Annotated in this window: 51 protein-coding genes and 2 pseudogenes (1 of these 53 running past the window's edge); 18 read left to right on the forward strand and 35 right to left on the reverse strand. The window is 69.6% G+C overall.

Annotation, left to right across the window (positions count from 1 at the left end; all coding sequences use genetic code 11):
• Positions 1-305, forward strand: a 305-nt coding sequence (locus C4U03_RS35495) for an integrase core domain-containing protein (protein ID WP_146087636.1), incomplete at its 5' end; no start/stop codon positions are given.
• On the opposite strand, the gene C4U03_RS35500 is transcribed toward C4U03_RS35495, so the two are convergent.
• A complete protein-coding gene (locus C4U03_RS35500; protein WP_327374302.1) occupies positions 266-604 on the reverse strand; it encodes an Imm21 family immunity protein in 339 nt (112 codons plus the stop codon). The two genes, C4U03_RS35495 and C4U03_RS35500, sit on opposite strands and share 40 nt — an antisense overlap.
• A 121-nt stretch (positions 605-725) precedes the next feature.
• Positions 726-1049 (reverse strand): cyclic-phosphate processing receiver domain-containing protein, encoded by a 324-nt coding sequence (locus tag C4U03_RS35505; RefSeq protein WP_103944202.1) that lies wholly within the window; start codon positions 1047-1049, stop codon positions 726-728.
• Positions 1050-1156: 107 nt separating this feature from the next.
• Between C4U03_RS35505 and C4U03_RS41470 the strand changes: the two genes are divergently transcribed.
• The gene (locus C4U03_RS41470) at positions 1157-1474 is read left to right on the forward strand and encodes a transposase (protein ID WP_268817573.1); all 318 of its coding nucleotides are present in this window, start codon (positions 1157-1159) and stop codon (positions 1472-1474) included.
• Here C4U03_RS41470 and C4U03_RS40805 read toward each other — a convergent pair.
• The 5 genes from C4U03_RS40805 to C4U03_RS35525 form a co-directional block, all read right to left on the reverse strand.
• Positions 1461-1619, reverse strand: coding sequence for a hypothetical protein (locus C4U03_RS40805; RefSeq protein ID WP_160147205.1), 159 nt, complete (start codon positions 1617-1619; stop codon positions 1461-1463). The two genes, C4U03_RS41470 and C4U03_RS40805, sit on opposite strands and share 14 nt — an antisense overlap.
• A 204-nt stretch (positions 1620-1823) precedes the next feature.
• A complete protein-coding gene (locus C4U03_RS40160) occupies positions 1824-2345 on the reverse strand; it encodes an SUKH-4 family immunity protein (RefSeq protein ID WP_146087638.1) in 522 nt (173 codons plus the stop codon).
• Between the two features lie 6 nt (positions 2346-2351).
• A complete protein-coding gene (locus C4U03_RS35515) occupies positions 2352-9461 on the reverse strand; it encodes an RHS repeat-associated core domain-containing protein (protein WP_146087639.1) in 7110 nt (2369 codons plus the stop codon).
• A 77-nt stretch (positions 9462-9538) separates the two neighbouring features.
• The gene (locus C4U03_RS35520) at positions 9539-13357 is read right to left on the reverse strand and encodes an RICIN domain-containing protein (RefSeq protein ID WP_103944205.1); all 3819 of its coding nucleotides are present in this window, start codon (positions 13355-13357) and stop codon (positions 9539-9541) included.
• A 425-nt stretch (positions 13358-13782) separates the two neighbouring features.
• The gene (locus C4U03_RS35525) at positions 13783-13974 is read right to left on the reverse strand and encodes a UTRA domain-containing protein (RefSeq protein WP_268817575.1); all 192 of its coding nucleotides are present in this window, start codon (positions 13972-13974) and stop codon (positions 13783-13785) included.
• A gap of 293 nt (positions 13975-14267) precedes the next feature.
• Between C4U03_RS35525 and C4U03_RS35530 the strand changes: the two genes are divergently transcribed.
• On the forward strand, positions 14268-14723 hold the full coding sequence (locus tag C4U03_RS35530; protein WP_103944207.1) for a hypothetical protein: 456 nt from the start codon (positions 14268-14270) through the stop codon (positions 14721-14723).
• A gap of 303 nt (positions 14724-15026) precedes the next feature.
• On the opposite strand, the gene C4U03_RS35535 is transcribed toward C4U03_RS35530, so the two are convergent.
• Positions 15027-15734: a GOLPH3/VPS74 family protein gene (locus C4U03_RS35535; protein ID WP_160147206.1), complete on the reverse strand. Its 708-nt coding sequence runs from the start codon at positions 15732-15734 to the stop codon at positions 15027-15029.
• Positions 15735-16225: 491 nt separating this feature from the next.
• Between C4U03_RS35535 and C4U03_RS35540 the strand changes: the two genes are divergently transcribed.
• On the forward strand, positions 16226-16549 hold the full coding sequence (locus tag C4U03_RS35540; RefSeq protein ID WP_103944209.1) for a hypothetical protein: 324 nt from the start codon (positions 16226-16228) through the stop codon (positions 16547-16549).
• Positions 16550-16616: 67 nt separating this feature from the next.
• Here the strand turns inward: C4U03_RS35540 and C4U03_RS35545 are convergent, their stop codons facing one another.
• Entirely contained in the window at positions 16617-17363 is a 747-nt protein-coding gene (locus C4U03_RS35545; RefSeq protein ID WP_103944210.1) for a DUF6069 family protein, read from the reverse strand.
• A 5-nt stretch (positions 17364-17368) separates the two neighbouring features.
• Positions 17369-18367 (reverse strand): RNA polymerase subunit sigma-70, encoded by a 999-nt coding sequence (locus tag C4U03_RS35550; RefSeq protein ID WP_103944211.1) that lies wholly within the window; start codon positions 18365-18367, stop codon positions 17369-17371.
• A 482-nt stretch (positions 18368-18849) separates the two neighbouring features.
• On the opposite strand from C4U03_RS35550, the gene C4U03_RS35555 reads away from it, so the two are divergent.
• Entirely contained in the window at positions 18850-19197 is a 348-nt protein-coding gene (locus C4U03_RS35555; RefSeq protein WP_103944212.1) for a DUF4192 family protein, read from the forward strand.
• 164 nt (positions 19198-19361) lie between these two features.
• Here the strand turns inward: C4U03_RS35555 and C4U03_RS35560 are convergent, their stop codons facing one another.
• Positions 19362-20282, reverse strand: coding sequence for a LysR family transcriptional regulator (locus tag C4U03_RS35560; protein WP_103944213.1), 921 nt, complete (start codon positions 20280-20282; stop codon positions 19362-19364).
• Between the two features lie 91 nt (positions 20283-20373).
• On the opposite strand from C4U03_RS35560, the gene C4U03_RS35565 reads away from it, so the two are divergent.
• Complete coding sequence (locus C4U03_RS35565) at positions 20374-21090, forward strand: SDR family oxidoreductase (protein ID WP_103944214.1); 717 nt, start codon at positions 20374-20376, stop codon at positions 21088-21090.
• Between the two features lie 509 nt (positions 21091-21599).
• On the opposite strand, the gene C4U03_RS35570 is transcribed toward C4U03_RS35565, so the two are convergent.
• Positions 21600-22106: a MarR family winged helix-turn-helix transcriptional regulator gene (locus C4U03_RS35570; RefSeq protein ID WP_235018340.1), complete on the reverse strand. Its 507-nt coding sequence runs from the start codon at positions 22104-22106 to the stop codon at positions 21600-21602.
• Positions 22107-22182: 76 nt separating this feature from the next.
• On the opposite strand from C4U03_RS35570, the gene C4U03_RS35575 reads away from it, so the two are divergent.
• The gene (locus C4U03_RS35575) at positions 22183-24315 is read left to right on the forward strand and encodes an MMPL family transporter (RefSeq protein ID WP_103944216.1); all 2133 of its coding nucleotides are present in this window, start codon (positions 22183-22185) and stop codon (positions 24313-24315) included.
• Between the two features lie 76 nt (positions 24316-24391).
• On the forward strand, positions 24392-25267 hold the full coding sequence (locus tag C4U03_RS35580; protein ID WP_146087640.1) for a GNAT family N-acetyltransferase: 876 nt from the start codon (positions 24392-24394) through the stop codon (positions 25265-25267).
• A gap of 285 nt (positions 25268-25552) precedes the next feature.
• Here the strand turns inward: C4U03_RS35580 and C4U03_RS41475 are convergent, their stop codons facing one another.
• The 11 genes from C4U03_RS41475 to C4U03_RS35630 form a co-directional block, all read right to left on the reverse strand.
• A complete protein-coding gene (locus C4U03_RS41475) occupies positions 25553-27301 on the reverse strand; it encodes a serine/threonine-protein kinase (protein WP_200827691.1) in 1749 nt (582 codons plus the stop codon).
• A gap of 96 nt (positions 27302-27397) precedes the next feature.
• The gene (locus C4U03_RS40810) at positions 27398-27553 is read right to left on the reverse strand and encodes a hypothetical protein (protein WP_160147207.1); all 156 of its coding nucleotides are present in this window, start codon (positions 27551-27553) and stop codon (positions 27398-27400) included.
• A 316-nt stretch (positions 27554-27869) separates the two neighbouring features.
• Positions 27870-29237, reverse strand: coding sequence for a pyridoxal phosphate-dependent decarboxylase family protein (locus C4U03_RS35590; RefSeq protein WP_103944218.1), 1368 nt, complete (start codon positions 29235-29237; stop codon positions 27870-27872).
• Between the two features lie 206 nt (positions 29238-29443).
• Positions 29444-30589, reverse strand: a complete 1146-nt coding sequence (locus C4U03_RS35595) for an acyl-CoA dehydrogenase family protein (protein WP_103944219.1) — start codon at positions 30587-30589, stop codon at positions 29444-29446.
• A gap of 8 nt (positions 30590-30597) precedes the next feature.
• On the reverse strand, positions 30598-31401 hold the full coding sequence (locus C4U03_RS35600; protein ID WP_103944220.1) for an SDR family NAD(P)-dependent oxidoreductase: 804 nt from the start codon (positions 31399-31401) through the stop codon (positions 30598-30600).
• Positions 31398-31814 carry a MaoC/PaaZ C-terminal domain-containing protein gene (locus C4U03_RS35605; RefSeq protein WP_200827692.1) on the reverse strand — a complete coding sequence of 139 codons (417 nt, stop codon included), beginning with the start codon at positions 31812-31814 and terminating at the stop codon, positions 31398-31400. The genes C4U03_RS35600 and C4U03_RS35605 overlap by 4 nt, the downstream gene beginning before the upstream one ends.
• On the reverse strand, positions 31811-32266 hold the full coding sequence (locus C4U03_RS35610; protein WP_103944221.1) for a MaoC family dehydratase N-terminal domain-containing protein: 456 nt from the start codon (positions 32264-32266) through the stop codon (positions 31811-31813). Before C4U03_RS35610 ends, C4U03_RS35605 begins: the two co-directional genes overlap by 4 nt.
• A 2-nt stretch (positions 32267-32268) precedes the next feature.
• Complete coding sequence (locus C4U03_RS35615; protein ID WP_103944222.1) at positions 32269-33453, reverse strand: lipid-transfer protein; 1185 nt, start codon at positions 33451-33453, stop codon at positions 32269-32271.
• A 30-nt stretch (positions 33454-33483) separates the two neighbouring features.
• Positions 33484-35019 carry an acyl-CoA synthetase gene (locus tag C4U03_RS35620; protein ID WP_103944223.1) on the reverse strand — a complete coding sequence of 512 codons (1536 nt, stop codon included), beginning with the start codon at positions 35017-35019 and terminating at the stop codon, positions 33484-33486.
• A gap of 112 nt (positions 35020-35131) precedes the next feature.
• On the reverse strand, positions 35132-35917 hold the full coding sequence (locus C4U03_RS35625) for an SDR family NAD(P)-dependent oxidoreductase (protein WP_103944224.1): 786 nt from the start codon (positions 35915-35917) through the stop codon (positions 35132-35134).
• 150 nt (positions 35918-36067) lie between these two features.
• Positions 36068-37300: a TetR/AcrR family transcriptional regulator gene (locus C4U03_RS35630; protein ID WP_103944225.1), complete on the reverse strand. Its 1233-nt coding sequence runs from the start codon at positions 37298-37300 to the stop codon at positions 36068-36070.
• 165 nt (positions 37301-37465) lie between these two features.
• Here C4U03_RS35630 and C4U03_RS35635 point away from each other — a divergent pair, with 165 nt between their 5' ends.
• Together C4U03_RS35635 and C4U03_RS35640 are read left to right on the forward strand one after the other, a co-directional pair.
• Positions 37466-38386, forward strand: a complete 921-nt coding sequence (locus C4U03_RS35635) for a TIGR03564 family F420-dependent LLM class oxidoreductase (protein WP_103944226.1) — start codon at positions 37466-37468, stop codon at positions 38384-38386.
• The gene (locus C4U03_RS35640) at positions 38383-39237 is read left to right on the forward strand and encodes an enoyl-CoA hydratase-related protein (protein ID WP_103944227.1); all 855 of its coding nucleotides are present in this window, start codon (positions 38383-38385) and stop codon (positions 39235-39237) included. Before C4U03_RS35635 ends, C4U03_RS35640 begins: the two co-directional genes overlap by 4 nt.
• 468 nt (positions 39238-39705) lie before the next feature.
• Here the strand turns inward: C4U03_RS35640 and C4U03_RS35645 are convergent, their stop codons facing one another.
• Positions 39706-40377, reverse strand: a complete 672-nt coding sequence (locus tag C4U03_RS35645) for a class I SAM-dependent methyltransferase (RefSeq protein ID WP_103944228.1) — start codon at positions 40375-40377, stop codon at positions 39706-39708.
• 1324 nt (positions 40378-41701) lie between these two features.
• Between C4U03_RS35645 and C4U03_RS35650 the strand changes: the two genes are divergently transcribed.
• A complete protein-coding gene (locus C4U03_RS35650) occupies positions 41702-42109 on the forward strand; it encodes a hypothetical protein (RefSeq protein WP_200827693.1) in 408 nt (135 codons plus the stop codon).
• Between the two features lie 342 nt (positions 42110-42451).
• Here C4U03_RS35650 and C4U03_RS35655 read toward each other — a convergent pair whose 3' ends face one another.
• Positions 42452-43639: a PucR family transcriptional regulator gene (locus C4U03_RS35655; protein ID WP_103944246.1), complete on the reverse strand. Its 1188-nt coding sequence runs from the start codon at positions 43637-43639 to the stop codon at positions 42452-42454.
• 184 nt (positions 43640-43823) lie between these two features.
• On the opposite strand from C4U03_RS35655, the gene C4U03_RS35660 reads away from it, so the two are divergent.
• The 6 genes and pseudogenes from C4U03_RS35660 to C4U03_RS35685 all read left to right on the forward strand — a co-directional run.
• A complete protein-coding gene (locus tag C4U03_RS35660) occupies positions 43824-44651 on the forward strand; it encodes an ABC transporter ATP-binding protein (protein WP_235018342.1) in 828 nt (275 codons plus the stop codon).
• On the forward strand, positions 44648-45466 hold the full coding sequence (locus tag C4U03_RS35665; RefSeq protein WP_103944230.1) for an ABC transporter ATP-binding protein: 819 nt from the start codon (positions 44648-44650) through the stop codon (positions 45464-45466). The genes C4U03_RS35660 and C4U03_RS35665 overlap by 4 nt, the downstream gene beginning before the upstream one ends.
• Positions 45463-46353, forward strand: coding sequence for a branched-chain amino acid ABC transporter permease (locus C4U03_RS35670; protein ID WP_103944231.1), 891 nt, complete (start codon positions 45463-45465; stop codon positions 46351-46353). Before C4U03_RS35665 ends, C4U03_RS35670 begins: the two co-directional genes overlap by 4 nt.
• A complete protein-coding gene (locus C4U03_RS35675; RefSeq protein ID WP_235018341.1) occupies positions 46346-47419 on the forward strand; it encodes a branched-chain amino acid ABC transporter permease in 1074 nt (357 codons plus the stop codon). Before C4U03_RS35670 ends, C4U03_RS35675 begins: the two co-directional genes overlap by 8 nt.
• On the forward strand, positions 47416-48678 hold the full coding sequence (locus tag C4U03_RS35680) for an ABC transporter substrate-binding protein (protein ID WP_103944232.1): 1263 nt from the start codon (positions 47416-47418) through the stop codon (positions 48676-48678). Before C4U03_RS35675 ends, C4U03_RS35680 begins: the two co-directional genes overlap by 4 nt.
• A gap of 184 nt (positions 48679-48862) precedes the next feature.
• Positions 48863-49104, forward strand: a pseudogene (locus C4U03_RS35685) (zinc ribbon domain-containing protein); the annotation flags it as partial.
• Between the two features lie 76 nt (positions 49105-49180).
• On the opposite strand, the gene C4U03_RS35690 reads toward C4U03_RS35685, so the two are convergent.
• On the reverse strand, positions 49181-49921 hold the full coding sequence (locus tag C4U03_RS35690) for an ATP-binding cassette domain-containing protein (protein WP_103944233.1): 741 nt from the start codon (positions 49919-49921) through the stop codon (positions 49181-49183).
• Between the two features lie 308 nt (positions 49922-50229).
• Positions 50230-50610 carry a hypothetical protein gene (locus tag C4U03_RS41480; protein ID WP_200827694.1) on the reverse strand — a complete coding sequence of 127 codons (381 nt, stop codon included), beginning with the start codon at positions 50608-50610 and terminating at the stop codon, positions 50230-50232.
• 462 nt (positions 50611-51072) lie between these two features.
• Between C4U03_RS41480 and C4U03_RS35700 the strand changes: the two genes are divergently transcribed.
• The gene (locus tag C4U03_RS35700) at positions 51073-51816 is read left to right on the forward strand and encodes a maleylpyruvate isomerase family mycothiol-dependent enzyme (RefSeq protein WP_103944248.1); all 744 of its coding nucleotides are present in this window, start codon (positions 51073-51075) and stop codon (positions 51814-51816) included.
• Positions 51817-52033: 217 nt separating this feature from the next.
• On the opposite strand, the pseudogene C4U03_RS35705 reads toward C4U03_RS35700, so the two are convergent.
• The 8 genes and pseudogenes from C4U03_RS35705 to C4U03_RS35740 form a co-directional block, all read right to left on the reverse strand.
• Positions 52034-52237 (reverse strand): annotated as a pseudogene (locus tag C4U03_RS35705) (transposase); the annotation flags it as partial.
• 110 nt (positions 52238-52347) lie between these two features.
• Positions 52348-53298 (reverse strand): NAD-dependent epimerase/dehydratase family protein, encoded by a 951-nt coding sequence (locus C4U03_RS35710; RefSeq protein ID WP_327374319.1) that lies wholly within the window; start codon positions 53296-53298, stop codon positions 52348-52350.
• Positions 53273-54154, reverse strand: a complete 882-nt coding sequence (locus C4U03_RS35715) for a class I fructose-bisphosphate aldolase (protein ID WP_103944235.1) — start codon at positions 54152-54154, stop codon at positions 53273-53275. The genes C4U03_RS35710 and C4U03_RS35715 overlap by 26 nt, the downstream gene beginning before the upstream one ends.
• Positions 54155-54187: 33 nt before the next feature.
• Positions 54188-54718, reverse strand: a complete 531-nt coding sequence (locus C4U03_RS35720; RefSeq protein WP_103944236.1) for a VOC family protein — start codon at positions 54716-54718, stop codon at positions 54188-54190.
• Positions 54715-55395: a dihydroxyacetone kinase subunit DhaL gene (gene dhaL / locus C4U03_RS35725; RefSeq protein ID WP_103944237.1), complete on the reverse strand. Its 681-nt coding sequence runs from the start codon at positions 55393-55395 to the stop codon at positions 54715-54717. The genes C4U03_RS35720 and dhaL overlap by 4 nt, the downstream gene beginning before the upstream one ends.
• Positions 55392-56459, reverse strand: coding sequence for a dihydroxyacetone kinase subunit DhaK (locus tag C4U03_RS35730; protein WP_200827695.1), 1068 nt, complete (start codon positions 56457-56459; stop codon positions 55392-55394). The genes dhaL and C4U03_RS35730 overlap by 4 nt, the downstream gene beginning before the upstream one ends.
• On the reverse strand, positions 56410-57408 hold the full coding sequence (locus tag C4U03_RS35735) for a substrate-binding domain-containing protein (protein WP_103944238.1): 999 nt from the start codon (positions 57406-57408) through the stop codon (positions 56410-56412). Before C4U03_RS35735 ends, C4U03_RS35730 begins: the two co-directional genes overlap by 50 nt.
• Before the next feature lie 30 nt (positions 57409-57438).
• Positions 57439-57671, reverse strand: partial view of an ABC transporter permease gene (locus tag C4U03_RS35740; protein ID WP_103944239.1) — the 3' end only. It continues 823 nt past the right edge of the window; only the last 233 of its 1056 coding nucleotides appear in the window; the start codon falls outside the window, past its right edge — the gene reads right to left on this strand; the stop codon is at positions 57439-57441.

Here is a 57671-nt window from a genome sequence, read left to right on the forward strand (position 1 = left end):
ACAGTGACAACGGCGCCCAGTACTGCTCGAAGGACTTCGAGGCCGTCTGCCGCCGGCTCGGCGTCACCCGCTCCCGGGCAGCGGTGGGCACCAGCGCCGACAACGCCGCGGCCGAGGCCTTCAACGCCACGCTCAAGCGAGAGACCCTGCAAGGCGCCCACCACTGGCCTGACACCCGCACCGCCCGCCTGGCGGTGTTCCGATGGATCACCCGCTACAACACCCGCCGCAGGCATTCGCGCCTCGGCCACACCTCACCGATCGACTACGAGAAAACCACAGGTAGCCTGACCGCTGCCGCCTGAAACCCGTGTCCACATTCCGGGGGGAAGGCCCAGCAACTGGTGGCGGGCTCCTCCGCCAAGACCAACCCCTGCGCGCCGGCCCGGCCCACGGCGATCACCCCGGCCAAGTCCTCCACGGCACAGGCCCTGTCGTAGTCATCCGCAACGTCCCCATCACCGTTGACCATCCCCGTCATCGTGCAGCCGCCCCAGCCGGCCAGCGCGGAGACAGGAACAACGATCAACGGACCACCCATCGACTCCACCCAGCCAGGGGCGGCATCGGCCGCATCGGATACGGCGAACGAGGAGACGCGCATACCGCCAGTCTGCCGTCCACCACTGACAACGCCCCGGCCCACACGTCGAGACCGGCCATCCAGGGGACGTTGCACCACCACCGGCGAACGGCGGCGATGGTTCGTCGGGCCCGCGATGACTTCAGGCAGTCGCCCGCCGGACCGGGTAGTTCCAGCGCTTGAGCACCCGGACGACCGTCTCCGCACCGCTCGGATCGGCGCTGTGCACGAAGATCATGCCGATCCTGAAGGGCCGGCCGTCGAAGGCGGCCCGTTCCAGCACGGCCACGACCGGCATGATGCTGTCGTCACCACCCAAATCGTGATCAAGCCACAGTTCGTCGATCTCGCGGTCACGATGCTCTTCGAGCAGCAGAACGCCCTCCCGGCTGGTACGGGCGATCCGGGTGGCCCTCGGCAACGAACGCAGATCGTCAATACCCAGGACGACCGGCCGGCGAGCGATCCCGGCTGATCTACCGCCCCCGCCACCACACCGACCACAAGCGCCGTGGACGGCAAAGCTTCGCCTGGACCGACTACCGGAACCTGCTGATCGCCGCCCACCAGCAGTTGGGCGGCCCGATGGTGCTGGTCTGGGACAACCTCAACGTCCACCGTGATGCCCGGATGCGCGCCTTCATCGACACCTGCGACTGGCTGACCGTCTTCTACCTGCCGACCTACAGCCCCGACCTCAACCCGGTCGAGGGCGTCTGGTCGCTGCTGCGCCGCTCCAGCCAGGCCAACACCACCTTCACCGACCCCGACCACCTGATGCGCACCCTGCGCCGCGGACTCCGCAAGATCCAGCACCGCAGCCACCTGCTCGACGCATGCCTGGCCATCACCGGCCTCACCCAGACGACAACACCCTTTAAAGCTCAGTAGAACCGGCGCTGCTGATGGTGGACACCACCGTCTGCGGCCCGGTCCGGCCGGTGTCGGGGTCGGTGGCCAGGACCTTGTCACCGACCTGGAGTTCGTCGATCGGCTTGCGGGTGCCATCGGCCATCACCACCTGGGTGCCGGGCACGAAGCTCGACGGGCACTTGCCACCGCCGGTATGGCCTCCAGCGCCGGTGCTGGGCTTCTTGGCGGGGGAGCCTTGGCGGCGGAGTTACCCTTGCCGCCGCCACCGGGGATAAAGGCGCATGCACACCTAATGAATCACCGCGGCCGTATCGGTCCACAGCCTGTAGCCGGTAGATGGCGACAACCAAGAGCGTCTACAAAAAATTTATTCATAGTCACCATTGGCGACATCACTCAAAAAATCCGACCAGTAACTGCCAGGAAACAGCGCTCGAGAATCGATCTGGGATATACGGTCGTGAATCGACTCTGAAGTCGCGATCCAGCGCTCGATATACTCTTCCGCCAACTCTACTTCATCGTCATCCTCCCGCGCATGACCCGAGATCATGTCCTCACAAACCACCATGACATCAAGGAAGCCATCTAGAGTCGAATTGATAAAAGATTTATCAAACCCCGTGCCGACAGGAGTCACCTCCCAAATTGATGAATCTACAATCGAGAGGCAGACCAGGTCCCTACTTCGAGTGAAACCAAAACAAATGAAGTCTCTTACTGACTCCACACTGAGGTATTCCAGACTCCCTGCCATCTCGAAGTAGTGGAAGAATCTGATTGGCAGCATTCGAGACTCAAAAATTCTTCGGTCCTGCTGCTCGACACCTTCCAGCCCACCTCCCGAAAAGGAGGCTGCCCCATAAATCCAAACATGATTTCGACTCACTTGCCCCTACTTCCCCCAGATGTCATTGATTGCCGCCGCACGAGCCTTTCGCGCCGCCGCCTGAACCACCTTGTCACTGTTCCAAACAAAGCTCCAGGTAATCTCGGCATTGGTGTACAGCGGGATATAATTTGCCCCACATCTGGCACAGGGCTGATACTCAACATACAACTCTTTTACCGAGCTAGAAGAAATGTTCAACTCGGCGAGTCGATCGATCATATTCGGCTCCGCGTGTCCTCCTGCATCAGAATTGACAACAAGCGTACGAAGCTCACCACTTGAGTCCTCGTAACGCGCTGCCGCATAGGTATTGGCACTCTTACTCCCGTCAAGAACCCGCGCTTCCAGGACAGCCTGGCTAAGGTCAGTGCTCCCGTACGTTACTTGAGTGCCACAATTACTGACCAGGATCGAGACGGATCCTGCCGACACATGGTAGGTGTGGTCGGTGTCGACGGTGAGGTTGTGGACGCGCTGGTAGGTGGTCCGGGTCTTGATCGCGGTGATCTGGACGTGGGTGCCGGCGCTGGTGCGCAGCCACATGCCCGGCTTGAGCTTGCCGGCCTGGGTCCACTGTTTGGTGGCGGGTATCCAGAAGGGGTGGTTGTCGGTGGCGACGACCACCCCAGTCTTGGAGCCGCGGTCACCATCGACATCGACCGTGACCCGCACGAGGTTCTTGGAACCGGCGCTGCTGACGGTGGACACCACCGTCTGCGGACCGGTCCGGCCGGTGTCGGGGTCGGTGGCCAGAACCTTGTCACCGACCTGGAGTTCGTCGATCGGCTTGCGGGTGCCGTTGGCCATCACCACCTGGGTGCCGGGCACGAAGCTGCTGCCGACGCAACCGCGCCCGGCCCCAGAGCTGGTGGAACTCGGCCGAGCCGTTGTGGCGGCCGGCTTGGCTGTGGCGTTGCCCTTGCCACCCGAACTACCGCCCTTGCCACCACCACCGATCCTGAGCTTGCCGGCGATGTTCGGGGCGACGCGTTGGATCAGGGGTGCTGCGGCCTTGGCGGCCAGTCCCACGGCACCGTGGGTTGCCACACCGGTCACGGCGCCTACGGCGCCGGCTTTGAGGAATCCGGTCGCTGACCATTGATCTCGGGGTGTTGACATGCCGTGGTGGACGGCTCCGAAGACGGCGCCCGCGGCGGCGGCGCAGGCCACGCCCCCTACTCCGGTCCAGCCGATGGCGGCACCGCAGCCGACGCCGACGGCGACGGAGGCCGTGGTGGCGACGATGGTGGCGGAGTGCTTCTTCAGGAACTTGCCGGTCTTGCAGACCCAGCTGGTGCACGGGGGCTTGACCGGTGGGGCCGGGGTCCTGGGGATGTAACAGCTTCCGATGCAGCCGGCCTGGCCTCCGCTTCCCGGGCTGCCGCCGCTTCCGACTCCGCCGCTCCTATGGGTGTCCTCCAGGCCGTGTCCGGGCGGGTTGGAGCATTCCTTGTAGCCGCTGACGATGCGGCACGCCAGGCCGTCGGGGTCGCTGTTGTCGATGGGGTTGTTGGCGGCGTAACCGAAGCCGTTCCAGGTGGTCGGGTCACCGCCGGCGAAGACGGGGTCGACGCTGACGAAGCGGCCGATGGAGGGGTCGTACTCGCGGGCGCCCAGGTGGGTCAGGCCTGTAGTGGTGTCCTTGGTCCCGCCGACGAAGCCCTTGTCCATAACGGTGGGCCAGGTGCCGATGCCGCCGCCGCGTTCGGCACCGAACGGGGCGTAGTTGCGCAGGCTCCAGGTGTTCTGGCTGACGGCATTGATCGTGGTGTTCGCGGTGCCCTGGTAGTCGGGGAGCACGAACTGGACGCTGGAAGTGGAGGCGCCGGTCCGGTAGGCGACGATCTGACCGCCGTGGCTGTAGTACCGGATGGCGCTGGTGGCTCCGGTGGTGGAGACCTTCAGTTCCTGGCCGGGCAGGTAAAGGGTCTTTCCGTTGGTGTCCTTACGGATGAGGCGGTTGCCGGAGGCGTCGTAGACGAAGCCGGCGAGTTCGGCGTTGGAGGTGTTGGTGACCTTGGACAGGTTCCCCTCAGCGTCCCAGACGAGTTTCTGGCCGGGCCGGGTGAGGGTGTTGCCCGCCTCGTCGTAGGTGTAGAGGTCGGTGCGGGTGTTGGAGCCCTGGACCTCGGTAACGCTCTTAAGGGCGTGGGGACCGTCGGGGCCGGAGCCTGCCGCGCTCGCCGGGTAGCTGTAGGTGCGGACCTTGTCGGTGGTCAGGCCACCGGCGAAGGAGTGCTGGGTCTCCTTGGTGCGGTTGCCGGTCTTCTCGCCATCGCCCTGGTACTCGTACGACGTCCAGTACGGGGCGGGGCCTCCGATGGTGGACGACGACGGTGCGGTGTTGCAGTTGGCCTGGTTGGTGGTCCAGGCCTGGGTGAGGCGCTGGGCGTAGTCGTAGGTGAAGCACTGGCGGTCGGCGGACCTGCCCACCGAGTTGGTCAGAATCGATCTGATCGACCCGGAGTCGGTGTAGTCGTAGATGTTCTCGACGTCGTAGGTGGCGGCGGAGGTCTGGCGCTTGACGGTGGTGCGGGTGATCCGCTTGGTGGCCTCGTCGCGGTCGAAGTTCTGCCAGATGAAGCGGTCCGACACCGAGGCCAGTGCGAGCTGGGAGACCTCGCCGAAGGAGTTGTAGACGGTGTCGGCGACGTAGGTGGCCAGGCCACCGTTCCGCTCGGGCAGGCCGTTGTCGTCGTAGTAGGTGATGACATCCTCGGCCGGGAGACCACCAGTGCTCGAGGCGACGCCGGGATAGGACGTCAAGTCCGGGGAGCCGTCGAAGTTGTAGGTCTGGGCGGTGGTGTAAGTGCCGGCCAGCGCGCCTTCGGACTGCGGGATGGTGATGATCGACCCGCGGCTGCGGTACATGATGTCGTAGCCGCGGACGGCGGTGACGTACGCGTCGTTGCCGATGTGGCGGGTGGCGGAGGCGGGCAGGCCCTTGGCGCTGGGCAGCGTGTCGTAGGTGTAGGAGGTCAGCAAAGTGCTGCCGTTCTTCACCTCGGTTTTGCGACCCAGCCTGTCGTAGGTGTAGGTCAGCGTGGTGCCGCGGGCGTCCGTGGTCGTCTTGACCTGGTCGAAGTCGTCATAGGTGAGGCTGCTGGTGCCCTTGTCGGGGTCCGTCGAGGTACTGGGGCGGCCCTGGACGTCGTAGGTTGCCCGCCACACGTTGCCGGCGCCGTCGCGCAGCTCGTGGGGGCGGCCCGCGCCGTCGTAGGAGTAGGTGGAGGCGATGTAGGCGCCGGACAGGTTCGAGGTCTTGTACTGGCGGGTCTCCACGGTCCGGCCGCGGGCGTCGGTGATGCTCATCGTCGGCATCGCCCCAGTCGGCGGGATGGTGACAGTCCGTTCCCCGTCGTACTGGGTGGTGGTCGCCCACTTCCGGGTGGACTTGCTGTACAGGGTGCTGGTGACCGGACGGCCCGCCGCGTCGTAGGCGGTGATGGTCTGGGAGGGCACCTGGTTGTCGTCGGCGCTGGTCAGGATGCGGGACGGGGCACCGGCCATCGGGTACGGGGCGTTGGCCTTGAACACCAGGCCGCGGCTGTCGTACACGGTGTCGGACACCAGACGACCGCCGCCGGGGGCCTCGGTCTGGCTCTGGCGGGGACGCAGCAGCCCGTCCAGGAGTTCCACCGAGGTCTCGTAGGTGACCGGGCTGGTCTTGGTCAGGGTCTCGGTGGCGATCGAGACCGGGTTGCCGTCGGTGGGGAAGACATAGGTGTAGATGGTGGACGGGCGGTCCGGGTTGGAGCTGCGCAGGTTGTCCGGCAGCCACGACTTGACGATCCTGCCGAGCCCGTCGTAGACCGCCTCGGCCACCCGCCCGTTGGGATCGGTCACCTTGGTGGGGGTGCCGCGGGCCGGGTTGTACTCGGTGGTGGTGGTGAAGCCCGCGGGTGTGCCGCCGTTGACGCTGACCGGCGGGGTGGTGACCGTGGACGAGCGCACCCAGCCTTCGTCGGCCTGGTCGTAGGTCGACGTGGTGGTGCGGTCGTCCGCCGTGGTGGAGGGGTCGCCGACCTGGGTGGTCGAGGTGACGCGGCCGTACATGTCGTGGACGTTGGTGACGGCCTTGGTGACGACGGATCTGCCTTCGGAGACCCCGGTGACGGTCTCGACCTGACGATCGTCGCCCTTGGTGGGGTGGTCCCCGTACTGACCGCCGTCGTAGATCGTCTTGACGTCGGAGATCATGTCGCCGGCCACGAGGTTGGGCTCGGAGCTGGCCGCGTTGTCGCAGTCGACGGCGACGTGCAGTTGTCTGATGGGCAGCGCCCGGATGACCGTGCCGCCGGCGGTGCCGCTCGGGTAGACGGTGCGCGCGCAGGTGTCGTCGCTCGCCGTGGCGGGGTCGCCCTCGTCGTCGACGGCGACGGTCCGTCCGAGGTCGTCGTAGTCGAGGTAGGTCTCGGTGTAGCGGTCGGAACCGTCGGACTGCCGGGTCCGGTCCTTGGTCCACTGTGTCTTGACCCAGCCGCCGCGCACCGTGATGTCGTCGTCGGTGATGGTGTCCTTGAAGGTGCGGCTGACCGTTTCCTGCCACCGGGGTTTGGACACCGTGGCGGTGATTTCGTCCGCGTCGGTGAACGAGCCGTTGAAGGTGCGCTCCTCGATCACCGTTCCGGCCAGTACGTCGATGTCCTCGACACCGCCGAGCAGGTTCTTGGAGTCGGTCACCGTCACGTCCAGTGGCGCGGCGCCCTTGCCCTGGTAGTTGCCGTCCATGCCGCGCGCGTACGTGGTCTCGGTGCGGGACTGCAACTCGCCGTTGGTCCCGCTGCCGCCGATGGTGCGGACCTTGGCGTAACCGCGCCACTGGGACCAGTGGCGCCACTGGTCCTTGGTGAGACCATCGTCCTCGGTGTAACGCCAGGCGCCGCCGCCCAAGTACTGGTAGCTGGTGAGCTTGAGCCTGGACAGGCCGGTGACATCGGACTCACTGACCGAGGTCACGACGTACTTGTGGTACCAGTCGTTGACGATGTCCCCGCCCGGATTGCGCCATTTCACGGGGAAGCAGCGTTTGGTGTTCGACTTCGGCGTCGGCATGGCGCCGTCGGCGTACCGGCACTCGCCCGGATCTGGGTCGGTGCCGACCGGATACGGGTCGGAATAGCTGATCGATGTCGTCGATCCGGTGCCGTTGTCGACGCCGACCAGCCGGGGCCGGTAGTGGGGCGGCAGGTTGTCCACACCGGTGCCGCTGCGGTCGGTGACGACCCGGTTGGTCATCAGCTGGCCGGTCAGCGTGATCTGTGGGGCGAAGACCTGACCGCCGTAATTACCGGTCTGATGGACGCTGCTCGGCCAGAGGACGCCGTTCTGGTACGTCTGGACGAGATTCCAGACATCGACCGGGCTGTAGGTACCGGCCTGCCTGTCGGTCAGCAGCTCGGTGGTGATCCTGGTGAGCCGCTTGCGGTCGAAGAAGGTCGGTGACAGCTTCTGCAGCCCGCAGTCCTCATCGTCCGCACAGACCTGGTCGTCGGGGTAGTCGGTACGGTCGGCCACGTCGAAACGGACCCTCGCCGTTGCAGGGACCGCATAGGTCAGGCCTTGCCGCTGCCCGTAGTCGATCTGCTTGAGGTGGCCGCCGGAGACGTACTTGGTGCCGCCCTCCCACTGGTCGTACGTGGTGTAGTTGTTGGTCTCCTTGGCGTAGAAGTAGGTGATCGTGTTCCTGTGGGGATCGATCACGTGGTCGAGGTTCCACCGCCATGCCTGATAGCACTTGGAATCCTTGAAGGTGGACCCGTGGCAGGGCTCGCCGGAGTCGTCTCCGTACACCGGGACCGTCCAGGCCGAGTTGGTCTCGGGAGCCCCCGAGGTCCAGTCGTCGGGCCGGTCCTTGCCGAAGATGTACCGGGTGCCGTCCAGGGTGGTGACCTGCCACCACTCACCGTCGTTGTCGCCGTTGGTGGCACCGGTCAGCCGCTCGACCCGGGTGCCGTCGTCGTTCTTGGGCCGCCAGTACCCGGCCGAGGAGTCGTAGATCAGCTCGGTGGCGCGGCCGTTGAGGGACATGAAGGCGTTGGACCGGCCCCAGCAGAGGTCGCCGGAGGTCTGCCCGTCGTCGATGCAGGCCTTGTACTTGCGCTCGATGAAGCCCGGCCAGTAGTCGAAGCCGTCGCCGATCCAGGAGGCCTGGGAGTTGTCGGCGGCGGTCTTGCCGTCCACCGAGCCGGAGTTGTAGCCGATCGAGATCTCCGGCAGCAGGTCGCCCGGCACCGGTGGCACCCGCAGCGGGTACGACCAGGAGAACTCGCCGGTGTTGCTGCCCGCGCTCCAGGAGGAGGCGGGGTTCAGGCTGGTCGCCGTCCAGTCACCGCCCGGCCCGGACGGGCCGGCCTCGGCGGCCAGCACGGTCATGCCGGACGCCTGCGTGGTCTGCTCCCGCAGCTCGCCGGCCGGGACGTCCACGTCCGCCGACAGGGTCGCGGTCTTGGCGTCGTTGACGGTGGGAAGCGGGGTGCCCCGCTGGCATTCGCGCTTGTCCGGAGTGGTCAGCGCACAGGCCGGCAGTTTGACCAGCCGGAGCCGTGAGGCCCAGTCGCCGCCGTATGCGGTGCGGAACGCCCCGTAATTGACGCCGATCTTGACACGGCCCGGTTCTTCTGCGGCCAAGGCCAACATCAGCCCGTCCGTGCGCGCCGCCCGTGCGGTGTCGCGTCCAGCGATCCGCACACTGACCTCGGACGGGACGTCGCCCGCGCCGGTCCTGGCACCCCTGCGGGGAGCGGGCGCGGTCAGCCAGACCGGCAGTTCACCGACGCGGACCCAGGGCGGGGCCGTGGGCCTGTCGGTGATCTTGGAAAGTCCGGCCGTCTCCTGCCCGCCGGCCGGCCAGGAAGGCTTGGGCCGTTCCTGGCCGGCCGGGGTGCCCTTCTGCCCGGGAAGCCTGGCCTCCCGGGACTTGAGCACCCGCCCCTTGATCGGTTTGGTCTCCTGTGCCTTGGGACGCCGTTGTTTCCCTGACTCGCTCAGCTTCGGCCTGACCGCACCGGCGGCCTCGCCGGTCATGCCGGTGAACAGTGCCAGGGAGGTCAGCAACGCGACCAGGACCACCAGCCCGCGCGCCGCGCCCAGCGACCGCATCACACCACTCACTGCTGCCTCATATCTGCGCATGTGTCACACATGTGGCGTGGACACCGAACCGTCAGGAGAGCCGGGGAATACGTGTGCTAGCCGGTGCACCGCCAAAGGCTGCTGGGCAGACAGCCCAGCTTCCACACTTGGTGCGGTTGCACGGGTTCCTCGGGGGTGTTCTGGACGACGTTGGCGCCGTCGGCGGTCGAGGCATCGCTCACCTCCAGCACCAGGCCGCTGTGCTTGGCGGTCAGGCGATAGCCCTGGTTGCCGTCGTCGCCGACGGCCACGACCTTCCATGACTGGCGTGGCTCGCCAGGCAGGCAGTTGCCCTGCACCACGTTCGCCCCGGCATTGGGGGACGCTCCGGCGACCTCCAGGCACTCGCCGCTGTTGACGTTGGTCAGCGAGTAGTAGGAGTCGCCCTGGTGACGGAATGTCCAATCCTGCGAGGTGGCGCCGCTACAGTTCCCCTGTCGGACGTTGGCACCGGGGTCGGAGGAGGCGCCGGCGACCTCCAGGCACTTGCCGCTGCCAAAGCCGTGCAGCCGGTAGGTGATGTTGTTGAGTTCGTGGCGCTTTTCCTCGGTGATGTTCCACACCTGGCCGCGGACGCCGTCCTGACATGACCACTGGCTCACGTTGCTGCCGGAGGTCGTGGACGAGCCGTCCACGACCAGGCATTTGTTGCTGCGCCTGGACTTCAGCCAGTAGCCGCCGTCCTTCTTCTCCGGCTTCCACTGCTGGCCCTCGCTGCCGTTGCAGTCGTACTGCCATGCGTTGCGCCCGTCGGCCGTGCCGGAACCGTCGGTGCCGTCGATGTCGAGGCACTTGCCGCTGTTGGAGTTGGTCAGCGTGTAGTAGCCGTCGCCCACGTCGGTGAACTGCCAGTTCTGCGCGGCACCGGCGTTGCAGTTCAGCTGTCTGACGTTCACGCCGCTGGCGGTCCCGCCCCCGGTGACGTCCAGGCAGTGGCCGGAGTTGACGTTGACCAGCCGCAGCGTCATCCCGGCGAACAACTGGTCCTGGACGGTCTCGTTGTAGATGACGCTCAGCACCGTGTCGTCCGGATGGCTGAGCGGCCACAACTGCATGTCGTCCAGCCATCCGCTCCAGTACGAGCCCTTGCCTCCGCCTACCGCGGTGGTCGCCCCGATCAGCAGCGCGCCTTGGCCGGCGGCCGGGGTCCAGGTATGAGAGACCGTGACCGTCTGCGGTCTGAGCACCGGTTCGGGGTCGCAGAGCTCCTCGCCGTAGTCGCGGACACAGTCGGGCGACTTGGCGTATGGTGCCTCCGTACGCAGCCAGATCTCGTCGGCGATGGGGTCGTAACCGGCCATCAGCGACACCCAGTTGTCGGTCCAGGAGGACCCGTTGGAGGGCGTCGCCTGGCTCTGCACGGCCTGCGCGATCACGGTTCCGTTCGACGCACGGTGCCGGAACGTCCACCGGGCGCCCAGCCAGCCGAGTTCGAACACGCTCCCGTCCGCGGCGGTCTGGCTGACCGCCACCCGGTCACCGCTGGTGGTGTCGAGGCGCACCCAGGCCGAGAACATGAACCGGTTGGCCGTGTCGACCAGTGGAACCGCCTGGCCGCCCGTGCCGGTGTCCAGCACCGGGTTCACCGCGCCGTACTGGTCGGTCCCGTTGAACCTCACCGCCTTGTCGGCGGGCATCGCCGCGCCGCGGTTGCCCGGCTCGCCCTGGGTCGGACCGCCGCTGAAGACGATGTTCGCGGCGGGGCGGTCCACACCCGTCTGCCCGACGGCCCTGGCCACGCCGCCACCGGCGTCGTCCATGGACCAGCCGGCGTCACGCGGCGGCTGCTCGACGCCGAACTCGTACTTCACGGTCGGGCTCGGGTTGCCGGCCCGGTCGTAGGAGGTCACCTCGACCCATTGCCAGCCGAATTTCTTCGGTGTCCAGGGAACGCTCGATGACTGGCCCAAGGAGACGGCCTTCTCCCCCTTAGTTCCGTCGGAGAACTTGTACCCGTACTTGACCACATCGCCCGAGCCGCCGGATCCGAAAGTGAAATTCGTCGACTTGTACCTTCGCGCGACGCTGTCATAGCCGGACCACAGCTCCTTCGGGTAATCCGGTGAGCTCACACTGGGAGATTTGGGCCGTTTGCCATCCACCATGAACTCACACCAGGGCGACCAGTCGCCGTCCAAGTAGGTCTCGTCCTCCGCTTGGACACGCCAGCGATAGAAAGTCCCGCCGTTCGGTGTGTTCGAGGGATCCTGACGCGCCAGCGTCACGGACGCGTGCAGCTTCCCGCTGTCGGCGCTGGCCTTTTCGAAGGGCCCGTCGGCAGGTGTGCCGTCCTCAGGTGAGTAGCGGTACCAGCTATCGATCACCGCGTTGTTTCCATCGGTGACCTCCTGGTAAACCTCGAACCGGCCACGCAGAAGCTGGCCGGTGTAGAGGCCGGAGTTGTCGCCGTCAAGGTCCCTGAGGTCGGCGCGCAACTGGCGGTCATGGGAGACACCGAGCCACGGCCGTTCGGCGCCCTGCACGCAGGAGTACCTCTTCGTCCCGCCGTTGGTCATGTGAACCTCAGAAGGGGGATCCGGGTAATGCGAGAACTCAACCGTCATCCGCGGGTCGGGATCGAAGACCTTCCAGGTATGGGCGTCGTTGTGATCGGCGTCCGGATAGATGCCCAGCGTGAAGATGTCCCAGCCGTTGTCGGTGGCCCACTGCACCAGCCGTGCCAGATTGCCTCCGGTGAACCTGACGTCGTTGGCCTCACCGTCGTCACCGCACTCGGGCCGGCCCTTGTCACCGACGGACTTGGTGGCCAGCCAGCTGGTGTCCCAGCCGGATCCGGCGGGGATGTAACCGTCCGGCCGGGTGTTCCAGGTGGTGGTCGAGGAGAAGTGCTCCATGTTGAACAACCGGACGTCGCGGGCCGTGCACGACCAGGCGTGCTGGGTGTCGAAGGTGATGGCGACGCTGTTGATCTTCACTTTGCGGCCGTTGGCCCCCCGGTGGAGCCTGTCCACGTTCATCCGGATGAAGGACCGCTTGTCGGTGTAGTCCTCGGTCTCCCGGCCGGTCGGCAGGCGGGTCGGCTTCCAGTAGGACTGGTCCTCATGGGTGCGGTCGACGTAGGCCCAGCCGCTGTCGCGGGACCCGTAGCCGTCGTCATCGGCCTCCCGGCCGGTGTTCCACGTCTGCCAGCCCGGGTCGATCACCAGCGGGTACTTGGTGTCCGCCGACTCCAGCAGCTCTCGGTCCGGCACCACCGCGACCTGACCGCTCCCGACCTCCACGGCCATGGGCTTGACGTTGGCGCCCGGAGCCGGCCCGGCGGAGACGGCGTCGGGGTCCGGGCTGTCCGGTCGTGCGTGCTCGGCAGGGGTGACACCCTCCCACATCTGCGGCTCCGGAGCGGTGAAGACCTCCTCGCCGCTCGCGTCGACCGCCGAGACCGCACCGTCGGGTTGCTCGCGCAGTTGCAGACCGGGAGCCTGCACCCCGAACTCGATCCGCTCCAGGTCCGGGTTCTCGGCCGCCTGCGGCGTCTTGACCACGACATAGTGCGTCATCCCTGTCGCGGTGGCGGTCACCATCAGGTCGATGCCGGGTCCGGCGGCGTCCGGGTAGGTGGCGTTGGGACCGTTCAGCACCGGCTCGGGCAGCGTCTGCCCGGGCCAGGTGAGGGTCAGCGCCTTGCCGTCCGCGGCCATGGTCGCCAGCGTCCGGTCTCCGCCGCCCCCGAACGATACCGAGGCGGCGGAGACCTTCGGTCCGATGGATCCGTCGGCGCGCCGCTCCAGCGTGAGATCGACGTCCTGGAAGGTGTCGCCGCGCTTGGCGCGGACGGGCACCGGTGAGGTCTCCAGGAGCAGCGTCCCCTGCGGGGTCGCGCTCAGCTTGTCGGTCTCCGAGGTCCGGCCGGCCACCTCGACGAGTTGTCCGGTCCGGCCGGGGCCTCCTGCAGGGCGGCGGCTTCCGGCGACGGCCGTGGCAATGCCGCCGAAGCGGCCGAGGCAGTCGGCGGAGCTGGCGATTGCACCCCCGCACTGATCAACACGAGGACCAGCGAAAGGGCGACAGCGCGCCGTACGGCCACGCCCACCTCCCCAAGCACGGGCAAACGCACAGCCGTCCTGCGCACCGCCACAGAATTCAGTTGGTGACGCCGAGACCTTCTCTCGCCGTTGACTCCACGGTCAAGATCACTAACGTGTCCGTATCAGGCCACCGGCAAGGAATTCCCAACCACCTTCGGCTCTGCTAATTGCACCATTGCACAACGCCCTGAGCAGGGAGGATTCACGGTTTTCAGATCCCGGGCCAGAGCCGACGCCCGGCACGGTGATCACCGTCACAGGTCGCTGGAGTAGTCGAGGGTGATGCGGTCGGCGGGGATGACGATGTCGCGGCAGACCTCGTAGGGGCGGTCGCCGGAGAGCATGCGGCGGGTGATGGTCAGGACGGGGACGCCGGCGGTGATGTGCAGAGTCTCGGCCTCCTCGGGGGTGGGCATGCGGGCCTGGACGGACTCCTCGACGCGGATGACGGGGCAGCCCGTGGGGAGATCTCGTGATCATCGTTTCCGGGACGGTAGGCCTTGCCCTCCCGGGTGGTTGTGGTGTTGCGCCGGCATGGCGGAGGGAAACCCGGCTCTCGCTGCGCTCGTTCCGGCCGGGTGGCCCTCCGCAGGCGGCCGTCGCACGTGGTCTTCCCTCCGGGAGGGCAGGCCCTTGGTCCTCCCCCGGGATTTTGGAAGGGACCACACATCCATGACCACATCCGCACCGGCCGGACATCGAGACGACCAGCGGCTGGTGGTTCGTCCCCGACCTGAGGATGCACCTCAAACTCCACGAACGGTGGGGGGCGGAGACCTGGCTACCGGCGGACGGTCTGCACCTGGCCCGCCTGCGGATCTACGACTATTTCAGCGGCGCCGAATGGCTGGACGCCTTCTACCCACCCGACACCAGCGGCGTGGTGCCGTTCCAGCGGGCCGACCGGTTCATGCTGGACGGCCGGATGCCCGGCTGGGGCGAATGGCCGAGCGAACCCACCAGCAGCGGACGTGTCTCGATGCCCACCTGCCTGTACTGCCACGGCCCGGTCAGCCAAGCCGAAGTGGTGGTCATCGGCCCCGGACCGGCGCTCAGCCTCGTCTACCCGGCCAATTCCCCGCCTCAAGCGCGTTCCTCCTGCTCTCACCGCTCGTCATGCTGCGCGGCGGCAAGCTGCCCCAGGGTGTCCGAGACCGCACGCTCACGAGTCTCGGACACCAGGATGTCAGCGTGATGGTCGATAGGCCGTTGATGCTGCCGTGGGGCTCGGTCAAATACGTCGCGGTGCGCAGGCCTTCCCACGGTGCCTGTTTTCCTGTGCTTTGAAATCGAAGATCCTGGCTCGTTCATCACCGGTGTCCCGGTCCCGGCGCACTGGTGTTGGGAAGGGCTCGCCAATCGACTCAGGACCCTGCTGTGCATCGATCCGGAACGGTACTGGGACGCGGATCCTTCGGGGTGTTGGACGACGCCGTTCGCGCCTTCAGCGGTGGACGGCTTTGGGGCTGGCCGGTGGAACGTGCGGGCCGAGCGGTGGCTATGAGCCTGCTGAGCCCGCGGTACTGGCGGCCGTCGCTGCGGTGATGGTGGCGATCAGGGCCGCCTGGGCGGCCTGGACGGCCTGGCGCACCGCCTTCCCGCCCCAGTCGCTCTCGCTGATCTGTTTGCCGCGTTCCTTGACGGCCTTCCTGGGGGCGTCCGGGAAGAGCTTGGGCAGCACGTCGACGGCGTACAGGATCGAAACCAGCGCCGCCGTACGCTCGTCGGGCTCACGGCCATCGACGACGACGCTGCGGAGCCGGTCGACGATCCGGCGTTCCACCGAGGCGTCGCCGGGCTTCCATGCCGTGGTGGGGAACAGCCCGAGCACCTTGTGCCGCTCCCGGGTCAGCACACCCTGCTCGGTGAGGTCCTCGAGCAGCGCCTCCTTGAGGTCCTTGGCCCGGTTACGCCAGGCGCTCACCCCCGACAGCCTGGACACGGCGTTCTTGGGCTTGGTGTCGTGCGCCTCCTTCACCAGCTCCGCCAGCCGGGGGTCGCCGGGCTGCGCCCCGGTCGCCACCAGACGCCCGGCGCGATGGTCGGGATCACCGTCCTCGGTCACCCGCAGCGCACCCTCAAGGGTGAGTTCCACCAGCGCCGCACCGGCCAGCGCCGCCGAAAGCCGCTGACCATCGATCATCGGCTTGCCCGTGTCGTCCTTGAGCACTATGAGCAGCAGTTCCTCGGCCAGCGTCAATTCCATGAGCAGCATGATTCCCCATTCACCGAGAACGAACATGCACCGGCTCACCAGAGCCGACGGCTCATGCCGGCGCCATGGCGACGAAGGCCCGAGCTTCCCTCCTGACGCGGAGGTGCCACCTTGAGCGGGTGGCGACGGCTGATTGAGGTTTGACGGTCTCGTGCGCACCGGACCGCGACACCTCCCAGGCCGATCGCCCCTCACTGCCGGCGACCTCTGGTGATGTGAACCGGTGACTTCGGCCGCGAACCCGATCGTCATAACTCGATGAGACCGGTCGGCTCGATCTCCTCGGCCGCTGCTCGCCCACGCCGGGGATGCGTTCCGGCGATTCAGGATGAGCCACCGCCGGGTGGGGAGCGCAACCGCTTCGCTGGGTTGCGCCCCTACCGTCGGCAGCTCCTGGGGACCTGTTCGCCGGAACGGAGCATCCCCGATCCTGTCGGCCGCCGGCGCGGCGGCCGCTCCCTCCGGCCGAACCGGAGGCGACCATGTCCGCACAACCCACCGACCTGTCCTGGGCACTGGAGCGGGCACTGTGCCGAGTCCTCGGCGGCTACCGCTTCGAGGGAGCGCTCAATGACTTCGTCAGCTCCCTTGAACAGTTGAAGGGCAGCAGTTACGACTCGCTCAGCGAATGGCTCGGCTACGGGCCGGGTCTGGAGATCGAGCTGCGCGATGAGTACTCCGGACGCACCGAAACCTTTCGGATGAAGATCGAACGGCAGCCTGTCACCGACATCTGCTCCGCCTCCCCGCCGCGCAGGAGCCGAATCCACATGGGAGGCGCGCGACGGCGGGGTCGGCCAGAGTGAACACGACCGGGGTACCCGGTGCGCTCGCGCATGCCCTTACGTCGCGCGGTGTCTCGTTGCGGGATCGTCAATCGGTCCGGGCGCGGAGGCTGCGCGCCAGGGTGGGGATCATCACCGCCGCAGGGACGAGGTGTAGCCCGAGGAGGGCGGTGGTGGTGGCGGTGTTCGCCCCGGAGAGGAAGGGCGGGACCAACGAGATCGCGGTCAGCGTCACTGCCGTCCACACGAATCGCTCGGCGGGGCGAGCGCTCCAACGAAGAAGAGCGACGGCAATGACGATGCCCACGACCGAGAAGAAGCCGGTCACCACGGCGAACCCGGGCAACGGGATCGTCTCGCCGCCATCGGGGATCTCGAAGTCGACGCCGACGGCCTGGGCAAGCGCGGCGGCGAGGGTGGTGGCCACCATCGCTGCGAGCGTGGCGACGAAGCCGGTGACGGCGAGCCCGCGGAGTCGGTGGGTGTGGCTGGTCCGGCCCAATGCCGGGCCTGCGACGGTCCCGGTGTCCTTCACGCTGTTCATGTCATCCTCCATCATTGGGTGACTGGCGTAGGGGTGTGTTGACTGGCTTGTGACGGTCCTGGCCCTGGGGGTGAGGATGCGCACCCTCGCCGTGCGACGGCCGGGGTTGCGCAGGGCGCGGACGCCGGTGCCGCGGAGCCAGAACCCGGCGTCGCGTTCGAGGACCGGCCCTGGCTCGCCGTCGCGCAGTTCCAGCTGCACCCGCCCGCGGGTGACGACGCCGAACGCATCGCACCACTCGGCCGCGACCACCGCGACACGCGCGCCGCTGCGCAGCGTGAGCGTCCGCACCGGGACTACTGCGTGCCGTCCGCCGGCAGGCGCTCCGGCAGCCCGAGCCGCGGGAACCGGTCGTCGTGGAAGGTGAAGATCTCGGTGATCGCCCCGCCGGTGACGCGCAGGACGTCGATCGTCAGCGGCAGGTAGGCGCCCTCCTGCTCCCGCCACTGGTAGAAGGCGACGGCGGGCTGCCGGTTCACGGAGGTTTGGACGGCGCGCAGGCCCTTCATGCCCTCGAAGCCGTCCTCGACCCAGTCGTTCACCACCGTGTCGCGGCCGACGTGCAGGCCCGGCGTGGGCGGCATCGAGCAGCGAACGTCGTCCCGCAGCAGTGCGGCGAGCCCGTCGATGTCCGTGGCCACGCTGGCGTCGGTAAAGCGGCGCACCAGCTCGCGCGTCCCGGCGTCCTCCTCGCCGCCGGTCCAGTCCTGCCGCTCGGCGGGCAGGTGCTCCCGCATGCCGGCGCGGGCCCGCTGCAGCGCGCTGTTCACGGAGTTGACCGAGTCCCCGAGGAGCTCCGCAACGTCCTTGGCCGGCCAGCCGAGCACGTCCCGCAGGATCAGCACGGCCCGCGGGCGCGGCGCGAGGTGCTGGACTGCGACCAGGTACGCCAGCTCGATCGTCTCCCGCGCGACGGCGACGGTCTCCGGCTCGTCCTCGTCGCCCGCGGGCAGCTCGTCGAGCAGCCGGTCCGGGTAGGGCTGCAGCCACAGCACCTCGCCGCCGGTCGCGGGCTCCGGACGGCACTTGGCGAGCAGGTCCAGGCAGGCGTTGGTGGCGATCCGGTACAGCCAGGCCCGGAACGTCGATCGCCCCTCGAAGGTCTCCCGCCGCCGCCAGGCACGCAGGAACGTCTCCTGCACGGTGTCCTCGGCGTCCTCGAACGACCCGAGCATCCGGTAGCAGTGCACGTGCAGCTCCCGCCGGTACCGCTCCACCAGCCCCGAGAACGCCGGCTCGTCGACCTCGCCCAGACCGCCCACGCCCAGCTCCCCTAGCCGCGTGTCCGCACTCATCACGTCACCCTTCCGCCTCGTCGTGTCCCGTCATAGGTATGACGGGTGCGGGCGCGACAACTCATCACCAGGGTCGGTCGGCACAGCAACGAGGCTCCCGGCAGTGGCATCTTCCTTGGTCGGCTGCTTGTCTTACCGGAGGCCTCGCCTGACCCGGCCACCGACCTTCACCACGCCACTGACCTGCACCATCAGGGTGGAAATGGCTCGGTGATGGAGCCGACCGACGGGTCAAGAGCTCCGGGCAAGAGCGGCTCGCTAACCTGACCGCCATGAACGCTGCCGGTCCCGTTTCCGCCTTCTCCCACCTTGTTGCCCCGAGCGCCGAGCAACCGCAGGAGAGGGCCGAGGACACGGGCGCAGCAGCGGTCGGCGGGGCGTACCCGCTGTGCGGCGGACAGGTCCGCCAGACCCGTCACGGGACGAGTCCACCCTGACGATCATGCTGCCTTGCGGGTGCGTCGTCTGAGCACCCGTTCCCGATGGTCAAGACCCCGAAGCTCGGCATCACCACCCCGGCCGACGCCGTCGCCGTCATCCCCTACCTGCTGGGCTTCCACCCCGACAACTCCCTGGGGGTCCTGTGCTGGAACACCCACAGCAACTTCGCGGCCCGGCTGGACCTGGTGGGCCGCCAGCACTACAGCGACCTGCTGATGCAGGTGCTCGGAATGGTGAGCTGCCGCCAGGCGTCGCCGTCCTACACCCTGGCCTGGCTGCTTCAGCAATGCCTGGACCACGCCGTTCCGCCGAAAGTGATCCGGGAGCGCTTCAGTCTCACACCGGACGCCCTCGCCCAAGCCTGGGGCGACTCCACAGAGACCACCTGACGGCCTCACGCAGGGGTGGCGGGCAGCACCCGGCCACCCCTGCACAGGTCCCACCCCCTGGAGCACTCTTCATCTCCAGAGCGTCCGTATACCTTCCGGGATTCTCCCCGTTGCACGTTTACTCGTCCTCACCTCTGCACGCCAAGGAGTACGCCGGCAGGGTGTCAGTCTTTCTGCGCTATCGCTGTCCGCAGCCGGGTGGTACGCGGCCCCGCGGGCGAAGGCGGCGCGGTGTCGCGGAGCCTGGCCGCTGAGCGGACGAGTGATGCGACCGCCGGTGAGTGACTGCTTGGCGGCCATGCGATCACCGTGGTGACGTTCGGCGCGTCGACGACGGGCACCGCGACGTGTTCGGGCCATTGCCAGGCGCGGCTGGAGGCTGGGATGACGAGCAGCGTCCTGCCGAGCGCCACGAGCTGGGCGAGCTGCGACTGGGTGTGCACCTCCGGTCCGGGCCCGTCCGGGTAAGACCCGTCGAGCCGGGGCCATCGAGCGATCGGTAGGTCCGGCACGTCGCGGACGTCCGCCAGCGTGAGCTGATCGCGTGACGCGAGCGGATGCCCCGCGGGAAGAATCGCGACCTGGCCTTCGACGCAGAGGTCCTCGGTGTCGAACCCGGCGAGGTCGTCGAACGGCCGGTGCATGAGTGCCACGTCGGCGCGCCCGTCGCGGAGCAGCCGTGCCTGCTCGCCGACCTCGCACAGGAGGACCTCGACCGGTGCCGCACCAGGTTCGCTCGCAAGCGCGTCGAGGAGCCGTTGCAGCAGCTCGTGGGACGCCCCGGCCTTCGACGCGAGCACCAGCGGCCGCTTCGGATCCCCGGCACGCCGCGTCCGGCGCGCAGCGGCCGCTACCGCGTCGAGGGCCGCTCTGGCCTCGCGGAGCAGCACCCGGCCGGCGTCGGTGAGCGCCACTCCGCGGCGGTTCCGGTCGAGGAGCCGGACACCGAGCCGCCGCTCCAGCCGGCCGATCGCGCGTGAGAGCGGCGGTTGTGCGATCCCCAGCCGAACGGCGGCGCGTCCGAAGTGCAGTTCCTCGGCCACGGCGACGAAGTACCGGAGCTCGCGGGTCTCGAGATCTTCCACGGACGGAGCCTACCTACTGATACCTGCCGGGTATCACAGCCCACTGAAACGGTGTTGGACCACGAACGCGCGGCTCGCGAGCATAGATCAAATGAACGACACGAAGACCGCGCTGGTCACCGGCGCGAACAAGGGAATCGGCTTCGCCATCGCACAGGGTCTCGGGGCGATCGGCTTCACGGTCGCCGTGGGGGCGCGCGACGATGCCAGGCGCCAGGAGGCCGTCGAGCGTCTGCATGCCGCAGGCGTCGACGCGTTCGGGGTTGCACTCGACGTCACCTCCGACGACAGCGTCGCCGCGGCGGCCGCGACAACCGAGCAGACGGCAGGGCGGCTCGACGTGCTCGTCAACAACGCGGGCATCTCCGGCCGGACCGACGGTGGCGCGCAGGATCCGACGACGCTCGACCTCGACGTCGTCCGCACCGTCCTCGACACGAACGTGTTCGGGGTCGTTCGGGTGACCAACGCGATGCTCCCGCTGCTCCGCCGCGCGGACTCGCCGCGCATCGTGAACGTCTCGAGCAATATGGGCTCGCTGACGCTGCAGACCGGACCGATCATGGCCGCGTACGCCCCGTCGAAGTCGATGCTCAACAGCGTCACCGCACAGTACGCCCGCCGGCTCGCCGATACGAACGTCATCGTGAACGCCTGCTGCCCCGGCTATGTGGCGACCGACTTCACCGGCTTCAACGCGCCGCGCACACCCGAGCAAAGTGCCGCGATCGCAATCCGGCTCGCCACCCTGCCGGATGACGGACCGCGCGGCGGCTTCTTCGACGACGAGGGGGCCGTCCCCTGGTGACCCCCGCACGGACGCGGCCCTGTCATCAGGGTCGCCTCCGGCATCGCTCCACCCCGTTCCCGCGCATGCGCGTGCGGCTCGCCCGACACGGGCATCCCCGTTGATCACAGGCATGATCGTCCACTCTTCGAAGTAGTGGATGATCTCACCGACCACTCACGTCCTCATCGCCCCTACGAGGAGTCGCAACCCGGTGTTGTTCCACACGTACCAGGAGCGGCCCTAGTCCTCACCGCCCCTCACCCGCCGGCGGAGGCGGGCGCCGCCCCCTCGCCGGCGGTGGCAAGCCCGACCCGGCCGTTGCGATCCTCCAGATCGCCACCCGCCACTGCAAGATCGCCCGCTCCTACCAGGCCGCCGTCACGCTGGCCGCTCTGCTGATGTGGCTATGAACGCTTTGACGACACGGCCTAGCCCGGTGCTCTCGGACAGCTGCCGCAGGCCGCGTTTCCGTGACCTGCGGCAGCCATCTCGGTCCGGCGGACCCGGTGGACGCCGGGTCGGGGCGCTCAGCGGCCCAGGCGCTGCTCGGCGAGTTCCTCGTTCATCGCGATGAGGAAGCGCACGATCGTTTTCAGTTCGCCCTCGTCGAATCGGCTCCGGGCGGCTTCGGTGCTCCTGGCCAGCGGGCGGAAGAAAGCACGGGCGACCGCCTTGCCATGCGGCGCGTAGTGCAGGTGGACGACCCTGCGGTCGGAGCCGTCGCGGGTGCGGCGGATGTGGCCGCTGCGCTCCAGGCGGTCCAGGCATGCGGTCACCGCACCGGAGGTGAGGTTGAGGCGCTCGCACAGCCGTCCGGGGGTCAGCGGGCTGCCCTGGTCGTCGCCGTCCAGGATGGCGATCAGCGCCAGAACGTCGGTGTGGTGCAGGTTCTGGGCCCTGGCGAACTCGTGCGCCATGCGGTTGAACTCACTGTTCATCCTGCGCAGTTGACCGGCGAAGGTCTGCAGGTCGGTGGACGGCCCGTCGGGGGCGGGATGACCGTCGGCGCCCCGGGGGCGGTGCGAATCACTCACCCTGCTAGGGTAAGAAATCTCAATCATCAAGAATCTTAATGACTGCAATCAGTTGGGAAAGGCAGGGACAGGACCCATGACGGCCAGGCCGCGAACCGCCCGCTGGCTGATACCCGTGCTGCTCCTGGTCGCGTGGCTGGGCGTCGGCGGCACGCTGGGCCCCTACGCGGGCAAGCTGGGCGAGGTCGCCACCAACGAACAGGTCGCCTTCCTGCCCCAGGACGCCGAGTCCACACGGGTCGTCGAGGCGCAGAAGGCGTTCCGGCAGGACGACGCGCTGCCGGCGATCGTGGTGTGGACAGTGCCGGAAGGGAAGATCACCTCCGCCCAGCAGGCCGCTGCGACGCGTGTGCTCACCTTGCTCAACGGCACCGCGCCGGTCGCCGGCCAGGTCTCGCCCGCCCTGCCCGCCGCGGACGGCGGCGCCCTGCGGGGCGTCGTCCCGCTGCGCGCCGACCTGGAGGACCGGCTCGGGGACGTCATCGAGGACCTGCGCGACGCCGCCGGCCAGGTCACGGGGACGACCGTGCACGTCGCCGGCCCCGCCGCGACCCAGGCCGACCTCAAGAAGGCATTCGCGGGCATCGACGGGATCCTGCTGGCCGTCGCGCTCGGCGTCGTCCTGGTGATCCTGCTGCTGGTCTACCGCAGCCTCCTGCTCCCCCTGGTCATCATCGTCGGGGCGGTCTTCGCGCTCGGGCTGGCCTGCGCCATCGTCTACGTCCTGGCCGACCGGGACGTCGTGCGCGTCGACGGGCAGATCCAGGGCATCCTGTCGATCCTGGTCATCGGGGCGGCGACCGACTACGCGCTGCTGCTGACCGCCCGCTTCCGCGAGGAGCTGGCCGTGCGCGGCGAGCGGTCCGCCGCGGCGTGGGCGGCGCTGCGCCGCTCGGTGGGCGCGATCATCGCCAGCGCGGGCACCGTCGCCCTCGGGCTGCTGGCCCTGCTGCTGAGCGACCTGGCCACCAACCGCGCACTGGGCCCGGTGGGCGCCATCGGCATCGCCTGTGCCGTGCTGAGCACCCTGACCTTCCTGCCCGCCGTGCTCGTGCTGCTGGGCCGGGCCGCGTACTGGCCCGGCAAGGTCGAGCGCAGCACGGACGCCGCCGACGCCGGGCGCGGGATCTGGCGGCGGATCGCCGCCCTGGTGGACCGGGCGCCGCGCCGCGTCTGGACGAGTACTCTCGTGCTGCTCGCCGCCGGCGCCGCCCTGTTCCCCACGCTCGACTCCCGGGGCATCCCGCTGGAGGAGATCTTCGTCAACGACGCCCCCTCGGTCGCCGCGCAGCGCGCCCTGGGCGAGCACTTCCCCGGCGGCTCGGGCAACCCCGCCGTGGTGATCGCCGACGCGCGGCGCACCGACGAGGTCGTCCGGGTCGTCCGGCAGACACCCGGAGTCGCCTCCGCCGCCCCGGTCACCGCCACAGGCGGGGGTGAGCCGCTGGTGGTGGACGGCCGGGTCCGCATCGACGCCACGCTCAAGGACGCACCGGACGGCGATGCCGCCAAGCTGACCGTGGAGCGGCTGCGCTCGGCCCTGCACCAGGTGCCCGAGGTGGACGCCCTGGTCGGCGGATACACCGCGCAGCAGTACGACACCCAGGCCACGGCCGCGCGCGACCGGGCGCTCATCGTGCCCGTGGTGCTAGCGGTCATCCTGATGATCCTCTTCGTGCTGCTGCGCTCGGTGGTGATGCCGCTGCTGCTGGTGGCCACCGTGGGGCTCAACTACCTGGCGACGCTGGGCGTGGCCGCGCTGGTCTTCCAGGGACTGCTCGGCTTCGGCGGCACGGACGCGTCGGTGCCGCTGTACGGGTTCGTCTTCCTGGTGGCCCTCGGCGTGGACTACAACATCTTCCTGATGACGCGGGTCCGCGAGGAGACGGTGCGGCACGGCACCCGCCAGGGCGTCGTGCGCGGCCTGACCGCCACCGGCGGAGTGATCACCTCAGCCGGAGTGGTGCTGGCCGCCACCTTCGCGGCCCTGGTGGTCGTTCCTCTGGCCTTCCTGGCCCAACTCGCCTTCATCGTCGCCTTCGGCGTGCTGCTGGACACCCTGGTCGTCCGGTCCCTGCTGGTGCCCGCGCTCACCCGCGACATCGGCCCGGCGGTCTGGTGGCCGAGCGCCCTGTGGCGCGCCGAACGCCGGACGCCCGACCGCTCCGACACCGCCAAGGCGGCGGTGAGCACTAGAGCGTCCCGATAGAACACAGGAACTCCGCCCACAGGCCCACCAGTCCGCCACAGCGCACACCACACGCACGCCGCGGCATAGTGGGGGCGTGGGGACGATCATGCGGGCTTATCGGCATCCGGATGACCTGCGGGCGTTGCAGGGGCTCGTCCGGCGGGTGTGGTCGCCGGGCTGCCAGTACCACGTCGGGGATCTGGCGTGGCAGCGGCGGCAGCACCTGGGCCGGGAGGGCGAGTGGCCCACGGCGTTGTGGGAGCAGGACGGCGTGGTCGTCGGCTGGGGATGGGCCGAGCTGCCCGGCTTCCTCAACCTGCTCGTGGACCCGGCGCGCCCGAACCTCATCGACGCCGTCCTGGAGTGGTTCGACGGCGTGGCCACCGCAGGTCCGCTCACTGTCGTGGCCCTCCAACACGACACCCGTCTCGTGGAGGCGCTCGAACGGCATGGGTACTCCAGGAAGCAGACCGAGGTCTATTCCCAGTACATGTACCGGCCGCTCACGGGACTCCCCGAGCCCGGCTCCCCGCCGGGATTCACCGTCCGTCCCGTGAGCGGCGAGGCCGATGCCGCGCGCCGGGCCGCCGTGCACCAGGCGGCATGGCACCCCTCACGGGTCACCGAGGACAGCTACCGCACCGTCATGGCCGCCTGGCCTTACCGGGCCGACCTCGACTGGGTCGTCGAAGCCCCAGATGGAAGGTTCGCCTCCTACTGCCTCATCTGGTACGACGGGCACAACCGCGCAGGTGAGATCGAGCCCGTCGGCACCGACCCGCAGTTCCGGCGCATGGGCCTGGCACGCGCGGCATGCCTGGCGGCCCTACGCGCCCTCCGCGACCTCGGCGCCGACAAGGCGGTGGTCTACCCGACCCGGGGCCACCCGGCATCCCAAGGCGCTTACCCGCTCTACCGCGACCTGGGCTTCATCCCTCACGCCCGTACCCACACCTACGAGAAGCCCTGACACTCCCCACACCGTTGACGTCGCCCTTCGCCGCGGGCATCAGGTCCACGGTCATGGCCGGAATGCCGCCGGCGGCCGACGCGACCAGCAGTTCGGGCCTGCCGGCATGGCCGACCGCCGGAGCGGCGTGCAGCGGCTTCCCGCTGGAGCGCGACGGTCACCGGCTGCTGCTCAATCTCGGACCGGATGGCCGGCGCTACGGCATCAGGAGGAGGCGGCCGAGGGCCGCCCGCTCCTTCAGCAGCCGATGTGCTCGGACCGGCCCGGATGCGGGTGCCGGGAAGGTCACGGGCGAGTCTGGGCCAGCCCGACCACGGACGGCTCCAGGAATTGGCTGATCTTCGTGTACGGGACGCTGCTCCAGCCGTTGTAGACGCACTCGTTGAACGAGACGAAGCCGAAGTCGACCCCGGTGGGCGTCAGCAGCGCCGGGATCTCACGAGGGCGGTCCCCGTAGTCGCGGGCGATCGTGGGGCGGCAGTGGTCGGCGGGCGTCGGAGGACCCGAGAACTTGATCGAGGGGACCGACCGGGAGAGACGGGCGACGCCGGCCTTGGACAGGGTGTCCGGGCGCATGATGTCGGCGGCGGTCAGCGACCTGCCGGTGGTGAGGTCCAGCGTCACCACGACCATTGCGGGGTCGCTGCCGCCTCCCGCATTGACCGGATTGCTGACGTAGTGGCCCACCGAGACGAGCCGGGGACCGCGCAGGCCGATCCGGGTCCGCACCAGCAGCTTCATCCGGCTGACCGAGTCGGCCGGTTCCTGGCGCTGCTGTTGCCGGAACTCGGGGGTCTGCTGGGCGTAGTGCGTCCGGTAGCGGGCGACGGCGTCGTCGATCGGGCGCTGCAACGCCTGGTTGACCCGGCGTTCGAGCGCGGTGTCCTTGAGCCCCCGCACGGTGACGAACTGCGCGCCCTCCACGATGAGGTTGGTGTTCGGGTCGGTGAACGACCGGGTGTCGACCTGGAGGCTGACCTGCCTGACCGCTGGTGCGGGCGGGTCGGCCCTGGCCACCTCGTAGACGGCGAACCCGCCCCCCGCCACGGCGGTCGTGCCCACCACCGCCAGCACCGCCTTGGTCCCGCCCACCTTGGCGAGCACTCCCGCACCGGCCTGGCCGCCGCCCGCGGCAGCGCCCGCCGCCGACCCGCCCTGCACGGCGAGGCCCGCGGCGGTCAGCGGGAACAGCGCTGCCAGCGCGACGGCCGTCGTCGCCATGGCACGGACTCCGCGGGCCTCCCAGTCGGGGCCGTAGACGCGCCGCGCCAGGCGCTCCAGTTCCTCGATGAAGGCCATCGCCCCGGGCGGCCGCTGTTCTGCCTGCTTGGCCATGCCCTGGACGACCAGGGGGCGCAGCGGCTCGGGCACGTCCTCCAGCGGGACGGGTGCCGAACCGTGCAGCGCCATCAGCGCGAGGCGCTCGCCCGCCTCGAATGGGCGGTGCCCGGTGACGCACTCGTAGAAGACGCAGGTGGCGGCGTACACGTCGGTGGCCGGGGTCGCCGGCTCGCGGTTCCACTGCTCGGGGGCCATGTAGTACGGAGTGCCCGCCGCCGAGGCGGCACCGGATGAGACGGCGATGCCGAAGTCGATCAGCTTGCTGCGCCCGTCGGCGGGGACCATCACGTTGGCGGGCTTGTAGTCGCGGTGGACGACTCCCACCGCGTGGGCGGTGGCCAGCCCGAGCAGCGACCCCTTCAGAACGGTCAGCGCGGCCTCCGGCTCCAGCGCCCCGTACCGGGCGAGGATCTCCTTCAGCGACACGCCGTCGACGGCCTCCATGACCAGCGCCGTCCCGTGCTCGCTCTCCACGAGCCGGTACAGCCGCGCCACGTGCGGGCTGCTGACCCGGCCGAGCATCTGCGCCTCGTGCCGGAACCGCCCGCGGTCGTCCTCGGACGCCTCGGCGGCCAGATACTTGATCGCCACCGGCGTCCCCGCCTGTTCATGCCGGGCCAGGACCACCCTGCCCTGTGCCCCTCGTCCCAGCTCGCGCACTTCCCGGAACCCGGAGACCCGCCATCCCGTCACACCAACCCCCTGGACCCATGCCGACATGTCGTTCCACTGTGACTCGCATCATGCAGGCTGGCGGCTTCGAAGGCCCTGCGATGCGAGTGAACGAGATCATTGCGATAGAGCGGAGGAGCCCGGTGCCGTGCCGCCGGCGACCGCCGTGGCGGCTTTGGTCGCGGCGGCGACCCCGCCGGTCACGAAGGTGAACGTGGTGTCGCCCTTACGTACCACCTCGTACGGCCGGTAGGTCACGACGAAGACCGGCATCCGGTACAAGCCGTCGGCGCGGACAAGGGCGTCCTGCTGGTGGTGGGGCCGACCTGCCGGCTGAAGCGTTCGTCCAGGTGGACCTGCGCCGCTTGGCCCCGGCCACCGACGCTCTCACCGGTTGTCAGGCACGCCCGCGCGGCGGCGGAGATGGGTGGACGATGCGGTCGATATCGGCGGGCGATCAGGGCCGGAGCGGTGGCCATGCTGACCGAGGCTGACCGACCCGCTGCGCATGATCAGGCTGCGCTGGTCATAGCGGCGGCGGATCGAGGAGCACAGGTAGTCCCAGCCCGGCTCAGGATCTCGGTCGAGGTCAGGTGGCGAGGCGGGTGATCGCGGCGATCGACCGATCCACGTCGGCCTCGGTCGTGGTGGCGTTCGATACCGAGATCCGCATCAGGCGCCGTCCCCGCCAGGTCGTACCGCCCGCCCAGCAGGTGCCGTCCGCCTGCACCGCCGCCACCACCCGGTCGGTGCGCGCGTCATCGCCGAAGTCGACCAGCACTTGGTTGAGGACGACCTCGTTGGCCACCTCGAACCCGGCCGCAGTCAGGCCGTCGGCGAACCGGCGGGCCAGCGCGCAGCAGCGCTCGACCAGTGCCGCGACCCCGTCACGGCCCAGTTCCCGCAGTCCGGCCCATACGGCGAACCCGCGGGCCCGGCGCGAGGACTCGGCGGTGAGGTCCGCTCCGACCGGTGCGCCGCCGGAGCCGACCAGGTACGCGGCGGCGTATGACATCGCCGCCGCGTGGACCTCGGGACGGGCGCAGAACGCAAACGCCGAGTCGTAGGGGAGATTCAGCCATTTGTGGCCGTCGCAGGCCCACGAGTCCGCCAGTTCCAGCCCGTCCACCAGATGCCGGGTCGCGGGGCCGGCCGCGGCCCACAGCCCGAACGCCCCGTCCACGTGCACCCACCCGCCGTGCCGGTGGACCAGCTCGCACGCCTCCCCGAGCCGGTCGCAGGCACCGGTGTTCACGTTGCCGGCCTGCAAGCACACAATGGCAGGGCCCTGGGGGCCGGCTCGCAGCACCTCCCGCAGCGCCTCCAGGTCGATGGCGCCGTTCGGCCCCACCGGCACCGGCTCCACCACATCCACCCCGAGGCCGAGCAGACGCAACGACCGGTCGATGGTCGCATGCCGCTCCTCCCCCGCGATCACCCGGATCGGCGGCGCCCCCAGCAGCCCGCGCCGTTCCACGTCCCAGCCCACCTCTGCCAGCACCTGGTGCCGGGCGGCGGCGAGCCCGACGGTGTTGGCCGCCTGGCAGCCCGTGACGAAACCGGCCGATGCCGACGACGGGATCCCCAGCAGCTCCTTCAGCCAGGCGCCGGCGGCGGCCTCGGCCGCAATGGCCGCCGGCGAGGTGACGGCGTTGGTCGCGAACTGGTCCCAGCCGGCAGCCAGGATGTCGGCCGCGGTCGCCGCCGGCAACGCACCACCGACCACGAAACCGAAGTAGCGCGGCCCGGCGCTGGCGACCAGGCCGGGCTCGGCAGCGGCGAGCAGTTCGGCCAGCACCCGCTCCGGTGGGCAGGGTGCGGCCGGCAACGGGCCGGAGAACGCCTCGACCAACGCCTCCTGGTCGACCGGCACTCCTACCGGCCGATCCGGCAACGACCGCCGGTAGTCGGCCGCATGGTCGGCGGCCAACCGGAACAAACGGCTCAGTTCCTCCACCGACGCACCTTATCCCCAGGCCCCATCCGCCCGACATCGATCAAGGAGGAGACAGACGGGCACCTGCCGGCCAACCGGCAGGTGCCCGGGAAGCCGTTGAGGCCTCCACTGACCGCCCCAAAGCGAGCGACGTGCTCGCCACCAGCGTTTTCACTGATATCCAGCTGGTGGCGAGCACCTCAGAAGTCCCAGGGTCTCAGGTCGGCCTAGACGTTGAGGCTACGGCCGATGATCTCCTTCATGATCTCGTTGGTCCCTCCGTAGATCCGCTGAGCGCGAGCGTCGGCGTACATGCGGGCGATGGGGTACTCCCGCATGTAGCCGTAGCCTCCGAACAGTTGCAGACATCGGTCGATCACCTGGCACTGCACGTCGGTCAGCCACCACTTGGCCATCGCGGCCGTGGCCGCGTCGAGCCCGCCGCGCAGGTGCCGCTCGACGCACGAGTCGGCGAACACCCGGCCCGCGTGGGCCAAGGTGGCGCACTCGGCCAGTTCGAACCGAGTGTTCTGCAGCTCGATCAGCGGTGCGCCGAACGCAGTGCGCTGTCTGGTGTAGGCGATGGTCTCGGCCACGGCGGCCTCCGTGGCGGTGACCGCCGCCACGGCGATGATCAGCCTTTCCTGGGGCAGTTGCCGCATGAGGTAGGAGAAGCCGCTCCCCTCCTCGCCGAGCAGGTTCGCGGCCGAGACCCGGACCTGCTCGAAGAAGAGCTCGCAGGTGTCGGCCGAGTGCTGGCCCACCTTGTCGAGCACCCGGCCGCGCCGGAACCCGGCGCAGTCGCGGGTGTCCACCACCAGCAGGGAGATGCCCCGGTGCCCAGCGGCCGGATCGGTCGAGCAGACCACGATCACCAGGTCGGCGGTGGAGCCGTTGGTGATGAAGGTCTTGGCTCCGGACAGGACGTACCCGTCCCCGTCGCGGACCGCGCGGGTGGCAACGCTCGCCAGGTCCGAACCGGTGCCCGGCTCGGTCATCGCGATGGCGCCGATCAGTTCGCCGGAGGCCATCCCCGGCAGCCAGCGCCGTTTCTGCTCCTCGGTGCCGTAGGCGAGCAGGTAGTGGGCGACGATGCCGCTGTGGACCATGTTGCCCCAGCCCAGCTCCCCGATCCTGGCCTGCTCCTCGAACACCACCAGATCCGCGTCGAAGTCGGCGCCGGCCCCGCCGTACTGCTCGGGGACCGAGCAGCACAGCAGGCCGGCCTTCCCGGCCTTGGTCCAGAAGCCGCGGTCCACGTGCCGCTGCCGTGCCCAGCGTTCCCTGTGCGGTACGGCCTCGGCCGCGAAGAACGCGCGGGCCGTGTCGCGGAGCAGGTCGAGTCCGTCGCTCCGCCAGGAAGAGACGTACATCCCGCTCCCTAGTTGGTGAAGCCGCCGCCGCACACGAGCACCTGGCCGCTGATGTAGTCGGACTCGGGGATGGACAGCAGGTAGACCGACCCGGCGGCTTCCTCGGGGGTGCCCGCGCGGCCCAGCGGGATCATCGTCTCCATCGCCGTGAGCAGTTGCGGGTTCACGCCGACCCTGATCTGGCGGCCCTGCACGTCGATGCTGGCGTTCCCGTCCGCGCTCGCCTCGGTGAGCCGTGTGGTGATCAGTCCGAACGCCACCGCGTTGACGTTGACCTTGTAGCGGCCCCACTCCTTGGCCAGGGTCTTGGTCAGGCCGACGATCCCCGCCTTGGCCGCGGAGTAGTTGGCCTGCCCGGCGTTGCCGCCCAGCCCCGCGACCGAGGAGATGTTGACGACCTTGCGGTGGTGGTCGGCGGGGGTCCGCAGGTACGGCTGGGCGGCCCGCAGGATCTGGAAGGGCGCCTTGAGGTGCACGTCGAGGATGGCGTCCCACTGCTCGTCGGTCGTCTTCTGGATGACCGAGTCCCAGGTGTAGCCGGCGTTGTTGACGATGATGTCCAGGCCGCCGAAGGTGTCGATCGCCGTCTGGACGAACCGTTCGGCGAAGCCCGCCTCGGTGACGCTGCCGACGCACGCCACGGCGCAGCCGCCGGCGTCCATGACGGCGGCGACCGTCTCCTCGGCGGGGGCGGGGTCCAGGTCGTTGACGACGACGTCGGCGCCCTCGGCGGCGAACTTGAGCGCGATCGCCCGGCCGATCCCGCGGCCGGAGCCGGAGACGATCGCGGTCCTGCCGGTCAGTGTGGTCATCGGTCGTCCTCTCGTCCGGCCGGCAGGTCGACGACCGCCGTGCCGCGCAGGGTGGTGGTGCCGTCGGCGAGCGTGACGGCGACGTCCAGGTGGGCGGCGCCGTCCTCGATCGCGGTAACGGTGCCGGTGCAGACGGGTTCGGCGTACAGGGGGGTGACGGCGGTGAACCGGACGGCCAGGGCACGGATGTTCTCCTGGCGGGTCCAGCCGGTGAGCAGCCGCCCGAGATAGGCCATGGACAGCATGCCGTGGGCGAAGACGTCGTCCAGCCCGGCCGAGCGGGCGACGTCCAGGTCGATGTGCATGGGGTTGTGGTCGCCGGAGGCGCCGGCGTACAGCGCCAGCGTCGTGCGGCTGATCGGGGGGACCTTCAGCGGGGGCAGTTCGTCCCCCGCCCTGATGTTCGGGTTCACTGTCCGGCCTCGGGGTTCTGGACGACGATGACGCTGGCGAGCTCGGCGATGGGCACGGCGTCGCGGGTCACGTCGATGCTGCGGACGATGAACTCCAGCGCTCCGCCGCGCTTGGCGTACACGTCGCCGATCCGGGCGGCGAGGGTCAGCCGGTCGCCCGCATGGGCCATCGTGCGGTAGGTGAAGCGCTGTTCGCCGTGGAGCACGCGGCGCAGGTCCACGCCGAGCCCATCGAGCCAGCCGAAGGGGTCGGGGCGGTCCATCTCCAGGCAGAACAGGAAGGTCGGCGGGACCGGCAGGTCAGGGTGGCCCGCCGCGCGGGCGGCATCCACATCGGTGTAGATCGGGTCGGTCTCGCCGATCGCGTGGGCGAACGAACGCAGCCGGCCCCGCTCGACGTCCACGGTCAGTTCCGGCGCCGTGGTGCCGATGACGGAGGTGTCGATGGCCATGGTCAGCTCACCGGCTCGTAGAGGGTGACCACGCAGGCGCCGCCCAGGCCCAGGTTGTGCTGGAGCGCCAGCCGTACGCCGTCCACCTGCCGCGCCTCGGCCCGGCCGCGCAGTTGCCAGACCAGTTCGGCGCACTGCGCCAGGCCGGTGGCACCGAGCGGGTGGCCCTTGGACAGCAGGCCGCCGGAGGGGTTGGTCACCACCCGGCCGCCGTAGGTGTTGTCGCCGTCGACCACGAACTTCTCGGCCGTGCCCTCCGGGGTCAGCCCCAGCGCCTCATAGGTGATCAGCTCGTTGGCGGTGAAGCAGTCGTGCAGTTCCACGACGCCGATGTCGCCTGGGTCGACGCCGGCCGCCTCGTACACCTGGTGGGCGGCGGCCCTGGTCATGTCGTATCCGACGACCGTCATCATGGTCGCCGAGTCGTCGAACGTCGTCGGGGTGTCGGTGGTCATCGCCTGTGCGCGGATGGCCACCGGCTCACTGATCCGGTACCGGGCGGCGAACTCGGGGCTGCATAGCACCGCGGCGGCGGCGCCGCAGGTCGGGGGGCAGCACTGCAGGCGGGTCAGCGGGCCGTAGATGTGCGGGGAGGCGAGCACCTCCTCCTCGGTGACCTCCGTGCGGAAGACCGCGTAGGGGTTGCGGGCGGCATGGCGGCGGGCCTTGACGGAGATCTTGGCGAAGGTCTCCGGCTTGGTGCCGTACCTGGCGGCGTACTCCGCGCCCGCCCCGCCGAACATCTGGGGGGCCAGCGGGGCCTGCGACTCGCCCTGGAGGCCGTGCATGACCGACATCGACCTGGCGAACGGGGTCGGCCGGTCCTCCCAGAGGGCGCGCAGCGCACCCGGGGTCATCTGCTCGAACCCCAGCGCCAGCACGCATTCGGCGGCCCCGGAGGCCACCGCCTGGCGGGCCAGCCACAGCGCGGACGAGCCGGTCGAGCAGTTGTTGTTGACGTTGACGACGGGGATGCCGGTCTGGCCCAGGCCGTACAGCGCCGCCTGCCCGCTGGTCGAGTCGCCGTAGACGTAGCCGACGTACGCCTGCTGGACCTGGTCGTAGCCGATGCCGGCGTCGTCGAGCGCGGCCCGGGCGGCGCGTTCCCCCATCACGTCGTAGGGGTCGCCCGCCCCCGGTTTGGTGAAGGGGATCATGCCCACTCCGCCCACGAGCACTGATCGCATGAGGTGTCCTTCCGTTCGATGATCGGGATGTCAGATGCGGCGCTCACGCCCGGCCCAGTAGGGCTCGCGGAGCAGGCGCTTGAAGATCTTTCCGGAGTCCTCGCGGGGCAGGGACTCGTGGAAGACGACGAGCTTGGGGACCTTGAAGCCGGCCAGGTGCCGGCGTACGTGGGCCCGGACCTGGTCTTCGGTCAGTTCGGCGCCCGGCAGGAGTTCGATCGCCGCGGCCAGCGACTCCCCGTACTCGGCGTCGGGCACGCCGAACACGGCGCAGTCCTTGACCCCCACCAACCTGGTCAGGCAGGCCTCGATCTCAACGGGGTAGATGTTGACCCCGCCGGAGATGACCATGTCGCGTTTGCGGTCGCACAGGTACAGATAGCCGTCCTCGTCGAGGTAGCCGACGTCACCGCAGGTCACCAGGCCGTCGCGGCCGATCTCGACGCGTGCCTCGGGCTGTCCCTGGTACGTGAAGTCGGGCAGCCCGTTCAGGCGGACGTAGATGTCGCCCACCTGTCCCGGCGCGAGCACGGTGCCGTCCTCGCCGTAGATGCGGACCGTGGCGCCGTCGACCGGGCGCCCCACCGTGCCGGGGTGGGCGAGCCATTCCTCGCTGTCACACGCGACCACCGCGGCGGACTCGGTCCCGCCGTAGTACTCGTGCAGGATGGGCCCCCACCACTCGATCATCGCGCGCTTCACCGAGGGCGGGCAGGGCGCCGCCGCGTGCATGACCTTGACCAGGGACGACAGGTCATAGGCGTTCCTGGTCTGCGCGGGGAGCTGGAGCAGGCGCACGAACATCGTCGGCACCAGGTACAGGTGGGTGATCCGGTGCCGTTCGATGAGCGCCAGCAGTTCCTCGGCGTCGAAGCGGGGCTGTAGTACGACGAAGGCGCCCTGGGCGGGCATGCCGACCGCGTAGGTGAACGGCGCGGTGTGGTACATCGGGCCGCTGATGATCGTACGCGCTCCCGGCTCCATGCCGATCGCGGCGTGCAGCGCCGCCATCGCCCGCACCGCGGCGGGATCGTTCAGATCCGTCGGCTGCCGCAGCACGCCCTTGGGACGCCCCGTGGTCCCCGAGGTGTACAGCATCCCCCACGGGGGCGCGGTCGGCGGTGCCGTGCGCGGCTCGAACGACTCGATCCACGCGCTCCACTCGACGTCCTCGGCGCCGGGCGCGCGTAGTTCGTCCGGGACGCCGTAGCGGTCGGCGATGTGCGCCGGGGTGGGCACCGCCCGGACCGGCAGCCTCTCCGGAAGGGCGTCGCGGATGCCGTGCAGCAGGTCGGCGTGGGCGACCAGCAGGCGGGCGTGCGCGTCGTCCAGGATGTAGCGCACCTCGGCCTGCCGGCCGTGCCAGTTGATCGGTACCGGGACGGCTCCGATGAGGCTCGCGCCGTAGGCCGCCTCCAGGAACGGCACGTCGTTGCGCATCAGTACCGCCACGGTGTCGCCGGCGCCGATGCCCAGCTCGGCGAGCGCGCTCGCGGTCCGCGCGCTCCGCTCGCGCAACGTCGGGTACGGCGTGAACGTCTCGCCGCACAGCACACCGTTGTCCATGGCTCCTCCTAGGGGCGTCGTTCGACGCCAGAGGTCGTTCCGGGTGGGGTGGAAGGAGGCCGGACCGCAGGCCGATCCGGAGTGGAGAGGGGAAGGGAGGGTGGAGGGGAGGTCAGAAGACCGTGTAGCCGCCGTCGACGACGAGCGTGTCGCCCGTGTGATAGGCGGCGGCGTCGCTGGCCAGGTAGACCACGGCGCCGCCGATGTCCTCCGGCCGTCCCCAGCGGCGGGCCGGGATCCGGCGCAGGACGGCCTCGCGGGTGGCCTGTGCGCGGGAGTCCTGCCCGTGCACGACGTCGCCGATCATGTCGGTGTCGATCCAGCCCGGGAGCACCGCGTTGGCCCGTATCCCGTGCCGGGCGAACTCGACCGCCAGCGACCGGACGAGGCTGAGCACCGCGGCCTTGGCCGCAGCGTAGGGCGGACTGCCGGGCATGCCCTGCAGCGCCGCCGCGCTGCTGATCGCCACCAGTGAACCGCCGGCACCGCCCTCGACCATGCGCCGTGCCGCCGCGCGCAGGGTGAGGAAACAGCCGTCGAGGTTGATCCCCATGACCCGGTGCCATTCGTCGAGCGGATACTCCTGTGACGGATGGCGCCGGGCCGCGGTCCCTGCGTTGGCGACGCAGACGTCCGGCCGGCCCAGCTCCTCAACGGTCCGCGACATCGCCCGCTCGACCTGGAGCTCGTCGGAGACGTCGCACGCGACCGGCAGTACCGCCCGGCCGTGCTCGGCCAGCCGCCGCGCACAGTCACGGTTGCGCTCCTGGTCGCGGCCCCAGATCGCCACGTCACAGCCCGCCGCCGCCAGGGCGCCCGCTACCGCGGCTCCGATCCCGGCGTTGCCTCCGGTGACGACCGCCACGCGGCCCTGGAGGTCGAAAGGCGTCTGGTTCATGGCTCACCTCACAGCGACGGCCGCTCAGGCGAGCGCCGACATCGCCGATGGTGGCCGCCCGGGAGCACGTATGTCAATCCACGTTAACAAGAATCCAAGCCTGAGTCATCATCTTTTCCCAGCTCAGAGCAGGTCTAAGTTTCTACAGGTTCACTCCACGACACTCTTTATGACCCGATGGGCGGCCTCCGCCAGCCAGGGCCGTAGGCTCTCGGCGGACGCTGGCGGGGAACCTGCGATCAGCTCGTTCACCAGGCCGAGCACGGCGTAGGCCACGGTTCTGGCGTCGGCGGCGGCCAGGCCGGGGCTCAGCGCCCCGAGGACGTGCGTCCACTGCTTGATGTACTCGCCCTGGATCGCGCCGAACTCGCGCCTGTCCCCCTCGGGAAGGCTCCGCGCCTCCCGCTCGTACACCACGATCAGATCCTGGTTCGCCAGCGCGGTGGCCGCGTAGGAGTCGATGAGGCGGTCGAGGGCCTCGGCGGCGTCCGCGGCCTCGGCCAGCGCCTGGTTCGCCCCGGCCGCGATGGACTCGCTGGTCCGCCGGAACGCCGCGACGAGGATGGCCTGCTTGTTGCGGAAGTGGCGGTAGACGGCGGGACCGCTGATGCCGACGGCGGCGCCGATGTCATCCACGCCGACCTCGCGGAAGCCGCTGCGGCGGAAGAGCCCAGCGGCCGCCGCGAGCAGTTCCTCACGGCGGGACGGCCGGGCCGTGAACGCTCCCGCGGCCGGCTCGCGGACCTCGGCCCGACCCTCCTGGACCATCCCGTCCGGTACCGGCGCGGCGAGGACCGCCAGGTACATCCGCACCGCCAGGGCCCGGATCCGGCGCGATCCCGGCCGGCCGCCGGCCCGCAGGCGGCCGACGATCACTCCGTTGGCCGCCCGCACCAGGAAGGCGGCCTGGGCGGGCGTCAGCTCGGGCCGAGCGGCGACGAGCCGGTCGGCGCACAGCCGGGTGACCTCGCGCTGGCGTTTCTGGATGCGCAGCCGCTCCTCCTCGGGCAGGTACACCGCCTCGCGGAGATAGCCGAGGATGAGGTCGCGCTGCGCGGCGCCGGCGGTCACGGCCGCCTCGGCGATCCGCTCCAGAACGGCGGCCGGCTCGTCGGCGGTGCCCGCCGCGGCCGAGATGGCCGCCAGCACCCGTTCCACCGCCCGCTCCACCGTGGCCGCGAAGAGCGCCTCCTTGGTCGGGAAGTGCCGGTAGACCGCGCTTCCCGTCATGTCCACCGCGGCACCGATCTGCTCGATGCTCACCGCGTGGTAGCCGTGCTCGCCGAACAACTCGGCAGCCTGCGCGAGGATGCGCTCCCTGCGGTCCCGCGGACGGCGGCGCAGCGTGCGGACGGGCTCGGACCGGGAGGGCGGCTGAGTCATACCGAAACTATAGGGAGGCCGGTCGCCTCCCGGTCGCACCGCGACATGCGAACATCAGTTAACCAGCTCATGTCTAGCCCTATAGCGCTTTGAACACGTGTTCTATCCTCAGAAGTTATTCGCTGTTAACTTGATCGTCTGGGATTCATGCCGTACCGTCCAGCCATGAGAATCGGAAGGATGGTGTGGGCGACCGGCACGCCCGAAGGCTTCGTCGCCGATGTCGCCGACGCCGAACGCGCGGGCTTCGCCGCCGTCTGGACCCCCCAGGTCTTCGGCTGGGACGCCCTGACCCTGCTGGCACTGGCGGCGGGCGCCACGGAACGGATCGAGCTCGGCACCGCGGTGATGCCGATCTACCCGCGGCATCCGCTCGCGCTGGCCGCCTCGGCCCTGACCACCGCCGCGGCGGCCGACGGCAGGCTGACCCTCGGGATCGGCCCCTCCCACCGCTTCATCGTGGAGGACATCTGGGGGCTCACCTACGACAGGCCCTTCTCCTACACGCGCGACTATCTCGACGCCCTCCTGCCCGCCCTCGCGGGCGAACCGACCGACGTCGCCACCGAACTGGTGACGGCACGTACGGCACGGCCGCTGGACACTCCACAGGCACCGGAACCGCCGGTGCTCCTGGCCGCCATGGCACCGCGCATGCTCGCCCTGGCCGCGGCCCGCTGCGCCGGCACCATCACCTGGCTCGCCGGGATCGGCGCGATCCGCGACACCATCGTGCCCGCGATCACCGAAGCGGCCGCCGCCGCGTCCCGTCCCGCACCGCGTGTGGTCGCCGGCCTGCCCATCTGCGTGACCGACAATCCGCGCCGCGCCCGCGACCGGGCCGCCCAGCAGTTCGCCCCGTACGCCGACGTGCCGGCCTACCGGCGGGTCATGGCCAAGGACGGCGCCACCGGGCCGGCCGACGTCGCGGTGGTCGGTTCGGCGGCCGAGGTCGCCGACAGGCTCGCCGAACTGGCGGAGGCCGGCGCGACCGACCTGATGGCCATGCCGTTCGGCGACCCGGCCGAGGAGGCCGCCACCTGCGAGGTGCTGATCGGCCTGGCCGCCGAGCAGAGCCCGGCATGACCGCCCCGCCGATCCACTACGAGCCGGCCGGACCGGCCGCCGTCATCACGCTGAACCGGCCCGAGGTCCTCAACGCGGCCACACCGGCCATGATCGGCGACCTCGTCGCCGCGCTCAACCGCGCCGACGCCGACGACAAGGTGCGGGCCGTTATCGTCACCGGAGCGGGACGGGCCTTCTGCGCGGGCGCGGACCTGTCCGCCGGCCCGGACGCCCTGGCCTTCGGAAAGGACTCCCCGGACGCCACCGAGGCCGCCGTCGGGTTCCGCGAGCCGGGCGGCGTACTCGCGCTGCGGCTGCTGCGCTGCCGCAAGCCGGTCATCGCCGCGATCAACGGGCCCGCCGTCGGCCTGGGCGTCACCATGACCCTGGCCATGGACGTCCGGCTCGCCGCCGACGACGCCACGTTCGCCTTCCCCTTCACCAGACGCGGGATGGTCCCGGAGTCGGCGTCGAGCTGGCTGCTCCCCCGCCTGGTCGGCATGGGACGGGCCCAGGACTGGATGGTCACCGGCCGGACCTTCGACGCGGCCGAGGCCCTGGTCAGCGGTCTGTTGACTCGGCTCCACCCCGGGCCCGACCTCCTGCCGGTGGCCCTCGACCTCGCCGAGGAGATCGCCCGGCACACCGCCCCGGTGTCGGTCGCACTCACGCGCCTGCTGCTGTGGAAGGCGTACTGTGACGACGGCGGCCCCCAGCGGGCCCACCACGCCGAATCGCTGGCAACCATCCTGCGCGGTCACAGCCGCGACGCCGCCGAGGGGATCACGGCCTTCCACGACAGACGACCGCCCCGCTTCCCCATGACGGTCTCGGCCGACCTTCCCGCCGAGTTCCCCTGGCAGTGGTGATCCGCAAGGTGCCTCCGCAGGGATGATCCCCGCGGCAGCGTCAGGCGGAGCGACGAGGGCGGCTGGTTCTGGGAGGTCCGCTGGTGAATGTGGCATGAGAGGACGCAGGGCGAGTTGCGGCCCCAAGCCACACGGGAAGATCGAGTGGATCTTCACCAGGTATCTGCAAGGTCGTCAAGCGGCCACGATCGAGTCGTCGCCTGAGCGGCGTCGTTGACTACTGAACGTAATCTCGGCAAAGCCGAAGGCCTGCGAGTCAGCCTCGCCGCCGATGCCGTAAGCAGGCCGTGTGTAACTGGTGATCATGCTGGCCGGGGGTTGCCTTCCACCTGTGCGAGGAAGCGCCTGCGACCCGGTTGGTTCTGGGGTTCAGGCGTTGTTCGTCCCGCACGCTTAACCTGGCCGGTGGCCACCGCCGCGACCGTAAGGTCATGTGCCGCGCCGTCGGCTCGGCCAGTCGGCTGCGGCTCAGTGCTGCGGCTTGCGCCAGGTGATGCTGTAGCGGAACAGCAGATGGCGGCGGTACCGCGAACCGGGCAGGATTTCGGCGGTCAACGCCCGCATCTGTGCATACGTCACCGGCGGCGGCCACACGATCGGGGACGGATGCTGCCAGTAACCTTTCGCGGCGCGGTGCAAGGCACCAACGACAACACCGGCCAGGTCGCACGGCAGGTCATAGGGCACGGTGCTGCGGGCCAGGCCGACAACGCATAGGACACCGCCCGGGCGCAGCAGGTCACGCATGCGGGCCAGGCCAGTGGCGGCGTCCATGTGGTGCAGGGTGGCCACCGACGCGACGACATCGAACGAGGCAGGCTCAAAGGGGTGGGTGAGAAAGTCACCGAGGATGTACTCAACGTCGCCGGGATGCTCGCGGGCCTGGTCGAGGCTGGGCCCGTGGAGGTCGATGCCGGTGACGTACGGCACGGCCCGCCGCAGTTCACGGGCGAGCATGCCCTCACCACAACCGACGTCAAGGGCGCGCTGGGCTCCCTTGGGGACCACGCGGAGGATACGGGAGTGGTAATGGATGTTGTGGTTCCACCGACTGCCGGACGGGATCAAGGCCTCATCCAGGCTCGAGCCCCCCGGCCGGTCAGCTTGAGCACGGACATCTCCGTAGGTTGCGCCGGCCATATCTGCAAGAGATAGGAATCGATCGGCTCCTTGGATGTCTGGTCGAAAGCTTCATCAAGGGCTCCGCTCCTACCTCCATCAGGTATGCCTGCCGGTAGTTCACCCACAGTGGGATGCTCACCCTCCGCACGTTCCGCCCACCACTGGCGCCCTCACGACCATCGCTCCTCATGCCCACGAAGCTCTTTCTCTTAAATACCCGGTGAAGGTCACCATGATGGCATTTAACGGCTACGAACGTGGCGCTGACCACCTGACTACAGCATTTTTTCACCGTATCGGCCGCTATGCCACCAGGTGGAGGTTTCGATGCGGACGGGGACGAAGGTGACTTTGACGGCCTCTCTTGGCGTCGGCGGTGCAGGTGGCAGACAGCCTTTGAGCCACAGGCCGACGTGCATGATCCAGCAGGTCTGGGGCGACCCCTCATCGGCGGCCGTCCGCTCCCCTGCCTGGGCACTGGCCGCGCGAGCCTCCACGGGGTAGCCGTAGGAGCTTGGCATCGAACTGGTCCCGCCCCTTGTGGCCTGCCCCCGCGACCAGCCAGGCGTAGACGGCATTGCACGCCCTGGCAGGCTCCCGGTCGAGCACCGAGGCCAGGTCGACGCCCCGGCCGGTCAGTTCACTGTCCAGCTCCGCCCGCTACGCGACCGCAGACCCCAGCAGGCGGCCGGTCCCGTCTGGTTGCCTGCAGGACGAACATGTCCGCGATCTGGTCCAGGTCCTCCCTTCGAGGGGGTCACCGGCATCGGTGAGGCGTTCCAGCAGCAGCACCACCCCGGCCTTAGCAGCAGCGTCAGCCGCCGCCCCAGCCCGCCATCGATGCCGTCCGCCAGCGGCCACCACGGCCCTGACAGCTCATAGATCCCACAATCGATGATGTGGCTGCGGGGCGGGCCGCCGCGGGCGATGTGGGCGAGCAGAGCGGGCGGCCCGTCGGGCGGTGTAGCAGCCGGTCCATCGCCGGGCACCCCAGACGGACCCGGGCGGCCACGCCGGCCCCCTCCGACCGGTACCCGACTGGCCGGCCTGAGCACCCGGCCGCCGGTCTCGGCGGCCACCTCCCCCGCTCCGCCGAGAAAGCCCCATTGCCCTGATCTACATGGGGCGAATAGCTCCCATATCTCATGATTCCACCATTCCCCAAAAGTGGACATTCCATGTTTTTTCATACTCCGCGTCCGGAAAATTTTAAGGAACCGGCCAAGGGTTGAGTTCGGCCGCCGTCCGGCTGCATGAGTTCCCCGAGATCGGGTTATCTCTAGCCCTGTCCTGCTTCTGACAGGAAAAGAGAACATTTCCGACAATGAGCTGGGAGGCTCAGATGATGAAACGACTGGCCGTGGCCGGTATCGCGTCCGCCACTCTCGGTGGTGTCCTGATGATGGGGACGGCCGCCATGGCGAGCCCCGCCGCCGACGCCAACGTTTCGGTCACGGCGGACTGGCGCAAGCACGGCAAGGACCACCACGACTTTTGGGACGGCTGGGACGACTGGGACGGCCGCAAGCACCACGCCCACAAGCACCACCACCATAAGCACCACGCCCACAAGCACAGGCACCACCACCATAAGCACCACAAGCACCATGACTTTTGGGACGGCTGGGACGACTGGGACGCCCACAAGCACCACCACCATAAGCACCATGCCCACAAGCACCACGACTTTTGGGATGGCTGGGACGGCCGCAAGCACCACCACAAGGACGGCCACCTCTACGGCGACTGACCGAGGGCGGCTGCTTGAGGTAGCGTCCGATCGCGCTGATCGTCACCCGACCCGTACGCCCGCATGAGGACGGACGCCGAGGGGCAGGGACGGCAGGTCCTCGGCCCCTCGGCAACTCGGCCGCCGGCGCGACACATCCCCACGAAACACGCCGCCAAATGGCACCCCGGCCAGCGGCACCCCCGGCCAGACCCCACCCGCCCTGCCCTTCCTCCGCCTAAGACGCGCTCCTGGCGGGGATCGTCGCAGGCGCCCTGGAGATCCGCGCGGTGGTGTGGGCGGTCGCGACGCTCACCGCGGTCTCCGGGTGCCCGGTCGTGGTGCGGATGTACGGGGCCGGGGTCACGGGGCCGAGGTGATGTGGTAAGCGTCGAGGGCCAGGGTGAGTTCCATGGCATCGCGCGGGTGGTCGGGTGATCGGCCGGTCAGGGTCTCGATGCGGCGGACCCGGTTGAACACCGTGTTGCGGTGACAGTAGAGCGCCGCGGCGGTGCGGGTGACCGACCCGTCGCAGTCCAGCCAGCACGACAGCGTGGTCAGCAGGATGTCGCGGTCGGGCGGGTCCAGGTCCAGAATGGGCCGCAGCACCACCTCGACCAGCCGCTCGGCCAGATCCGGCTGGCTGACCGCCAGTGCCGCGGGCAGCCGCTCATCCAGCCGGACCGTTTCCCCGGTCCGGCAGGTGCGCAGCGCGACCACCGCGTACCGGCGGGCCTCGCTCAGCTCCAGCAGGCCGTCCACCGGCGGGCTCACCCCGGCCCGGCCGAGCAGCAGCGGTCGTAGCGTGGCGATCGCCCGGTCCGGGTCCCGGTCCGCCAGGGAGACGACCACCAAGTCGAAGTCGGGGCGGACCCGCCACAGCAACCGCAGTCCGGCGGCCTCGGCGGGCCGGCGATGGACGTCCGCCCGGTCGGAGGGCTCGGGGCGGGTGGCGATGACCAGGTATCTGCCGAACTGCGGGACCTCCAGCGCCATCGCCGCGTCGCGGACCACCGCCGTGTCGGCGCGGCCCTCCAGCAGCGCGTCCAGCAGCGCCTGCGCCCGCTCGGCACTGCGGCTGCGCAGCTCGGCCTCCCGCCGCCGGTAGGCGTCGGCCGCGACGACGGCCTGCCGGTCGACGGCGTGCCACATCCCTCCGGCGCCCCGCAGCACCGCGGCGGCCGCCTCGGGATACTCGGCGGTCACCACGTCGACCATCGCCTCCCAGGTGATCTGGGTCGCGAGCCGGTAGCCGCGCAACAGCGAGTCCAGCGGGATGCCCTGCTCGGCGCGCCGGGTGGCGTTCTCGACCGCATGCGTGAGATCACGACGTTCGGACCACTGCTGGATCACCGCGCCGAGGCCCGCGCGGAACGCCCCCTCCAGATCCCGCCGGTGCACGGCCTCGGGGATCCTGCGGTAGGGGCTCTCGGTCCCGCGCAGTTCCACCAGCAGCCTGTCCGCCAGTTGCGGAACCTGGTCCAGCAACCGGGTGGCCACGTTCCGCATCACCGCGCGGATCTCCGACCGGGTCATCGCCGAGTTCGGCACGACGGCCCTCCCCACCACCGAATCCCGTTCGGTCAAAAAGTTATCAATGGCTGTGCGTTTGCACATCACCGCCCCATCGCCTCCGACATGCGGATGTGCATCGGTCTCCAGTTGGCCGCGAACTCTGGACGATGATCGCCGCCAGGGATTGTGTTCTCCACCACACACCCCTGGAGGATCATTGATCAACGCCGACGATCCCCTTGTCCCAGGCAGCGGCCTGCGCATCCGGAACCTGCGGGTCGGTTACGGCCCGGTCCAGGCGCTGCGCGGCGTGTCGCTGGAGGCTCCGTCCGGCTCGGTGGTGGCCGTGCTCGGTGCCAATGGGGCGGGCAAGTCGACACTTCTGCGGGCGGTGTCGGGGACCCTGCGCTTCCATCGCGGCGCCGTCACCGCAGGCGAGATCGAGTACGCCGGAAGACCGTTGTCCAGGCTGAGCGCGGCGGCGGTGGTGGCCCGCGGCGTGACCCAGGTGCCCGAGGGACGGCGGGTCTTCACCCGCATGACCGTGGCGGAGAACCTGCGGGCGGGCGCGCTCGGGGGCCGCGGGCGCAAGGAGACGGCGGCCGCCCGCCGGCGCGTGCTGGAGTTGTTCCCCGTGCTGGCCGAGCGCGCCGGTCAGCGCGCCGGACTGCTGTCCGGCGGGGAACAGCAGATGCTCGCCATCGGGCGCGCGCTGATGGCCCGGCCCTCGGTGCTGCTGCTGGACGAGCCCACCCTCGGTCTGGCCCCCCTGATGGCGGCCCGCATCGCCGACACCGTTCGGGAGATCAACGCGCAGGGCACCACGGTTCTGTTGGTCGAACAGAACGCCGCGATGGCCCTATCGCTGGCCTCCCACGCGTACGTGCTGGAGGTGGGCGAGGTGGTCATGTCCGGGCCGGCGGACGAACTGGCCGCCAGTGACGAGGTGCGCCGCCGCTACCTCGGCGAGATCGACCCCGCCGAGGACACGGACGAGGCCACCGGCGCTCCGGCGGACCGAACCGTGCTGACCAGGTGGTCGGCATGACGGCGGCGCCCGGTCCCCTGCAGGTCACCGACCTCACCGTGCGGTTCGCCGGTCTGGTCGCCCTGGACGCGGTCAGCTTCACGGTGACGCCAGGAACGATCCACGCGGTCATCGGCCCGAACGGCGCGGGGAAGTCGACCTGCTTCAACGTGCTGTCGGGCGTCTACAAGGCCACCTCTGGCAGTGTGCGGTTCGGTGACACCGAGCTGACCGGGCTGCCCACGCACCGGATCACGGCGCTCGGCGTGGCCCGCACGTTCCAGAACATCGCCCTGTCGCCGCACCTGTCGGTGGCCGACAACCTGATGCTGGGACGGCACCGGCTGACCCGTGCCGGTTTCGTCTCCACGGGGCTGCGGCTGCCGTCCGCGCGCCGCGAGGCCGCCGCGCACTCGGCCCGGGTTGCCGAGATCGCCGCGTTCGTGGGCCTGACCGACCGGCTGCCGGTGCCGGTCGGTCTGCTGCCCTACGGGGTGCAGAAGCGGGTGGAGTTGGCCCGTGCCCTGTGCATGGAGCCGAGTCTGCTGCTGCTGGACGAGCCGGTTGCCGGGATGAACGGCGGCGAGCGGCGGGAGATGGCGGCACTGATCTCCGCCGTTCGCCAGGACCTGGGCATCTCGATCCTGCTGGTGGAACACGACATGGGGATGGTGATGCGGCTCGCCGACGCGGTCACCGTGCTGGACTTCGGCCGGTGCATCGCCGACGGGGCACCGGCGGACGTGCAGCGCGACCCCGAGGTCGTCCGCGCCTATCTGGGCGACTCGGGAACCACCTCGCCCCAGTCCTGCGCACCCTTCAAGGAGCAGACGTGACCACCTTCGCGGAACTGCTGCTCAACGGCATCTCCATGGGTGCCGTGTACGCACTGATCGCCCTGGGATTCGTGATCATCTTCAAGGCGAGCGAGGTGGTGAACTTCGCGCACGCCTCGCTACTGCTGGCCGGCGGCTTCCTCGTGGCCGAACTGCACCCCTCGATCGGGTTCTGGCCCGCGCTGCTGGCGGGTGTCGCCGGGGCGGCACTGCTCGGGTGCCTGGTCGAGTTCCTGGTGATCCGCCGCTCCAAGGCCGCCTCGCACAGCGTGCTGGCGATCGTCACCATCGGCGTGGACATCATCCTGGTCACCGAGCTCACTCGGCAGATCGGCACCGACGTGATGGCCATGGGCGATCCCTGGCGCGACAAGGTGCTGCACCTGGGCCCGGTGTCCATCGCACAGACCAGGGTCGTCGCCCTGCTGATCGCCGGGGTGCTGATCACCGCGTTCCTGCTGGCGTTCAAGTACACCGGCTGGGGCGTGGCGATGCGGGCCAGCGCCGAGGACGGCGAGACCGCCGCGCTGATGGGCGTGCGGCTGGGCCGGGTGTCGCTGGGGGCCTGGGCGGTCGCCGGGGCACTGGCCGCGGTCGCCGCGCTGTTCCTGGCGGTCTTCCCCACCCCCGGGCTGGACCGGACGACCGGGGTCATCGCGTTGAAGGCGTTCCCCGCGGCGATCCTGGGCGGTCTGGACTCCACCACCGGGGCCCTCGCCGGCGGGCTGATCGTGGGCGTCACCGAGGCGCTGATGACCGGCTACCAGAGCGAGATGGCCTTCCTAGGCCGCGGGATCGGGGACGTGGCCCCCTACCTGGTCATGATCATCATTCTGCTCGTCCGCCCGGCCGGGCTGCTGGGGACCAGGGAGCTGACCCGTGTCTAAGGCGATCATCACGGTGGCGACCGCCGCGGCGGCGGTCCTGGTGCCCTTCTACCTCGAGGCGTTCTGGCTGATGGCCGGGATCTTCGCGATGTCGGCCGCGGTCGGCGCCATCGGCATCAACCTGCTGACCGGCGCCACCGGGCAGCTGTCGATGGGCCACGGCTTCTTCCTGGCGGTGGGTGCCTACGGCTATGTCTACCTGTCGTCCGACTCGGCCGGGCACCTGGGCGGCCTGGGCCTGCCCACCCCGCTGGCGGCGGTGCTCGCGATCGGGCTGGCGGGCGTGGCGGGCGGGCTGTTCAGCCCGATCGCCGGACGGCTCAAGGGCGCCTATCTGGGAATCGCCACGCTCGCGCTGATCTTCCTCGGCCAGCATGTGCTGTTCAACGCCGAGCCGGTCACCGGAGGCTACAACGGCCGGCCGGTGCCGCCGCTGGAGATCTTCGGCTTCACGTTCGCCGACAGTCCGGAACTGATGGTGCTCGGCGTGCCGTTCGGTGGGGCCGAGAAGTTGTGGTTCCTGGCCGTCGCGCTGCTGCTGGCCGCCGCCTGGTTCGCGCGGGGCGTGCTGCACGGCCGGCCGGGCCGGGCCATGAACACCATCCGCGACCACGAGACGGCGGCCGGCGTGATGGGCGTCCCGGTGGCGCGCTACCGGGCGGGTGTGTTCGTGCTGTCATCCATGTACGGGGGGCTGGCCGGCGTAATGGTGGCGCTGGCCTTCCAGCAGACCGTGCCGGAGTACTTCGGCATGCTGCTGTCCCTCGACTACCTGGCCATGATCGTGATCGGCGGTCTGGGCTCGGTCGGCGGGGCCGTCGCCGGCGCTGCCTTCGTCTCCCTGCTGCCCCAGTTGCTGACCCGCTACAGCGATGCCCTGCCGCTGATCGCGGCGCCGGGCGCGGGCGGCTACTCCCCCGCGGAGGCGTCCCGGATGCTCTACGGCATCGCGGTCGTCACCGTGGTCCTGTTCCTGCCGGGCGGTCTGCTCGGGCTCGTCTCTCGGGCCCGCCAGGCGCTCGCCGGCAAGGTCCCCCACCCCTCGAACCCAAGGAGTGCCCGATGAACAGGTTCCGTGTACGCGCCGGGACGGCCGGCCTGGTGCTGCTGGCGCTGGCCGCCACGTCCTGTGGCAGCGGTAAGGCCACCGGCGGATCCGCCCAGACCGGCTCCGACGGTGTCAAGCAGGGGCCCGGCGTCACCGACGACACGATCAGCGTCGGGATGATCAGCGATCTGACCGGCCCCTACGCCCCACTCGGCAAGAGCATCACCCAAGGTAGCCAGCTGTACTTCGAGCAGGTCAACGCGGCGGGCGGGATCTGCGGCCGCAAGGTCGAGCCGCTGGTCCGCGACATGGGCTACGACGTGCAGAAGAGCGTGACCGCCTACACCGAGCTGGCGCCCAAGAGCGCGGCGTTCGCCCACTTCATCGGCTCGGTGACGGTCGGCGCCGTCCGGCAGCGGCTGGACACCGACGGCCCGCTCACGCTCGCGCTGGCATGGGCGCCCAGCCTGCTGGGCAGCAAGTCGATCCAGATGACCGGCACCACCTACGCCATCGACGTGATCAACGGTGTCGACTACCTGGCCAAGGAGAAGGGCCTGAAGTCCGGCGACAAGATCGGCCACGTCTATGTGGAGGGCGACTACGGCATCGACTCGCTGGCCGGGTCCAAGTACGCCGCCGAGAAGCTCGGCTTCCAGGTCGTCGAGCAGAAGGTCAAGGCGACCGACGCCGACATGAGCGGCCAGGTCGCCGTCATGAAGGACGCAGGCGTCAAGGCCGTGGTGCTGTCGATCAGCCCCAAGCAGACCGCCTCCATGGTCGGCGTAGCCGTCTCCAAGGGACTGAACGTCCCCTTCCTGGGCAGCAACTCCTCGTTCGCCCCGCAGTTGCTGGCCACCCCCGCCGCGCCCGCGCTGCTGAAGGGCTTCCACGTCATGCAGAGCGCCAGCCCGCTGAACTCCGACCTGCCCGCGATGAAGAAGCTGGTCGCCGACTACCGGGCCAAGTACCCCAAGGACACGCTCGACAACGGCGTGATGGCCGGGTACACCACGGCGGCGATCACCGGCGACGCGCTCAAGAAGGCGTGCGCGAACAAGGACCTGACCCGCCAGGGCATCATCTCGGCGCACCGCTCCACATCCGCCTGGGACGGCGGCTTCGGCACCACGATGGACTTCACCAAGATCGATGAGCCCCCGACCCGCACCACCCACATCCTCCAGCCGGACAAGACGGCGGTCGGCGGACTGAAGATCGTCCGCGAGGCCACGGCGTCCGACCTGGCCAACGGTTACAAGATCGCCCTTCACTGATGCATGGGCCGGCCGGAGACCACCGGGGATCTCCGGCCCTCAGCCTGGGTCTGTCCAGCTAACGGCACCTCTCTGCGCGCTGCGGCTTGGCACGGAGAGGTGCCGAAGACCGTACGGACCCCCGCCCGGTACGCGTCGCCGAGGGCTGGCGGGACCTCGCCGAGGTCGCCGGCGAACTGCCGGCGGGTGCGGAGCCGTCCACGGTCACCGTGTCCCGCGATGCGGCCGGGAGCTGGTTCGTGTGCACGTCCGCGACTGGGTGTGCGCCTGCGGCGCGGTCCATGACCGGGACGTCAACGCCGCGAAGAACATCCTCGCCGCCGGGCCGGCGGAGAGGCAAAACGCCTGTGGAGCCGGTGTAAGACCTCAACGAGAGTCCTCTCCGGCGGGCGACCGGCGGTGAAACAGGAAACCCGACCGGCGACGGTGGGGTTCCCTCCCCTCAGGGGGGAGGAGGTCAATGGCTGGCTCCGGAACTGTCAGCGGAACCCGAGTCGCGCGGTCAGCATCCGTTCGGCTGGAAGAAGCCGCGCACATACGGGTCGTCGAGGGCGGCCAGGTCGGTGAGGCCGCCCGTGGCGATGACCTTTCCGCCGCGCATGAGCGCGACGTGGTCGGCGATCTTGGCAGAGGTGAGCATCGGCACATCGTGGGTGATCACCAGGACGGCGGCTCCGGCGTCGGCGTACCGACGGAGGGCGGCCCATATGCCGTAGGCGGTCTGGGTGTCGAGGGAGGCCGTCGGTTCGTCCGCGATGAGGACGCGGGGTTCGGGCAGGAGCGCGGCGGCGAGCGCGGCGCGCTGGATCTGGCCGCCCGAATGCTGATGCGGATAGAGATCGGCCAGCTCGGTGGGGTACCAGGCGGACGCGCAGGCGCGGTCGAAGCTCCAGCGCCGGTACCGGTCCTCCAGAGCGTGCAACTGCGCGCCCACGGTGTCCTCGGCGCGGAAGGCCGTGACACCGTCCTGGGGCAGCAGCCCGACGGTGCCGCCGTGAAGACGGCGCCACTCGCGCTGCCCGCGCACGGGTTCACCGTCGACGCGCACCTGCCCCGTGCTGCGGGCGGAGTCGGGGAGCGAGCCGGTGAGCGCCGCGGCGACCATGGACTTGCCGCATCCGGACTCGCCGAGCAGAGCGGTGATCTTCCCGTCCGGCACGACGAGATCGACCGCGTCCAGAACCGTTTCGTTCCACCGGCCCGTGTCGATGTGGACGGTCAGTTCACACAGTTCGGCAGGCATCGGGCGATCCGTTCTCGAGGGAGATCTGCGTCAGCGTAGGGCACGCTGCCCGAAACCGCTTCGGGGCTGAGACCACGTCCAGGTATGAGGACGCCTGGACAATAAGCCGCCGACCGGGCGGCGGTCCGAACGCCCGGTCAGGCCGACCCCAGCAGGCTGGTGACCTCGGCGAGCGCCTCCGGCGAGGAATGGAAGTAGCGGCGTACGTTTTCGACCTTCTTATGCCGGGACTTGGCCATCAGCATCAGCAGGCTCGCGCCCCGCTCGCCCAAATGGGTCAGCGACGCATAGCGCAGGTCGTGCAGGTCTCAGCCGGTGCCCGGACCGCCGAGCGCGGTGCGGGCCTCCAGCAGGGCGCGGGCCTGCTCGCGCCACCGCGACTTGGCGCGGGCACCCTTGGCCTTCACCGGGCACCGGCGCCCCGCCAGGTCCAGGTCCAGGTCCAGGTCCAGGTCCTCGATGTTGACGCCCAGGACCTCCTCGGCCCGGCCCGCGGTCTCGTACAGCATCCGGTACAGCGTCTTCTCAGGCAGCACGACGTCGCGGCGCGCGATCAGCCGGTCGATCGCCCTACGCGACCGCGCCGGGGTCCGCGAGTCCGGAGTCGGCAGCTGCCTGACCCACGCCGGGACGACCGGGGCGTCGTCGCCGCGCTCCTGGCACCACGCCAGCCACGAGCCACCGCGCACCGGGCGTTCCAGGGGTTCACGGCCGCGTCACCCCACAGCGTCTCCGGGGCCTCGCCGACCTCGTCGTCGGCCACCGACGCCAACGGCCGGTCCTCGCCGAGTCGGGCGGCGGCCTTGCCGCCCCCGACCGCGTACCCGCGCACGGTGTTCGGGTTGCGCAGCGAATCCAGGAACGCATCGGCCACCGACCGGATGGTCGGCGCCGTCCCGGCCGGCAGCGGCACGACGGCGGACACGACTCTGCCTTGCCGCAGACACCAGGGCCGCTTCGCGCACGCCCGCGCGGACGCCGCCGCAGTTCCGACCAGCGATGCCTCAAGTAATAGGCCGTGATCCGCGGCAAGACCCCAAGACCGCTCACACCCCGAATCCTGGGCGCCCACTTTGCGGCTCGCCGAAGCCCCGGGAGTTCCGGGCCGCATCGTACTGACATACCGAATGCTGTTCGGTAGCTTGTTGGACATGGAGGCTGCGGGAATCTTCGAAGATCTGGCCGCGGAGCATGCGCAACTGCGGGCGCTCCTGGAGGGCTTGGAGCCCGCCGCGTGGGCGGCCGAGTCGGATGCCAAAGGCTGGTCCGTCATGGACGTGGTCGTGCACCTCGCCCAGTCGGAGGAACTGGTCGCCGCCACCGTGGCGGGGCGCAAGGACGCGTTCGCCCGGCCGGACGGGGTGCCGCTGGACGCGGTGATGGCAGCCATGGTCGAAGAGGACCGAAACACCTCCCACGACCAGGTCTTCCAGCGCTGGCGCACGGCCGCCGCCGACGCGGTCGCCGCGCTGCGCGGCTGTCCGCCCGACCGTCGGCTGGCCTGGGCCGCGCTGCCGCTTTCCCCCCGAACCCTCGCGACCACGCGCATCGCCGAGCACTGGGCGCACGCCCAGGACATCGCCGTGCCCCTCGGACTCCCTTATCCCGACACCGCCAGGCTGCGGCACATCGCCTGGCTCGCCCACCGAACCCTGCCCTACGCCTTCGCCGTCGCCGGCCTCGACCGGCCGGGTCCGGTGTACGCCGAACTCGCAGGGCCCGGGGGTGAACTGTGGACCTTCGGCGACCCCGCCGCTCCCTCGCGCATCACCGGCCCCGCCGCCGAGTTCTGCCGCGTCGGCGCACGGCGCCTTGCACCGGAGGAGACCACGCTCCTGGCGCAAGGCCCCGACGCCGCCGCCGCGCTCCGCGTCGTCCGCAACTACGCCGCTTGATCCGCTTTTCCTCGCAGCCCACGGCCGTCGCACCCGCAAGCGCTCACCTTCACGCCCCGTCCGGGACAGCCGACGGTGAGCGCCCGAACCGCAGCCGCGATCACGACCGACGCCGACGCGGTGGGAGCCCTCGCCGCTCTTCGAGGCCGCGCAGGGGGGCGTTCACCACCGGAATGCGGCACTCGGCGACGACCAGTGCCGTGGTCATGGCGGTGACCGCCGTGGGCCCGGACGGCCCGACCATCGGCGGCAACTGCCGCCAGGTGCAGCCGGAGGCGGCCACGAAGATGATCGCGGGCGGCACTTCCCGGTCCCCGTACCGCCGTCGGCCACCGCCCTGCGGCCGCGTCGGAGCAGGTGGCACCACCCGCTGGAACATCTCCCGCAACTCGTCTGGCACCATCCGCTCGACCATCACCACGAACGGCGGACTACCGACCACACCAAACGAGACGAGCTCTTGAAAGTGTTCAGTGAGCCAGCGAGCGCCGTGCGGCGCTCGCTGGCCCTGCGGCCTGGTCGGCACAGGCGTCAGGTGGGGCGGATACTCCGGCTGATCCATCCGGTGATGGAGGTGTGCTGCGGCTTCCAGTCCAGTTCGGTGCGCGGCCTGATCGCGCGGACCCTGCTGTTTGAGCCGAGGGCGTAGACCGCCGGCTCGTAGCCCCATTCTGCGATCGCGGCGTCGATGTCGATCGGCTGCGGCGGAGGCTGCCTGAGAGCGGTGGCGATCGCCTCGGTGATCTGGCGGAAATCGGCTTCGCCGTTCTCGACGAAATAGAACGATCCCGGGGGTGCGCCCTCCAGCGCGCGCAGGTAGAGATCGCACATGTCGTCCAGATGGACGTTCGACCAGATGTTCTCCCCCGGCCCGATGTGGCGGGTCACACCGGAGCGGCGGGCGGTGGCGACCAGGCGGGGGACTTGGACACTGTCGGGATTCAGGCCCTTGCCCGTGCCGTAGATCATGCTGTTGCACAGAACCACGGAGCGTACGCCCGAGCGTGCCGCCGACAGAACCATCCGGTCGAGGGCCACCCGCGCCGTCTTGTCAGGGCTTGGCTCCCACGAGCCGCCTTCGACGATGTCGGCCTCGGTGTAGACGTCATCCTGGGCTTGGCCGTCGGCGGGTTCACCCACGATGCTGGAGCCGCTGGTGTGGAGGAGAGGCTTCCCCGAGCCCGCCAGTGCCTCGGTGAGTACCGCCGCGGACGCTTCGTGGTCGCTGTCGGCCGCGTTGATCACCGCGTCGGCGGCCTGCGCCTCCGCGGCCAGCACCGAAGCGTCGTCGAGAGTTCCGAGGACAGGGTCGACACCGAGGTCACGCAGGGCCGGGCCGGCCTCGGCGGAGCGGGTGAGGCCGCGGACGTGGTGTCCGGATTCAAGGAGCGCGACGGCCAGGGAGCCGCCGATGAAGCCGGTGGCTCCGGTCAGGAATATGCGCATTACGTGCCTTTCAGCGTGTGATGAGGCCGGCCTCATGTGGGTGAGTCCCGTTGGGGAGCGGTTCGTCGCCGGCGAGGATGGCTCGCGCGGTGTCCAGCGGAGTCGACGGGTCGTGCACCAACGCCATGAGCGCCCGGATGATCCGACGCGGATGCCGGTGGTGAATGACGTTGCGGCCGTAGACGATGCCTGCCGCGCCCTGCCGCATGATCTCCGCCGTACGCTCGAGCACGACCTCGTCGGTTTCCCGTCCGCCGCCGCGGACAAGGACGGGAACTTCGGAGGCGACCTCGACGACCTGGTGGAACTCGGCGGGGTCAGTGCAGGGATCGGCCTTGATGATGTCCGCGCCGAGTTCGGCCGCCTGCCGGACGAGCGCGGTTATCTTGACCAGATCACCGTCGACCATGTAACCGCCCTTCTCGTTGGGCGCCATGACGAGGGGTTCGATCATGAGCGGCATTCCGGCGCGCTCGCAGTCGCGTTTGAGCGCGGCGATGTTGCGAACGCACTGGTGGTGGAGCTCGGGCTGGTCGGGCAGTTGGAGCAGGTTGACCACGACGCAGACCGCGTCGGACACCACCGCCATTTCGACGATGCCGTCGATGAGCTGCGAGAAAGTGTGACGCGGCAGTTCGCGCCCATAGACGTTGGACACGTCGCTGCGCAGGGCGAGTGCCGGGCGGCGGCCGGGGACGCCGTGCAGGTGCTTGACCATGCCGGGGGTCAGTTGGATGACGTCCGGCTGAGCCTCGGCCACGATACGGACCGTCGCCGCCATGTCCTCGATGCCGTTGAGGAAGGACGCCTCGTTGACCATTCCATGGTCGATGGCGACGTCAAAGCAGCGACCACCGGCGCTGAACATGCGGTCAAGTCGTGCGGCGACCATGGATCGTCCTTTCTGCGAAGTGCTCTGGCATGATCATTCCGGGTTCTGCGGCGGGTAGGTGGAGACCATGTGCGGCGGGAGGTCGAGCACGGGGCAGTTGCCGAGCTCGTAGATGAAGTCGAGCTTGGGCTCGGTATCCATGTAGTAATGGACGTCGACGTCGAACTGCCCGGTCTGCAGGACGCCGATCCCCCTGCTCCGGTAGTCGGCCAGTTCGGCCTCGATCCGGTCGTCGGAAATCTGCTCCTTGATGTGGTGCAGGCCCTCGCCGCGTCGGTCCAGGAACTCCTCGTAGATCGTCGGCCCGTACACCGGCTGGACGATCTCCAACTGCATGTCGCCGACCCACGAGATGCCGATCAGAAACTTGAACGGTTCAGTCACCTTGGCGTCCGCGACGTTCAGGTACTTCATGGTCTCTTCGGTGAAGGTGAGCACCGTCCACGGACCGATGCCCAGGTTCTCCACCCAGGCCTTCATGCTCTTTTCGAGATCACGGGTCACGAACGCGATCTGGTAGATCTTCCGGTTCTTGTTGTGTTCCCGCAGTTCGTCGTTGTTCATGATTCCTCCTGCGCGGTGGCGTTCTGCTCGGCCCAGCCGGCCATGGCGGTGAAGATGATCGTGGTGGACAGCGCCCCCGGATCGGGGAATCCCAGGGCCCGTTCCCGCAGCGAGAGCGCCTTTCCGAACCGGGCGACGAGTTTCCTCGTGCTGTCGGCGCCGTCCGCGGCGGCCTCGGCGGCGTGCCTGAGCGCGGTGGGCAGGTCGAGGCCCCGGGCGGCGTCGGCGGCCAGCGACCGGACCGCCGGTTCCAGCGCATCGACCATGGTCTTGTCGCCGGGCGCGGCGCCGCCGCGTCCGGCGATCTCGCGCAGGGACCTGGCGAAGTGGTCGGCCAGTCCGGCCACGCCGAGCCGGTCGCTCGGCTCCTGCCCGCGGGCTCCCGCGCGGAACAGCAGCCCGAAGATCACTCCGGAGGCGCCGCCCATCGTGTGCAGCAGCGTGTCGCCGACCGTGACCAGGACCTGGTGGACGTCGGTGCTGTGCTGGACCGGATGATCGCCGTCGGGATCGAGCAGCCGGCGCACCGCGGTGAAACCGCGGGTCATGGCGAGGCCGTGGTCGCCGTCTCCGATATCACGGTCCGCCTTGTTGAGCGCCGGCTCGGAGCCGATGATCCGGTCTGCGACCGCCGCCATCATCCGGCGCAGGTCGGCGGCGGTGAGCTGGTCGGTCATACCTGGTTCACTCCGGAGAAGAAGGAGGTCCGTGCCGGGACGTCGTAGTACGGGCGCAGTTCGGGCGAGACGGCGAACAGGCTGAGCGAGAACCCGTGCATCTCCTGGCAGGTGGCAAAGTCACCGACCTGGATGTCATGGATGACCAGGCGGCGCTCGCCCAGCAGCCGCCGCACAGCCCGACTGACGATCAGCAGCTCGGCCCGGGTCGTGGCGCCGAGGCCGTTGACCAGGACGCAGACGCGGTCCTCAGCGGTGACGGGGCGGTCCTGGAGCAGCAGGTCGATCATCTCGGCGGCGGTCTCGTCGGCGGTCAGCATGCCGGTGCGCCGCACGCCCGGCTCGCCGTGCATCCCCATCCCGATCTCCATCTCGCCATCGGGAAGGTCGAAGGTCGGCTCGCCGGTACCCGGGACGGTGCCTGCTCCGCTGGCCACGCCGATGCTGCGGGTACGGTCCGCGGCCTCCTGGCCGAGGGCCTGCACGGTGTGCAGCGGCAGCCCGGCCTCGGCGGCGGCACCGGCCACCTTGGCGACGAAGAACCCGCCGGCGATCCCCCGGCGGTCGATCGGCCGGTCCGGGCCGGCCGCGGAAACGTCGTCGGTGACGCGGACCGTCCGCACCTTGTGCCCGTCATCGACCAGCATCTCCGCGGCCAGGTCGAAATTGAGCCGGTCACCGGCATAGTTGCCGTACAGGAACAGGATTCCGTGGCCGCGGTCGACGGCTTTGGCGGTCTTCACGATGCTGCCTGGATCGGGGGCGGCGAAGATATCGCCCTGACAGACGGCGTCGGCGAGTCCGGGTCCGACGTATTCCAGCCAGACCGGTTCGTGGCCGCTGCCGCCACCGGAAACGATCGCGACCTTGTCGGCGAGTTCACGGCGTTTGACGGCCAGCGCGCCAGGCACCTCCTCGAACGCAGATCCGTAGACGGCAAGGAATCCCTCGACCGTCTCGCGCGCCGCTTCCTTGGGTTCGTTGATGAATTTACGCATGATCACTCCGAGGTCGTCATCCCGACTGGGTCTGCAGGTACTGCCGCACCGGACCGGGATCGTCATGGCTGAAGCCGGGGCCGGGCGTGTAGTGGTGGAAGGGGCCGGTGTCCCGGCCGTTGCGGATGGCATCGGCGATCTCGACGACCTCGGTCGCCCACGAGGCCGCGTCCTGCCCGATGGTTCCCTGGACCACGCCGTCCGGGGCGAGCAGCAGCCCGGCGACGGTCGGATTCATGCCGATTCCGAAGACGACGGTCCTACCGGTCAACCCGCGCGCCTTGATGGCGTTCGCCGCGGCTATGACGCCGTCTTCATTCTCCGCGATGAAGACGTCGACATCGGGGTGCGCCGTGAGGATCGAGGTCGCCACCGGTGTGGCCTTGTCGACCACGAATCCCTCCTGGGCGGCGACCACCGTGGCGTTGACGCCGGCCAGTCCCTTGTCCAGGCCCTGCCGCCGCTGCTTGCAGACGTCGTAGGTTTCGCAGGTCAGATAGGCCACTTTGGCCGTTCCGCCGAGCTTTTCCTTGATGTAGCCGGTGGCGGCCTCGGCGGCCCGCTCACCGAGCTCGACCTGGTCGTTGGTGACGAACGCGGCGGCGAGTTGCTGGTCCTGGGGCGGGTTGAGGCAGGTGTTGTAGCAGATGACCGGGATGTCGGCGGACTCCAGCCGCTGCAGTGAGGCGACGGATCCGGTGGGCGAGACCACGCTGGCGATGACCACGTCCACCTGGCGGGTGGCGCAGGCGGACAGCACCTGGTTCTCCTTGCTGGAATCGTTGTTGACGTGCTGGACGTCAAAGCTCATGTTGCGCTTCTCGCCCTGGCTCTTGAGCGCGGTGACGAACTCCGCGAAGGTCCCGGTGGGGAACAGCGTGGTCACGCAGGCGGTCAGCTTCCCCGCGCCACCCGTGTCGCCTTCTGACGCCCCGGTGTTCGAACATCCGGCGAGGGCGAGCAGCCCCGCGGCCGCACCGGCCAGCACCGCTTTACGCGAAAATCCCGAATACATTGTCTGGTGTTCCTTTGCAGGGTGGGACGGTCAGGAGGCGGTGGCCGTCTTCGCCCGCCGTGAACGGCGGCCGGAGGATCTCAGCGTGCTGATGAGAACGGTGACCAGGACGATGGCGCCGTTGGCGACGTTCTGGGCGTAGCTGTTGACTCCCAGCAGCACCATGCCGTTGTTGAGAACGGCGATGAACACCACGCCGAGCAGCGTGCCGACCATGGAACCGCGACCGCCGTAGAGATCGGCGCCACCGATGATCACGGCGG

Source organism: Thermomonospora echinospora (genome assembly GCF_900108175.1).
Classification (GTDB): domain Bacteria; phylum Actinomycetota; class Actinomycetes; order Streptosporangiales; family Streptosporangiaceae; genus Thermomonospora; species Thermomonospora echinospora.

Bases quoted from the DNA above. Each gene is read 5' to 3' on its own strand.
- C4U03_RS35500 (WP_327374302.1), bottom strand. From the start codon at position 604: ATGCGCGTCTCCTCGTTCGCCGTATCCGATGCGGCCGATGCCGCCCCT.
- C4U03_RS35530 (WP_103944207.1), top strand. From the start codon at position 14,268: ATGCACCTCAAACTCCACGAACGGTGGGGGGCGGAGACCTGGCTACCG.
- C4U03_RS35535 (WP_160147206.1), bottom strand. From the start codon at position 15,734: ATGGAATTGACGCTGGCCGAGGAACTGCTGCTCATAGTGCTCAAGGAC.
- C4U03_RS35540 (WP_103944209.1), top strand. From the start codon at position 16,226: ATGTCCGCACAACCCACCGACCTGTCCTGGGCACTGGAGCGGGCACTG.
- C4U03_RS35550 (WP_103944211.1), bottom strand. From the start codon at position 18,367: ATGAGTGCGGACACGCGGCTAGGGGAGCTGGGCGTGGGCGGTCTGGGC.
- C4U03_RS35555 (WP_103944212.1), top strand. From the start codon at position 18,850: ATGGTCAAGACCCCGAAGCTCGGCATCACCACCCCGGCCGACGCCGTC.
- C4U03_RS35565 (WP_103944214.1), top strand. From the start codon at position 20,374: ATGAACGACACGAAGACCGCGCTGGTCACCGGCGCGAACAAGGGAATC.
- C4U03_RS35575 (WP_103944216.1), top strand. From the start codon at position 22,183: ATGACGGCCAGGCCGCGAACCGCCCGCTGGCTGATACCCGTGCTGCTC.
- C4U03_RS40810 (WP_160147207.1), bottom strand. From the start codon at position 27,553: ATGCCGGTCTTCGTCGTGACCTACCGGCCGTACGAGGTGGTACGTAAG.
- C4U03_RS35595 (WP_103944219.1), bottom strand. From the start codon at position 30,589: ATGTACGTCTCTTCCTGGCGGAGCGACGGACTCGACCTGCTCCGCGAC.
- C4U03_RS35600 (WP_103944220.1), bottom strand. From the start codon at position 31,401: ATGACCACACTGACCGGCAGGACCGCGATCGTCTCCGGCTCCGGCCGC.
- C4U03_RS35610 (WP_103944221.1), bottom strand. From the start codon at position 32,266: ATGGCCATCGACACCTCCGTCATCGGCACCACGGCGCCGGAACTGACC.
- C4U03_RS35615 (WP_103944222.1), bottom strand. From the start codon at position 33,453: ATGCGATCAGTGCTCGTGGGCGGAGTGGGCATGATCCCCTTCACCAAA.
- C4U03_RS35620 (WP_103944223.1), bottom strand. From the start codon at position 35,019: ATGGACAACGGTGTGCTGTGCGGCGAGACGTTCACGCCGTACCCGACG.
- C4U03_RS35625 (WP_103944224.1), bottom strand. From the start codon at position 35,917: ATGAACCAGACGCCTTTCGACCTCCAGGGCCGCGTGGCGGTCGTCACC.
- C4U03_RS35630 (WP_103944225.1), bottom strand. From the start codon at position 37,300: ATGACTCAGCCGCCCTCCCGGTCCGAGCCCGTCCGCACGCTGCGCCGC.
- C4U03_RS35635 (WP_103944226.1), top strand. From the start codon at position 37,466: ATGAGAATCGGAAGGATGGTGTGGGCGACCGGCACGCCCGAAGGCTTC.
- C4U03_RS35640 (WP_103944227.1), top strand. From the start codon at position 38,383: ATGACCGCCCCGCCGATCCACTACGAGCCGGCCGGACCGGCCGCCGTC.
- C4U03_RS35645 (WP_103944228.1), bottom strand. From the start codon at position 40,377: ATGGCCGGCGCAACCTACGGAGATGTCCGTGCTCAAGCTGACCGGCCG.
- C4U03_RS35650 (WP_200827693.1), top strand. From the start codon at position 41,702: ATGATGAAACGACTGGCCGTGGCCGGTATCGCGTCCGCCACTCTCGGT.
- C4U03_RS35665 (WP_103944230.1), top strand. From the start codon at position 44,648: ATGACGGCGGCGCCCGGTCCCCTGCAGGTCACCGACCTCACCGTGCGG.
- C4U03_RS35680 (WP_103944232.1), top strand. From the start codon at position 47,416: ATGAACAGGTTCCGTGTACGCGCCGGGACGGCCGGCCTGGTGCTGCTG.
- C4U03_RS35690 (WP_103944233.1), bottom strand. From the start codon at position 49,921: ATGCCTGCCGAACTGTGTGAACTGACCGTCCACATCGACACGGGCCGG.
- C4U03_RS35700 (WP_103944248.1), top strand. From the start codon at position 51,073: ATGGAGGCTGCGGGAATCTTCGAAGATCTGGCCGCGGAGCATGCGCAA.
- C4U03_RS35710 (WP_327374319.1), bottom strand. From the start codon at position 53,298: ATGAGGCCGGCCTCATCACACGCTGAAAGGCACGTAATGCGCATATTC.
- C4U03_RS35715 (WP_103944235.1), bottom strand. From the start codon at position 54,154: ATGGTCGCCGCACGACTTGACCGCATGTTCAGCGCCGGTGGTCGCTGC.
- C4U03_RS35720 (WP_103944236.1), bottom strand. From the start codon at position 54,718: ATGAACAACGACGAACTGCGGGAACACAACAAGAACCGGAAGATCTAC.
- dhaL (WP_103944237.1), bottom strand. From the start codon at position 55,395: ATGACCGACCAGCTCACCGCCGCCGACCTGCGCCGGATGATGGCGGCG.
- C4U03_RS35730 (WP_200827695.1), bottom strand. From the start codon at position 56,459: ATGACGATCCCGGTCCGGTGCGGCAGTACCTGCAGACCCAGTCGGGAT.
- C4U03_RS35735 (WP_103944238.1), bottom strand. From the start codon at position 57,408: ATGTATTCGGGATTTTCGCGTAAAGCGGTGCTGGCCGGTGCGGCCGCG.